The following is a 46,067-nucleotide window of genomic DNA, read 5'->3' as shown; positions in this document are numbered from 1 at the left end:
GTCTCACCGGCCGGCGGATCACGAGCCGCAGCGCAGCTTCAATGACGCCCTGCACAGTGGGCAGCGTGGGCTGGATCGCCCAGCCGGAAAAAGGAGCGCCGTCATAGGCGAGGTCCAGCCGGACACGCAGAAGCCCGCCATCCCCCAACGGGACAGCGGGCTTCTGTTCAGTCATACAATCCTCAGGCAGCCACGGTGGGGCTGTTAGGACTCGACCGTCTGCGCATCTTCGCCGCCGGCAGGAACAAACCCTGCAGCTGCGGCATCCTCCGCTGACTTGAACCATACTTCAGCGACGGTGGTGTTGTACCAGTGGGACCCGGGTACGTGGAACTTCATGGAGTTCACGTTGCCCTTGACCTCGTAGCCCTCAGGGGCTTCGCCGTCTTCACGCGCTGGAACCGAACCCTCGAAGGCGTTGGCCGTATCTTCGGTGGCAGCTTCGTCCGCGGAAGGAGCGGACTCTGCTGAGTCAGCCGATTCCGGTGAATCAGCGGAGTCTGCGGATTCCGGTGAGTCTGCGGATTCCGGTGAGTCTGCGGATTCAGCGGATGCCACTGGTGCGGCTGCTGCGGCCTGCTTTGCAGCAGCCAGTTCCGCAGCCTTGTCAGCTTCAGCAACTACAGCCTGCTTCGCTGAGACAGCGTCCAGCACCAGTTCGATGACGGCCATGGGAGCGTTGTCGCCCTTGCGGTTGCCGATCTTGGTGATGCGGGTGTAGCCGCCGTTGCGGTTTGCCACAGCAGGGGCAATGTCGGTGAACAGCTCGTGGACAATGCCCTTGCTGCTGATGACACCCAGGACACGACGGCGCGATGCCAGATCGCCCTTCTTCGCGAAGGTGATCAGCCGCTCGGCGTAGGGACGGAGCCGCTTAGCCTTGGTGACGGTGGTGGTGATTCGCTTGTGCTCAAACAGTGAGGCGGCCAAGTTGGCGAGCATCAGGCGCTCGTGCGCCGCACCGCCTCCGAGACGTGGGCCCTTTGTTGGTGTGGGCATGATTGTTTCTCCTCTTAGTGGTCCTGGCCGCCGCTTCCCAGCGGCGGACAGGCGGATCTGGTGTTAGAGCTCTTCGTCGCCGTAGGCGGCGTCGTCGTCCTCTTCGATGGCTGCGGCGCGGGCTGCAAGGTCAAACCCTGGAGGGGAATCCTTGAGGGACAACCCGAGTTCCACCAGCTTGGCCTTGACCTCGTCGATGGACTTGGCACCGAAGTTACGGATGTCCATCAGGTCAGCCTCGGAACGTGCAACGAGCTCACCCACTGTGTGGATGCCCTCGCGCTTGAGGCAGTTGTAGGACCGCACGGTCAGCTCAAGGTCTTCAATGGGCAGTGCCATGTCAGCCGCAAGAGCGGCGTCGGTTGGCGACGGGCCAATCTCAATACCCTCGGCTGCGGTGTTGAGTTCGCGGGCCAGCCCAAACAGCTCCACCAGGGTGGTGCCTGCTGAGGCGACGGCGTCGCGCGGTGCAATGGCGTCCTTGGTTTCGACGTCGACAATCAGGCGGTCAAAGTCGGTGCGCTGTTCAACACGGGTGGCTTCCACGCGGAAGGTCACCTTCAGAACAGGCGAGTAAATGGAGTCAACCGGAATACGGCCGATCTCCGAGTCGCCTGACTTGTTCTGTGAAGCCGAAACGTAGCCGCGGCCGCGCTCGATGGTCAGTTCAAGCTCGAACTTGCCCTTCGAGTTCAGCGTGGCAATGTGCAGGTCCGGGTTGTGGAATTCCACACCGGCCGGCGGTGCGATGTCCGCAGCGGTGACGACGCCGGGTCCCTGCTTGCGCAGGTAGGCAACCACTGGCTCGTCATGCTCGGAGGAGACCGCAAGGTTCTTGATGTTCAGGATGATCTCGGTGACATCTTCCTTGACACCTGGAACCGTGGTGAACTCGTGCAGCACGCCGTCGATGCGGATGCTGGTGACAGCGGCTCCGGGAATCGAGGACAGCAGGGTGCGGCGAAGTGAGTTTCCGAGTGTGTAGCCGAAACCGGGCTCCAGCGGTTCAATGACAAACCGTGACCGGTTATCGGCTACTACTTCTTCGGTCAGGGTGGGGCGCTGTGCAATAAGCACTTACATTTCCTTTCAGGGAGCATCCGCTATATGACGCAACACAAATGGTGGAAAGGGACAGCTAGCAAGCCAAAGCTCATTAGCTTGGGTATGTGGCGTCAAAGGCCGCCCCCAGTGTCCGGAGACCGGTTGCACTGCAGGGCGGCACTTCAACGCCATAAAGCTAATTAGACGCGGCGGCGCTTCGGGGGGCGGCAGCCGTTGTGGGCGCTGGGGGTGACGTCCTGAATGGAGCCAACCTCGAGGCCTGCAGCCTGGAGCGAACGGATGGCGGTTTCGCGTCCGGAGCCTGGGCCCTTCACGAAGACGTCAACCTTGCGGACGCCGTGTTCCTGAGCGCGCTTCGCTGCGGCCTCGGCTGCGGTCTGCGCAGCGTATGGGGTGGACTTACGCGAACCCTTGAATCCAACTTCACCGGCGGAAGCCCATGAAATGACGGCTCCTGAAGGATCCGTGATGGAGACAATAGTGTTGTTGAACGTGCTCTTGATATGCGCCTGTCCAAACGCAATATTCTTCTTATCCTTGCGACGCGGCTTGCGCACCGCTCCACGAGTCTTGGGGGGCATTGCTTCTCCTACAAAGTTTTGGTTGAGGGTCTAAGGCAGACCGGGCCAGTGGGCCCATGATCGCCGGGTTCCCTGGCTTAGCGAGCTTGCGAGCTAAGTTAGGGGGCGATTAAGGATTAGCGGGCGGCCTTCTTCTTGCCTGCGACGGTGCGCTTGGGACCCTTGCGGGTGCGCGCGTTGGTCTTGGTGCGCTGTCCGCGCACGGGAAGGCCGCGGCGGTGCCGGATGCCTTCGTAGCTGCCGATCTCCACCTTGCGGCGGATGTCGGCGGCCACCTCACGGCGGAGGTCACCCTCAACCTTGTAGTTGCCTTCAATGTAGTCACGAAGCTGCAACAGCTCAGCGTCAGTGAGATCCTTGACGCGCGTATCCGGGCTGATCCCGGTTTCCGCGATTGTCTGATCCGCACGGGTCTTGCCCACGCCGTAAATGTAGGTAAGCGCTATCACTACCCGCTTTTCGCGGGGAATGTCTACGCCAGCGAGACGTGCCATAGTGGCTGTTCTCCTTTGGTGATACCGGAGGTCTGAAACAAAGCGTGCCCAGGAGGTTTCCTGGTCCCCGGCCTCGGTGCCCGGGGGTGTGAATCCGTAATGCGTTGGATCCTGCTTTGCCTATATGGATTTACTGCGCGTGGGTTGAATTCTCCAAGAGGAGAGATCTAGCCCTGACGCTGCTTGTGGCGCGGGTTTTCGCAGATCACGAGTACATTGCCCTTGCGGCGAACCACCTGGCACTTGTCGCAGATCCGCTTCACGCTCGGCTGTACCTTCATGGTTTTCCTTTGCGTTGTTGCAGATTGTGCTGTGTAGGCACCCGTCCATTCTGCTGGAGAATGGCCGGGCTTTGATCAATTGTGCTTATTTGTAGCGGTAGACAATACGACCCCGTGTGAGGTCATAAGGGCTCAGTTCCACGACTACCCTGTCCTCAGGAAGGATTCGGATGTAGTGCTGGCGCATCTTTCCTGAGATGTGGGCGAGAACAATGTGTCCGTTGGCCAGCTCAACGCGGAACATCGCGTTGGGCAGTGCCTCGTTCACAGTGCCTTCTATCTCAATGACACCGTCTTTCTTGGCCATATCCTCCGCTAACGTAAGTGCCCACCGTTTGTACGGCGGACGGGTTTGGGGTTTTGATTGCCTAACCCGCCATGATCCGCTGACGCGGAAAAGCCCGGAAATGGGCACAGAAGTAGAGACAACCAACAGTCAACTCTACGCTAAGGCGCGGCTAAAGTTAAATCAGGAAACCCGGCGCACTATGCCGGCGGTCAGACCAGCGGAACGGGAGTAACGCCGTGGGCAGCAAGCCGGGAGGCACCGCCGTCTTCAGCGCTGAGAACCCAGATGCCGCCGTCGTGCACTGCGACCGTTTGCTCCCACTGGCAGGAACGCTTGCCGTCCGTGGTGACCACGGTCCAGTCGTCCTCGAGAACCGCCGTTTCCAGGCCGCCGAGTACCAGCATGGGTTCAATGGCAAGGCAGAGTCCTGGCTTGATCTTTGGGCCCCGGTGGCTGGTGCGGTAATTCAGCACATCCGGCGACTGGTGCATCTGCGTGCCGATTCCATGACCCACATAGTCCCGGAGGATACCCAGGGGCGCTCCATGGACCCCGGAAACATAATCGTCAATTGCACAACCGATGTCGCCAACGAACCTGCCCTTGGGCAGCGCTGCAATGCCATGCCACATTGCCTCTTCGGTGACCTCCGACAGCCGCTGGTCCTCGGGGCGTGGTGTGCCAACGATCACGGTCCTGGCCGAATCCGAGTGCCAGCCGTCCACGATGGCGCCGCCATCGATCGACAGGATGTCGCCGTCCTGCAGGATCCTGTCCCCCGGGATGCCGTGCACCACTTCCTCGTTGACCGAGACGCAGATGCTGGCCGGGAAGCCGTGGTAACCGAGGAAGTTGGACGTGGCGCCCTCGCTTTTCAGCACGGCGGCGAAGACTCCGTCCAGGTCATGCGTGGACAGCCCGACGGCGGCTGCCGCAACAGTCTCATCCAGCGCCCTGGAAAGCACCAGGCCCGCCTTGCGCATGACACGGATCTGGTTGGTGGTCTTGTACTCGACCCGTTGCTGCCGGAACATCCTACTGCGTGACCTTGATGGCGTACATGACCCGCTCGGTGACCTCGTCGATCACGCCGATCCCGTCCACCTTGGCAACGATTCCGCGTGCCTCGTACTGGGAGACCACGGCCTCGGTCTGCTGGTGGTACAGGTCCAGGCGGTGCTTGATGACAGCTTCGTTGTCATCGGAGCGGCCGTCCAGCGTTGCCCGGCCCGTGAGTCGGCGGATCAGTTCCTCATCCTGGGCGGTGAGTTGAAGCACCACGTCCAGATCGAGGTCCGTTTCCCTCAGGATGTCGTCCAGCTCGGCGACCTGGGCCGCCGTGCGCGGGTAGCCGTCCAGTAGGAAGCCCTCCTGGACGTCGTCGGCCTTCAGCCGTTCCCGCACCATACTGTTGGTGACGCTGTCCGGCACAAAGTCTCCGGCATCCATGTACTTCTTGGCTTCGATGCCCAACGGTGTTTCGTTCTTGACGTTTTCCCGGAAGATGTCGCCGGTGGAGATGGCAACAACGCCAAGCCGTTCGGAGATGCGTGCCGCCTGCGTGCCCTTGCCGGACCCCGGAGGACCAATAATCAGCATTCTTGTCATCGCAACAACCCTTCGTAATGACGCTGCTGAAGCTGCGCATCAATCTGCTTTACCGTCTCAAGACCAACACCCACCATGATGAGGATTGAGGTACCGCCGAACGGGAAGTTCTGGTTGGCGCCGACGGCCACCAGTGCAATCAGTGGAATCAGCGCCACAAAGCCCAGGTACAGCGCACCGGGAAGAGTGATGCGTGAGAGCACGTACTGCAGGTACTCCGCAGTCGGCTTGCCGGCCCGGATGCCGGGAATGAATCCGCCGTACTTCTTCATGTTCTCCGACACCTCGTCCGGGTTGAACGTGATGGCAACGTAGAAGTAGGTGAAGAACACGATCATGGCAAAGTAGAGCCCCATGTAGAGGGGGTGGTCGCCGTTTGCCAGATACGTGGTGATGAAGTTGACCCATTCCGGCGGCGGTGTCTGACCGTCCGTCGGGGTATTGAACTGGGCAATCAATGATGGCAGGTAGAGCATGGAGGAAGCGAAGATCACGGGGATCACGCCGGCCATGTTGACCTTGATGGGGATGTAGGTGCTGCTGCCGCCGAGCGTCCGCCTGCCCACCATCCGCTTGGCGTACTGCACCGGGATCCGTCGCTGGGACTGCTCCACGAAGATCACGAGCACAACCACCAGCAAGCCGATGGCAAGCACTCCGAGGAACACGTTCCAACCCTGCGTGCGGAGGATCTCACCCAGCGAAGTGGGGAAGCCTGCGGCGATGGCGGTGAAGATGAGGAGGGACATGCCGTTTCCGACGCCCTTCTCGGTCACAAGCTCGCCCATCCACATGATGAGGCCGGTTCCCGCTGTCAGAGTGACGATGAGCAGCGCGATGGTGATCAGGCTGTCGTCCGGAATGATCGGCACGGGGCAGTCACCCAGGAGTGCTCCGGAGCGCGCCAGCGACACCAGTGTCGTGGCGTTGAGCAGACCGAGTGCAATGGTCAGGTAGCGGGTGTACTGGGTCAGTTGCGTCTGCCCCTGTGCGCCTTCCTGATGGAGCTCCTGGAAGCGTGGAATGACCACCCGTAGAAGCTGGGTGATGATGCTGGCAGTAATGTACGGCATGATTCCGAGAGCAAATACGGAAACCTGCAGCAGTGCACCGCCGCTGAAGAGGTTGACGAACTGGTAGAGGCCGCCCTCTGTATTGCCGAGCTGCAAACATTGCTGCACGTTGCCGTAATCAACACCGGGGGCAGGAATAAAAGCACCCAGTCGGAAGATTGTGATGATCCCCAGCGTGAACAACAGCTTGCGCCGCAAGTCTGGCGTCCGGAAAGCCCGGCCAATAGCGCTTAGCAAGCGTCCTCCTGAAAGTCTTGGTTGTCCATCGCGGACAATACACAACAACCGAGTCTAACGGTTGAAACCGGTAGATGAGCACCGGAAAAGTAATGCGGCTCATTAAGCCAGACAAACTCTTGGTGGACCGGAAACATCCGATCCACCAAGAGTCTAGTTGCTAAATGAGGTAGATCACAGTCGACATCTGTGTGACCTACTCAGGTGAGGCAGTTAGAGCGCGGAGACGGACCCGCCGGCTGCGGAAATTTTCTCCGCAGCGGAGGCCGAGAAGGCATGTACCTTAACATCGACCTTGACGTTGATGTCACCGGTACCCAGAACCTTGACCAGCTGGTTCTTGCGAACAGCTCCCTTGGCAACCAGGCTGTCCACGGACACCTCGCCGCCTTCCGGGAAGAGCTCGTTCAGCTTGTCGAGGTTGACTACCTGGAATTCAACCCGGAATGGGTTCTTGAATCCACGCAGCTTCGGCAGCCGCATGTGCAACGGCAGCTGACCGCCAGCAAAGCCGGCCTTGACCTGGTAACGCGCCTTGGTGCCCTTGGTGCCACGGCCCGCAGTCTTTCCCTTGGAACCTTCACCACGGCCCACGCGGGTTCGTGCTGTCTTGGCTCCAGGGGCTGGACGCAGGTGGTGAACCTTCAGCGTCTGCACACGCTCGACGGTCTCAACTGCAGCAGCGCTTTTGGCGGCTGCAGTCTTTGAGGCCGGCTTGCGCGCAGGCGTTGACTTTGTGTCTGCCGCGGATGTTTCCGCAGTCTTCTTCTCTGCCATTATTTGGCCTCCTCAACCTTCACGAGGTGCGGAACCGTGTTGACCATACCCACGGTCACGGCGTCGGCGCTGCGGACCACTGTGTGGCCGATGCGCTTCAGACCGAGCGAGCGAAGGGTGTCGCGCTGGTTCTGCTTGCCGCCAATGACGGACTTGATTTGAGTGATTTCCAGCTTCGCGGAGCTGACCACCACACGCTTTGGTGTAATCGCAGTCATTACGCACCTGCCTTCTGATCCTGCATTGCGCGCAGCATCGACGTGGAAGCAACCTCGTCGAGCGGCAGTCCGCGGCGTGCAGCCACGGCCTGAGGCTCTTCGAGACGCTTCAACGCGTCAACGGTTGCGTGAACAATGTTGATGGCGTTTGAAGAGCCGAGCGACTTCGAGAGCACATCATGGATGCCAACGCATTCCAGTACGGCGCGCACCGGGCCACCGGCAATAACACCGGTACCAGGAGAAGCCGGACGCAGGAGGACTACTCCGGCTGCTGCTTCGCCTTGAACCAGATGCGGAATGGTGCCGCCAATGCGGGGAACCTTGAACATGGTCTTCTTGGCTTCTTCAACGCCCTTGGCGATAGCCGAGGGAACTTCCTTGGCCTTGCCGTAGCCAACACCGACCATGCCGTTGCCGTCGCCGACGATTACCAGGGCGGTGAAGCTGAAGCGACGCCCACCCTTGACCACCTTGGAGACACGGTTGATGGCAACAACGCGTTCAATGAACTTGTCCTTATCATCTCCGCGGCCGCCGTCACGGCCGCCACGTCCACCGTCACGGCCGCCACGGCCGCCATCACGGCCACCGCGCCCGCCGCCGCCCGCGGCGCCGCCGCCACGTTCGCCGCGGCTTCCGCCACGACGATCGTCGGTCGCCGGCGCAGACTCGGTCGCCTGTGCTGCTGGAGCTTCGGTCGCAGGCTGATCAGTTGCCACAGATTCCTTTTCCTTATTTGCTTCAGTCACAGTGCCAGCCCACCTTCACGGGCGCCATCTGCGATTGCGGCGATGCGGCCGTGGTACTTGTTGCCCCCACGGTCAAACACAACTGCCTCGATGCCGGCTGCCTTGGCGCGTTCGGCGATCAGTTCGCCCACGCGCTTGGCCTTTGCCGTCTTGTCGCCGTCGAATGACCGGAGATCGGCTTCCAGTGTTGACGCCGAAGCTACGGTAACGCCCTTCGAGTCGTCAACAACCTGCACGAACATGTGGCGTGCTGAACGGTTGACCACCAGCCGCGGACGAAACGCGGTGCCGGTGATCCGCTTGCGAACGCGAAGGTGGCGGCGACCGCGCTGTGCGGATTTACTCTTGGAGCTCCGCTTCTTATTGATGCTGATTGCCATGATTACTTACCAGCCTTTCCGACCTTGCGGCGGATAACTTCGCCCGCATAGCGGATGCCCTTGCCCTTATAAGGGTCGGGCTTGCGAAGTTTACGAATGTTCGCGGCGACTTCGCCGACCTGCTGCTTGTTGATGCCGGAGACGGAGATCTTGGTAGGTCCCGCAACGGTCAGCGTGATGCCGGTCGGTGCCTTGACGGATACCGGGTGGCTGTAGCCGAGCGCAAACTCCAGGTCGGATCCCTTGGCCTGGACACGGTAACCCGTGCCCACAATCTCGAGATCCTTTTTGTAACCGTCGGTGACGCCGGTGATCATGTTGGAGATCAGGGTCCGGGTCAGGCCATGCAGCGAGCGTGACTCACGCTCGTCATTGGGGCGGGAGACGGTCAGCGTGTTTTCCTCAAGGGAGACCGCGATCGGGCTGGGCACACTGTGGCTCAGCTCGCCTTTGGAACCCTTGACTGAAACTATGCTGCCATCCACCTTGACCTCAACGCCTGCAGGTACGGTGATGGGGAGACGTCCAATACGTGACATTATTCTTTCCCTTTCCCGCTACCAGACGTAGGCGAGGACTTCCCCACCCACGCCCTTCTTCGCTGCCTGGCGGTCTGTCAACAGACCGGAGGATGTGGACAGGATCGCGATTCCAAGACCGCCCAGAACGTGCGGCAGGTTGGTGGACTTCGCGTATACACGCAGGCCCGGCTTGGAGATGCGGCGGATTCCCGCTATTGAACGCTGGCGGTCGGCACCGAACTTGAGGTCGAGGGTCAGCTTCTTGCCGACCTCCGCTTCCTCTTCCTTCCAGCCGGCAATGTAGCCTTCAGCCTTCAGGATGTCGGCAACTCGTGCCTTGAGCTTGCTGTACGGCATTGACACGGTGTCGTGGTATGCCGAGTTTGCATTGCGCAGACGTGTAAGCATGTCTGCCACAGGATCTGTCATTGTCATTGGGCTCTTGCCCTTCCTCGTAACGGTTTCCGGATTCCGTCAGGATCCGGCATGCGCCTTATCCTGTCCGGAGCGGACCTGGAACGTAGTTGATTAGTCTTCGGATTTGAACGGGAAGCCAAGCGCCTTGAGCAGCGCGCGGCCTTCGTCGTCGGTCTTTGCCGTGGTGACAATTGTGATGTCCATGCCACGTACGCGGTCGATCTTGTCCTGGTCGATCTCGTGGAACATGGACTGCTCCGTAAGACCGAAGGTGTAGTTGCCGTTGCCGTCAAACTGCTTGCCGCTGAGACCGCGGAAGTCGCGGATACGGGGCAGCGCGAGGCTGACCAGGCGGTCCACAAATTCCCACATGCGGTCACCGCGAAGCGTGGTGTGTGCACCAATGGGCATTCCCTCACGCAGTTTGAACTGCGCGATGGACTTGCGTGCCTTGGTGACCTGCGGCTTCTGGCCGGTGATCTGTGTGAGGTCGCGGACGGCGCCGTCAATGAGCTTGGAGTCCTTTGCGGCATCTCCAACACCCATGTTGACAACAACCTTCACCAGGCGGGGAACCTGGTTGACGTTGCTGTAGCTGAAATCCTCCAGCAGAGTGGTCTTGATTTCCGCTGCATAACGGTTCTTCAGACGCGGGACGATCTTTGCTTCCACTGCTTCGGTAGTCATGCCAGATCCTTCCCTGATGCCTTGGCAACGCGGATACGGACCGTGCGCTCCCGGCCGTCGCGTTCAACGGTTTCGGTGCGGTAGCCAACACGCGTTGGCTTCTTGGTCTCGGGGTCCACCACGGCAATGTTGCTGATGTGGATGGGTGCCTCGACGGTCTCAATGCCACCAGTCTTGGTGCCGCGCTGCGACTGTCCAACCTTGGTGTGCTTGGTGATCCGGTTGATGCCCTCCACGAGAACGCGGTTGGTGTCCGGGAATACCTTCAGAACCTTGCCCTGCTTGCCGCGGTCTCCCCCGCGGTCCTGCCTGGCACCACTGATGACCTGAACCAGGTCACCCTTCTTGATCTTGAATTTCACATTGGTCTGTCCCATGGACTACAGCACCTCCGGCGCCAGCGAGATGATCTTCATGAACCGCTTGTCGCGCAGTTCGCGGCCAACCGGCCCAAAGATGCGGGTACCACGTGGGTCCCCGTCGGCTTTGAGGATCACAGCTGCGTTCTCATCAAACTTGATATAGGAACCGTCCGCGCGGCGGCGTTCCTTCTTGGTGCGGACGATGACCGCCTTGACGACGTCGCCCTTCTTGACGTTGCCGCCCGGGATGGCGTCCTTGACTGTGGCGACAATAACGTCGCCGATGCCTGCGTAGCGGCGCCCGGATCCCCCGAGAACGCGGATGGTCAAGATTTCCTTGGCACCCGTGTTGTCGGCGACCTTAAGCCGCGACTCCTGCTGAATCACTTATTACTCCTGTCGTCGCGCCGGTTCTCATGAGCTGAGCCTTGCGGAACGGATATGGGTGGGCCCCGTAATACTGGTACTCACCACACAGACGGAGGCGCCCGAAAGCGCCTGCGGTGTGTGCTGAACAAGATTATCGGGCTTTTGTCCTGAATCGCCGGTGTGGAAGCTCATACCTCTACCCCACCGGACAGACAAGATTTTCATCTTATCGCGAAAGCACTGTGTAAAAGAAATCGGTCTGCGGGAGTTCCCGCCGGCCGGTGGAACAGCCAAGGGGCGTCCCGGTGGATAACCACCGGAACGCCCGTCATGGGCCCACGCGGCCAGGGTTCCCCTGATTCCGCAGAGCGGAATCCAGGGTAGGCCGTGGGGCCTATTTGGCCTTTTCGAGAATTTCTACCAGGCGCCACCGCTTGGTAGCGGACAGCGGGCGGGTCTCGCTGATCAGAACGTGATCGCCGATGCCGGCGATGTTCTGCTCGTCGTGGACCTTGACCTTGGTGCTGCGGCGGAGAACCTTGCCGTAGAGAGCGTGCTTTACGCGGTCCTCAACCTGCACAACAATGGTCTTCTGCATCTTGTCCGACACAACAAAGCCGCGGCGGGTCTTACGCTGGCCGCGTACAGCGGTTTCACTCGTGGTGCTCACTTGTTCGCTTTTCTCTTCACTCATTTGGCGTCCTCCTCAGAAACCTCTGTGTCCTCGGACTTGGTGTCCTTGGTGGAGGCCTTCTTGGATTTCTTACCGGCCTTCTCTGTTTTTGCTTCCTCTACAGGAGCAACAACGTCGGGGCGGATGCCCAGCTCGCGCTCACGCAACACCGTGTAGATACGTGCAATGTCACGCTTGACTGAGCGCAGGCGGCCGTGGTTTTCCAACTGGCCGGTAGCCGACTGGAAGCGAAGGTTGAACAGCTCTTCCTTGGCCTTGCGGAGTTCCTCCGTCAGGCGATCCTTGTCAAAACCGTCCAGCTGATCGGTAACGAGTTCCTTTGAACCAATTGCCATAACTATTCACCACCCTCACGACGCACAATGCGTGCCTTCAATGGCAGCTTGTGGATTGCCAGGCGCAATGCCTCGCGCGCTACCTCTTCTGTTACACCGGAGAGTTCAAAGAGAACACGGCCGGGCTTGACGTTTGCCACCCACCACTCAGGTGAACCCTTACCGGAACCCATGCGGGTTTCGGCAGGCTTCTTGGTCAGCGGACGGTCCGGGTAGATGTTGATCCAGACCTTGCCGCCACGCTTGATGTGGCGGGTCATGGCAATACGGGCAGATTCAATCTGGCGGTTGGTGACATAAGCCGGGCTCAGCGCCTGGATGCCCCACTCGCCAAAGCTGACCTGGGTGCCGCCCGTTGCAGCGCCGGAACGACCCGGGTGGTGCTGCTTACGGAACTTGACTCGACGTGGGATAAGCATTTAAGCCTGCCCTCCTTCAGCTGGTGCTGCAGTCTCTGCGGGAGCAGCTTCTGCCGGAGCAGCGGATGCTTCAGCAGGAGCGGCGGCGCGTTCAGGACTACGACGACGGCGGTCACCGCCACGGTCACCGCCGCGTTCAGCACCGGCTGGGCCACGGCCCGGTCGGTCGCTGCTGGCGCCGCGGCCACGTGAAGGTGCGGCTGCAGCCTGGGCGGCAAGTTCCTTGGCAGTGATGTCGCCCTTGTAGATCCAGACCTTCACGCCAATGCGGCCGAAGGTGGTCTTGGCTTCGAAGAAACCGTAGTCGATGTTCGCACGGAGGGTGTGCAGGGGCACACGGCCTTCGCGGTAGAACTCCGAACGGCTCATTTCAGCGCCACCCAAACGACCGGAGCACTGGACACGGATGCCCTTGGCCCCGGCGCGCTGAGCGGACTGCATGGCCTTCTTCATTGCACGGCGGAAAGCCACGCGTGAAGAAAGCTGCTCAGCAACACCCTGCGCAACCAGCTGGGCTTCCATCTCGGGGTTCTTGACCTCGAGGATGTTCAGCTGAACCTGCTTGCCGGTGAGCTTCTCCAACTCGCCGCGGATGCGGTCCGCTTCGGCGCCGCGGCGGCCGATGACGATGCCCGGACGTGCCGTGTGGATATCCACACGGACGCGGTCACGGGTGCGCTCGATCTCTACCTTGGCGATGCCGGCGCGGTCCATGCCCGTGGACATGAGTTGGCGGATCTTGATGTCCTCGCGGACAAAGTCCTTGTAACGCTGTCCCGGCTTGTTGCTGTCAGCAAACCAGTGTGACCTGTGGTCAGTGGTGATGCCGAGTCGGAACCCATGCGGGTTTACTTTCTGTCCCACTTAGCGGTCCTCCACTTTCTCAGGGGTAGCTACTACAACAGTGACGTGGCTGGTCCGCTTGTTGATGCGGAATGCCCGGCCCTGTGCACGCGGCCGGAACCGCTTCATTGTGGGGCCTTCGTCAACGAATGCTTCGCTGATGATGAGGTTGCCCTCGTCGAACGCGATGCCGTCGCGGTCCGCGAGGACGCGGGCGTTGGCAACTGCTGACTGAACTACCTTGAATACCGGCTCTGAAGCCGCCTGTGGGGCGAACTTCAAGATTGCCAGAGCCTCATTCGCTTGCTTGCCACGAACCAGGTTGACGACGCGCCGGGCCTTCATAGGCGTAACGCGCAAGTGACGCGCAATAGCCTTGGCTTCCATTGCTTTCCTTCTCTCGTCTTAGCCGTAAAGACAGGCGCCTAGCGGCGCTTGCCCTTGCGGTCGTCCTTCACATGGCCGCGGAAGGTCCGCGTTGGAGCGAATTCGCCGAGCTTATGCCCGACCATCGACTCGGTGACAAACACCGGAATGTGCTTGCGCCCGTCGTGCACGGCGATCGTGTGCCCGAGCATGTCGGGGACGATCATTGAACGGCGGGACCACGTCTTGATGACGTTCTTGGTGCCCTTGTCATTCTCACGAGCCACCTTTACGAAAAGGTGCTGATCGACGAAGGGGCCTTTCTTCAGGCTGCGTGGCATGTCTCCAGGCTCCTATCGCTTGTTCTTGCCGGAACGACGGCGACGCACAATGAGTGAGTCGCTCTCTTTGTTGGGACGGCGGGTACGGCCTTCGGCCTTACCGTTCGGGTTGACCGGGTGACGTCCACCGGAAGTCTTGCCTTCACCACCACCGTGAGGGTGATCGACCGGGTTCATCGCTACACCACGCACTGTTGGGCGGACGCCCTTCCAGCGCATGCGGCCAGCCTTGCCCCAGTTGATGTTGGACTGCTCAGCGTTGCCGACCTCGCCGACCGTTGCACGGCAGCGCACGTCGACGTTGCGGATTTCACCGGAAGGCAGCCGAAGCTGCGCAAAGCGGCCTTCCTTGGCAACGAGCTGAACAGATGCACCAGCCGAGCGTGCCATCTTTGCTCCGCCGCCGGGACGCAGCTCCACAGCGTGGATCACGGTACCAACGGGGATGTTGCGAAGCGGCAGGTTGTTGCCGGGCTTGATGTCGGCCCCGGCACCTGCTTCAACCATGTCGCCCTGCTTGAGCTTGTTCGGCGCAACGATGTAGCGCTTGGTGCCGTCGATGTAGTGCAGGAGCGCGATGCGTGCCGTGCGGTTGGGATCGTATTCGATCTCAGCAACGCGGGCATCCACGCCGTCCTTGTCGTGGCGACGGAAGTCGATAAGACGGTACTGACGCTTGTGTCCACCACCCTTGTGACGGGTGGTGATCTTGCCCGAGTTGTTACGGCCGCCCTTCTTAGGGAGCGGACGCACCAGGGATTTCTCCGGCGTCGACCGTGTGATTTCTGCGAAGTCGGCAACGCTCGAGCCGCGACGGCCCGGGGTTGTCGGCTTGTATTTACGAATAGCCATTTTTCAGTTCCTCGTTAAAGTGGTCTCCGCCCTAACCGAGCGGACCGCCGAAGATATCGATCGTTCCTTCTTTGAGGGTCACAATGGCACGCTTGGTGTCCTTGCGCTGCCCCCAGCCAAAGCGGGTCCGCTTGCGCTTCCCCGAACGATTGAGCGTGTTGATCGAGTCGACCTTGACGGAGAAAATTTTCTCCACGGCCAGCTTGATCTCTGTCTTGTTGGAGCGCGGGTCAACCAGGAAGGTGTACTTACCTTCGTCGATCAGGCCGTAGCTCTTTTCCGAAACGACGGGTGCAATGACGACGTCGCGAGGATCCTTTGCGATGGAGCCACTCACTTGGCATCCTCCTCAGTTGTGCTGTCGCTATCGGCGCCAGCGGCCTTGGCCGTTGCGATGAATGCGTCATAAGCGGCCTTGGTGAAGATCACGTCGTCCGACACAAGCACGTCGTAAGTGTTGAGCTGATCGACGTACAGCACGTGGACCTGCGGAACATTGCGCACCGACAGTGCTGCAACATCATTTGCGCGCTCAATAACAACGAGCAGGTGTGCCCGCTCCGAAACGCCGCGAAGCGTGTCGAGTGCTGCTTTGGTGGAAGGCTTTTCGCCCTTCACCAGGGATTCCAGTACGTGGATACGGCCGTTGCGCGCCCGGTCCGAAAGCGCTCCGCGGAGTGCGGCGGCCTTCATCTTCTTGGGTGTGCGCTGGCTGTAATCGCGGGGAGTGGGTCCGTGGACAACTCCACCGCCGGTCATGTGGGGAGCGCGGATTGAACCCTGGCGGGCACGTCCGGTTCCCTTCTGCTTGAACGGCTTGCGGCCTGCGCCGCTCACCTCGGCGCGGGTCTTGGTCTTGTGCGTACCCTGACGGGCAGCAGCAAGCTGGGCCACGACAACCTGGTGCAGCAACGGCACGTTGGTCTGGGTGTCGAAGATTTCCGCCGGGAAATCAACTTTCACAGTTTTGGTAGCCATCTAGCTATGCTCCCTTCACGGCGGTTCGTACAAAGACGACCTGTCCGCGGGCACCTGGAACGGCACCCTTGATCAGCAGCAGCGACTTCTCAGCATCCACTGCGTGAACGGTGAGGTTCAGCGTGGTTTGGCGAACGGCACCCATACGGCCTGCCATTTTCATGCCCTTGAAGACGCGGCTGGGGGTCGAAGCGCCACCGATCGAGCCTGGCTTGCGGTGGTTCTTATGCGCGCCGTGTGAGGCTCCAACGCCGTGGAAACCGTGACGCTTCATGACACCGGCAAAGCCCTTGCCCTTGGTGGTACCAACGACGTCGACCAGCTGGCCGGCTTCGAAGGTCTCAACGGAGAGCTCCTGGCCCAGCGAGTAGCTGTCGGCATCGGACGTGCGCAGTTCCACGAGGTGGCGGCGAGGTGTGACGCCGACCTTGTCGAAGTGGCCAGCCAGAGGCTTGGTCACCTTGCGTGGGTCGATCTGGCCGAAGCCGATCTGAACCGCGGTGTAGCCGTCGGTGTCCGCTGCGCGCAGCTGAGTGATGACGTTGGAATCGGCCCGGACAACGGTCACCGGAATCAACCGGTTATCCGCATCCCAAACCTGGGTCATGCCGAGCTTGATGCCCAACAGGCCCTTTACCTGACGCGTAAGTGAAGTAGACATAATGTATCCGCTCTCCCTTACAGCTTGATTTCGATGTTCACGTCCGCGGGCAGATCGAGACGCATCAGCGAATCGACGGCCTTGGGCGTGGGGTCAATAATGTCGATCAGACGCTTGTGAGTCCGCATTTCAAAGTGCTCACGGCTGTCCTTGTACTTGTGCGGTGAGCGAATAACGCAGTAAACGTTCTTCTCCGTCGGCAGGGGCACGGGGCCAACCACCGTGGCGCCTGCGCGCGTCACCGTCTCAACGATCTTCCGGGCTGATACGTCAATGACCTCGTGGTCATATGACTTCAGCCGGATGCGGATTTTTTGTCCCGCCATGGCGTCTCGACTCTCTTTCTTATGAAGGCTGCCGTCGTATCCGACGGCCTTCCCTGTGCGTACTCTGTCTGCGCCTGTTGTGTGACGCTCCTCCAACAGACTGAATCCGGACAATTCCGGGTTCCTCACTCTGTCGAGGCACCGACCCCCGCGCTCGGGCGTGTCGCGGATTCCCTACATGGTCATCCCGCGATTCCAGACCAGCTGGATAAGGGTGGGTTATATTTGGGCTAAGCCACGCGGCGTACGCCGACCCTGCACCAGGCATTATCCTGACCGGGACTACGTCTCAAACCGCGCGCAGAAGCGCTTGAACAACTCACCTAGTCTGCCAGATAACCCCGGCGATTGCGAATCGGGTGCAGGCGGACCGACGTCGTCGTACATTCCCTTACGCGCGGGCGGTCACCGGCGGACGTGCCACCGGCCGACGTACTTTCTGCCCCGCGTGGGTTGCCCGGCGTCCGCACTGTCACCGCCGCGGTGTCACACTGTCACAGCCTGCGCCACCGGCCGACGTGCCACCCTCTCCCCTGCCCTACGCACCCGTTTCCCGGTTCACGCACTCAAAACCGGCTGGCACGAAGGCGATCTTCACGCTTCTTCTCGGCGACAACCACCTGGCTAGCGGTTCGCCCCTTCATGTACTCAGCCTTCTGATACTTCACGAGGCCATCAAACTCCCCGATCAGCCCAAGTTCGGGCCAATAGAAATCGGTCCGGGCGATGAACCCCCGTTCGTCGCGGAACTCGGCCTGGAGTTGAGGGGGCGGGAACCCGAAGAGGTGCATGTACGCCCGGCTGGCGGACTCGCCCGGCGATTGCGACCGTGCATCACTGAACTCGAGAACCCTGTTCAGCCGCTGGCGGACCGCTCCGGAACCAATCCATCCCGCGGCGTCGCTCATGGCGGCAATATCCGTGCGTTTCCTACGCAGCATCGCATCCACTGCCACGACGCCACTTCCAAACGACGATTCCGCACCAAGTGCCACCAGCGTCGAATTTAACCCCGTTAGCCGGAGTCCATCGAGGCTGATCTTCTCGGGAACGTACCCACTGGAAAAGTGCCGGCGTATATCGTTTCGGGACCGGGCCACCCGGTCGCCTTCCTGCTGCGCGTGCACACGCGCCGGGATACCAAGGATGGGAATATCGAGAACGACGGCGGCACTCTCGTGTGAAAACAGCGGCGGATTTCGGGCGGTGTCGTTTACCGCCAGGATGCGCAAACGGTACCGATCCCACGGATCCAGCTCGTCCCACAGCTCGCGCTCCGCATATATCCCGTGCCGGACCCGGACCAGCTTTCCCGATTTGCACAAACGCAGGAGCTCCCCCGGGTCCCTGCCCTGAACGCTCAACTCGGCCGAGGACCTCAAATGGGCCCGCAATTCCCTCATTCTGCTCATGCGTACAAGCCTGTCCCGCAGGAGTTGGTCATGGAGGCTTCAATGCGCGTATGTGGATAAGTTCAGGGGCACCACGCTCTACTTAGGCGGTCAGGCGCATAAAGGGGTGGCGCCGTCGTCGTGCCCGTTCCCGGCGAGCGCACCCGAAAACCGCAGACGCCCCCGCTATTCAGGGTGCGGGCAACGGAATGAGGTGCGCCCGCCGACAAGTGGCGCGGCCACCGCGGGCACGCACCGTGACCGACACCGGGCAGGAGCCGCGGTACCAGGCAAGGCCACTATCAGCACGGCACCGCGGCACAATTTGCTTCCCCATGCCCAAAGAGGAAGGGCCCCGCTGCACGTGCAGCGGGGCCCTTCCTCCAGAAACTCGAAGTGAGTTACTTGATGATCTTGGTGACGCGTCCCGAGCCAACGGTGCGGCCACCCTCACGGATGGCGAAGCCGAGGCCGTCTTCCATAGCGATTGGCTGGATGAGCGCAACGGTCATCTCAGTGTTGTCGCCAGGCATAACCATTTCAGTGCCCTCGGGGAGGGTGATGACGCCGGTTACGTCCGTGGTGCGGAAGTAGAACTGCGGGCGGTAGTTCGAGTAGAACGGGTTGTGACGCCCGCCCTCATCCTTGGCCAGGATGTAGACGTTGGCCTCGAAATCGGTGTGCGGGGTGATGGAACCCGGCTTGACGATAACCTGGCCACGCTCTACGTCCTCGCGCTTGATGCCGCGGAGCAGGAGACCACAGTTCTCGCCTGCCCATGCTTCGTCAAGCTGCTTGTGGAACATCTCGATACCGGTGACCGTGGTCTTCTGGATCGGGCGGATACCCACAATTTCGATTTCCGAGTTGATCTTCAGGGTTCCACGCTCGGCGCGGCCCGTAACAACGGTTCCGCGGCCGGTGATGGTGAAGACGTCTTCAACAGGCATCAGGAACGGCTTGTCCTTGTCGCGGATTGGGTCCGGAACGCTGTTGTCAACGGCTTCCATCAGTTCCTCAACGGACTTGACCCACTCTGCGTCGCCTTCGAGGGCCTTGAGCCCTGAAACGCGGACCACTGGTGCCTCATCGCCGTCGAAGCCCTGTGCGCTAAGCAGCTCACGAACTTCCATTTCCACGAGGTCCAGCAGTTCCTCATCGTCAACCATGTCCGACTTGTTCAGTGCAACCAGCAGGTAGGGAACACCAACCTGGCGGGCCAGCAGAACGTGCTCGCGAGTCTGGGCCATAGGTCCGTCAGTCGCTGCAACCACAAGGATTGCGCCGTCCATCTGCGCTGCACCGGTGATCATGTTCTTGATGTAGTCAGCGTGACCGGGGGCGTCTACGTGTGCGTAGTGGCGCTTCTCGGTCTGGTACTCAACATGCGAGATGTTGATGGTGATGCCACGCTGCTTCTCCTCGGGAGCCGAGTCGATGGACGCGAAGTCGCGTGCCTCGTTGAGAGTGGGGTACTTGTCATAAAGCACCTTGGAAATGGCAGCCGTCAACGTGGTTTTTCCATGGTCAACGTGACCAATGGTGCCGATGTTAACGTGCGGCTTAGTCCGCTCGAACTTTGCCTTCGCCACGGGTTCCTCCTAGAACGTTTTGAGAAGATTTGCTTTCCAGCCGCGCTTTTCGCGGCTGAAACCTATGCAAGTCTACTGGGGGCTTTTACTTTGATGAAATTACTGCTTGCTTCGGGTCCCGGTAGTGGTTCCCTCAGCCGATCTGCGAACTACTCGCCGCGCGTCTTCTGGATGATTTCGTCGGCTACAGCCTTTGGAACTTCCGCATAGCTGTCGAACTTCATCGAGTACACGGCACGTCCCTGGGTCTTGGACCGCAGGTCACCGATGTATCCGAACATTCCCGAAAGAGGCACGTGGGCAGTAATGACCTTCACGCCACTTGCATCTTCCATGGACTGCATCTGACCACGGCGGGAGTTGAGGTCGCCAATTACTTCACCCATGTACTCCTCGGGTGTGCGGACTTCAACTTCCATCAACGGTTCAAGCAGAACAGGGTTGGCCATCCGTGCGGCTTCCTTGAACGCCATGCGGCCGGCGATCTTGAAGGCCATTTCGGATGAGTCAACGTCGTGGTAGGCGCCGTCAAGCAGAATCGCTTTGATACCGACTACCGGATAACCGGCAAGCACACCATCGTTGAGGGCATCCTGGATGCCGGCGTCGACGCTCGGGATGTATTCGCGCGGGATACGTCCACCGGTGACCTTGTTGTCGAAGGCATACAGCACGCCATCTTCAACTTCCATCGGCTCGATGGCAATCTGGATCTTTGCGAACTGACCCGATCCACCCGTCTGCTTCTTGTGGGTGTAGTCATGCTTGACAACCGCGCGCTTGATGGTCTCGCGGTAAGCAACCTGGGGCTTACCCACGTTGGCTTCAACCCGGAACTCGCGCCGCATACGATCCACCAGGATGTCCAGGTGGAGCTCGCCCATGCCCGCGATGATCGTCTGGCCGGTGTCCACGTTGAGGGAAACCTGGAACGTGGGATCCTCAGCCGAGAGCTTCTGGATAGCTGTGGACAGCTTCTCCTGATCACCCTTGGTCTTGGGTTCGATGGCAACCGAGATCACGGGATCCGGGAAGCTCATCGACTCAAGCACAATCTGGTTGGCACTGTCCGACAGCGTGTCGCCTGTAGTGGTGTCCTTCAGGCCGATAGCTGCGTAGATGTGGCCTGCAAGGGCTTCCTCAACGGGAATTTCCTTGTTGGCGTGCATCTGGAACAGCTTGCCGATGCGCTCCTTCTTGCTCTTTGTGGAGTTGACGACCTGCGTACCTGCGGAGACCTGACCCGAGTAAACCCGGATGAAGGTCAACTGTCCGAAGAACGGGTGGGTCGCAACCTTGAACGCCAAGGCCGAGAACGGCTCTTCGGTGCTCGGCTTGCGGGTCAGTTCAACTTCCTCGTCCCGGGGATCGTGACCGATCATCGGGGGAACATCCAGCGGGTTGGGCAGGTACGCGACGACGGCATCAAGCATCGGCTGTACGCCGCGGTTCTTGAAGGCCGAACCACACAGGACCGGGTAGATTTCCGAAGCTATGGTGAGCTTGCGGATTCCAGCCTTGATCTCTGCTACGGAAGGCTCCTCACCGGCGAGGTACTTCTCCATGAGATCGTCATCGGCTTCAGCGACGGCCTCGAGCAGCTGAGCCCGGTAGTCGTTTGCCTTGTCCACGAGGTCAGCCGGAATCTCTTCGATCTCGTACTTGGCTCCCATGGTGACGTCACCCTTGGAATCGCCGCGCCAGGTCAGCGCGCGCATTTCCACAAGGTCAACAACACCCTCGAAGTCGTTCTCTGCACCGATGGGCAGCTGGATAACCAGCGGCTTGGCGCCGAGGCGGCTGATGATGGTGTCCACTGTGAAGTAGAAGTCGGCGCCCAGCTTGTCCATCTTGTTGACGAAACAGATGCGGGGAACTTCATACTTGTCAGCCTGGCGCCAAACAGTCTCGGACTGTGGCTCCACGCCTTCCTTGCCGTCGAACACCGCAACTGCACCATCAAGGACGCGGAGTGAACGTTCCACCTCAACGGTGAAGTCCACGTGGCCTGGAGTGTCGATGATGTTGATCTGGTTGTTGTCCCAGAAGCAGGTCACGGCGGCGCTCGTGATGGTGATGCCGCGTTCCTTTTCCTGTTCCATCCAGTCGGTCGTCGAAGCGCCGTCGTGGGTTTCGCCGATTTTATGGTTGACACCCGTGTAGAACAGGATGCGCTCGGTGGTAGTGGTCTTGCCGGCATCAATGTGCGCCATGATGCCGATATTGCGGACCTTGTTGAGGTCAGTAAGCACGTCCTGTGCCACGGTGTCTCCCTTATTCTTGGATTCGGAGAAGTTGGAGTCGGACTACCAGCGGTAGTGTGCGAAGGCCTTGTTGGATTCGGCCATCTTGTGAGTGTCCTCGCGGCGCTTTACAGCGGCGCCCAGACCATTCGAGGCATCAAGGATCTCGTTCATGAGACGCTCCGTCATGGTCTTCTCACGGCGGACCTTCGAGTAGCCAACAAGCCACCGCAGGGCAAGAGCCATGGAACGGCCCGGCTTGACCTCGACGGGAACCTGGTAGGTTGCACCGCCAACACGGCGCGAGCGGACTTCGAGTGAAGGCTTGACATTGTCCATAGCCTTCTTCAGTGCGGCAACGGGATCGCCGCCGGACTTGACGCGCGCACCTTCCAGGGCACCGTACACGATGCGCTCTGCGGTGGACTTCTTGCCATCAACCAGAACCTTGTTGATCAACTGAGTGACCAACGGTGAACCGTAGACGGGATCTACTACCAGCGGCCGCTTGGGGGCCGGACCCTTGCGAGGCATATTACTTCTTCTCCATCTTCGCTCCGTAGCGGCTGCGTGCCTGCTTGCGGTTCTTCACACCCTGGGTGTCAAGGGCGCCGCGGACAATCTTGTAGCGCACACCGGGGAGGTCCTTCACGCGGCCACCACGGACCAGCACGATGGAGTGCTCCTGCAGGTTGTGCCCAACGCCGGGAATGTAGGCAGTTACTTCGATGCCACCGTTGAGCTTCACGCGTGCAACCTTGCGGAGCGCCGAGTTTGGCTTCTTTGGGGTGGTGGTATAGACGCGGGTGCAGACGCCACGTTTCATGGGGCTGCCCTTCAATGCGGGCGCCTTGGTCTTGGAGACCTTAGGTGACCGGCCCTTTCGGACCAGCTGGTTAATAGTAGGCACTTCTTAGTTCTCCGTAATGTCTCGAGAAAAAATCTCTGCTTACGCCGCCGCGCACGGAAACCCGGCTTACAAAAGCCAGGATGCCTGCCGGCGTCGCGTTGTCAGTCGTTTGGCGAGCCTACGCTGTGAAGCTGCCGAAACGACGGTAGGCGTGCGAAAATGTGGCATTCGTTGTACAAGTTCCCTACAACCCGGAGATACGTCTCGCGACGCCAATCCACTGCCACACAAACAATTACCGTCAACTCTACCAGAAGATCGGTTACGCACTGTCCACGAATGCAGAGAACCCCCGGATCACAGGGATCCAGGGGTTCTCCGGCAGGACTGCCTTACGCGTTAGCGGAAGTCGCTTGTTCCCATGTCGTAGTCATCCAACGGAATGGCGTGGAACTCAGGGCTCATTCCGCCGTCGACACCCGCGTAGTCAAAGTCGCTGAACGCGCTTGGACCAGTGAACAGGTTGGCCTTGGCTTCCTCGGTCGGTTCAACGGTGATCTTGGTGTAGCGGTCCAGGCCGGTTCCGGCCGGGATCAGCTTACCGATGATCACGTTTTCCTTCAGGCCGAGCAACGGATCGCTCTTGCCTTCCATGGCGGCCTGCGTGAGAACACGCGTGGTCTCCTGGAACGAGGCTGCGGACAGCCAGGACTCGGTGGCCAGTGATGCCTTGGTGATGCCCATGAGCTCGGGACGGCCTGAGGCCGGCTTCTTGCCCTCGGACACAACCCGCCGGTTCTCGTTCTCGAAGCGCCGGCGTTCGGCCAGCTCTCCGGGAAGGAGATCCGATTCGCCGGACTCGATGACCGTGACGCGGCGCAGCATCTGACGGACAATAACCTCGACATGCTTGTCGTGGATGCCCACACCCTGGCTGCGGTACACGCGCTGCACTTCGTCCACGAGGAACTCCTGTGCCTTACGCGGGCCGAGGATACGCAGGATCTGCTTGGGATCGACAGCACCGAATACCAGCTGCTGGCCAACCTCCACGTGCTCGCCGTCCGTTACCAGCAGGCGTGCACGGCGCAGCACCGGGTAGGCAATCTCTTCGGAGCCATCATCCGGAGTGACAATCAGCCGCAGCTGCTTCTCAGCGTCCTCGATGTTCACGCGACCGGCAACCTCGGAGATCGGGGCGACACCCTTGGGGGTACGCGCCTCGAAGAGCTCCTGGATACGTGGCAGACCCTGGGTGATGTCCTCCGCCGATGCAACACCACCGGTGTGGAAGGTACGCATGGTCAGCTGCGTTCCGGGCTCACCGATGGACTGCGCGGCGATGATGCCAACAGCCTCGCCGATGTCCACGGTCTTGCCCGTTGCCAGTGAACGGCCGTAGCACAAGGCGCACGTACCAACACTCGACTCGCAGGTCAGCACCGAGCGCACCTTGATCTCGGTGACGCCTGCGGCGAACAGCTCGCCGATCAGCACATCTCCGACGTCGGATCCGGCCGGTGCAAGCACCTTACCCTTGGAGTCGACGACGTCGGTTGCCAGCGTACGTGCGTACGCCGAGTTCTCGACTTCCTCGTGCAGGACGAGCTCGCCGTCGGCGTTGGGCACGGCAATCGTGACGCTCAGGCCGCGTTCGGTGCCGCAATCATCCTCGCGGACAATCACATCCTGTGAGACGTCGACCAGTCGACGCGTCAGGTAACCCGAGTTGGCGGTACGCAGTGCGGTGTCCGCCAGACCCTTACGGGCACCGTGCGTGGCGATGAAGTACTCCAGAACCGACAGGCCCTCGCGGTATGAGGACTTGATCGGACGCGGGATGATCTCGCCCTTGGGGTTTGCCACGAGTCCACGGATACCAGCGATCTGGCGGACCTGCAGCCAGTTACCACGTGCACCTGAGGACACCATGCGGTTGATCGTGTTGTCCTTGGGCATGGCACCGCGCATGGACTCAGCAACCTCATTGGTGGCCTTGTTCCAGATGTCGATCAGTTCCTGACGGCGTTCCTCATCAGCGATGAGGCCCTTGTCGAACTGGGACTGCACCTTGGCCGCCTGGGTCTCGTAGCCCTCCATAATTCCGGCCTTGTTGATCGGCGCGGAAATATCGGAGATTGCCACAGTGACGCCGGAGCGGGTGGCCCAGTAGAAGCCGGCATCCTTCAGGTTGTCCAGCGTTGCCGCTGTCACCACCTTGGGGTACCGCTCTGCGAGGTCGTTGACGATAGTGGAAAGCTGGCCCTTGTCGGCAACCTTCTCCACCCACGGGTAATCGGCGGGAAGCGTCTCGTTGAAGAGCACCTGTCCCAGCGATGTCTCGATGAGTGCCGGGGTACCTTCTTCCCAGCCCTCAGGGGCTGCGACGTCGGCACTGGGGACGAATCCCGAGACGCGGATGCGGACCACGGAGTTCAGGTGCAGCTCGCCAATGTCAAAGGCCATGATGGCCTCCGCGGAGGTTGAGAACACACGGCCCTCGCCTGCGGAACCCTCACGCTTGGTGGTGAGGTGGTGGAGACCGATGATCATATCCTGCGACGGGAGGGTCACCGGACGGCCATCGGACGGCTTCAGGATGTTGTTGGAGGACAACATCAGGATGCGCGCCTCGGCCTGCGCTTCAGGACTCAGCGGCAGGTGGACTGCCATCTGGTCGCCGTCGAAGTCCGCGTTGAACGCACCGCAAACCAGCGGGTGCAGCTGAAGGGCCTTACCTTCAACCAGCTGCGGTTCGAATGCCTGGATGCCCAAACGGTGCAGGGTTGGTGCGCGGTTCAGCAGGACCGGGTGCTCGGTGATGATCTCTTCAAGGACATCCCAGACCTGTGGACGGTACCGCTCGACCATGCGCTTGGCAGACTTGATGTTCTGCGCGTGGTTGAGGTCCACCAGCCGCTTCATCACGAATGGCTTGAAGAGCTCAAGCGCCATCTGCTTGGGCAAACCACACTGGTGCAGCTTCAGCTGCGGGCCGACGACGATGACCGAACGGCCCGAGTAGTCGACGCGCTTGCCGAGGAGGTTCTGACGGAAACGACCCTGCTTGCCCTTGAGCATGTCGCTCAGTGACTTCAGTGGACGGTTGCCCGGTCCGGTGACCGGACGCCCGCGGCGGCCGTTGTCGAAGAGGCTGTCAACAGCTTCCTGAAGCATGCGCTTCTCGTTGTTTACGATGATCTCCGGGGCACCGAGATCAAGCAGTCGCTTGAGGCGGTTGTTGCGGTTGATCACACGGCGGTAGAGGTCGTTGAGGTCGGAGGTCGCGAAACGGCCACCGTCCAACTGAACCATTGGGCGCAGTTCCGGCGGGATCACCGGGACAGCGTCCAACACCATGCCGAGCGGGCTGTTGGTGGTGGTCAGGAACGCGTTGACAACCTTGAGCCGCTTGAGCGCGCGTGTTTTGCGCTGGCCCTTGCCGTTCTGGATGATGTCGCGCAGCATCTCAGCCTCACCGGGCATGTCAAAGTTCTCAAGACGCTTCTTGATGGCTTCGGCACCCATGGAACCCTCGAAGTACAGGCCGTAACGGTCGCGGAGTTCGCGGTACAGACCCTCGTCGCCTTCAAGGTCAGCGACCTTGAGGTTCTTGAACCGGTCCCAAACCTGTTCCAGCCGCTCGATCTCGGCGTCGGCACGCTTACGGACATTCGCCATCTGACGATCGGCCGAGTCACGGGCCTTCTTCTTGTCGGCAGCCTTGGCGCCCTCGCCCTCGAGACGTGCGAGCTCGTTCTCGAGGTCCTTGGCGATGGTTGCGATGTCGGAGTCGCGGGTGTCCACCATCTGCTTCTTCTCAAGGTCATGCTCTGCCTGGAGGTTAGGCAGCTCGGCGTGGCGGTTTTCCTCATCCACGGAGGTGATCATGTACGCCGCGAAGTAGATGACCTTTTCAAGGTCCTTCGGAGCAAGATCAAGAAGGTAACCCAGACGTGAGGGGACACCCTTGAAGTACCAGATGTGGGTTACAGGAGCAGCAAGCTCAATGTGGCCCATGCGCTCACGGCGCACCTTGGCACGTGTGACCTCTACGCCACAACGCTCACAAATGATGCCCTTGAAACGGACACGCTTGTACTTGCCGCAGTAGCATTCCCAGTCACGTGAAGGTCCAAAGATCTTCTCGCAGAAGAGGCCGTCCTTCTCAGGCTTGAGGGTACGGTAATTGATGGTTTCCGGCTTCTTGACCTCGCCGTAAGACCAACCACGGATTTCTTCCGCAGTGGCAAGGCCGATTCGCATGAGGCCGAAGGAGGATTCGCTGGACATATGGTCCCTGTTCTCTCTTTGTTCTCTAAATTCTTGAAGTCTGATGGGGGCGGTGAGGATTACGACGACGGTGGCCGGGTGCCCGGCCCTGCGCCTGGAACGGCGGCAACGAAACTCCTTCGCTCGCAGAGCTCGCTTCGGAGTTTAAAGCCGCCTTTCTCCAGGCGCTGGGGCCGGACTAAGTCCGGATGTCGCCTTACACTTCCTCGACAGAACTCGGCTCGGCCCTTGAAAGGTCGATGCCCAGCTCCTCCGCGGCCCGGAAGACTTCTTCATCCGAGTCACGCATCTCGATCGTTGTTCCGTCGGTGGAAAGGACTTCCACGTTCAGGCACAGCGACTGCATTTCCTTGATCAACACCTTGAAGGACTCCGGAACACCTGGCTCCGGAATGTTCTCGCCCTTGACGATGGCCTCGTACACCTTCACGCGTCCATGGATGTCATCCGACTTGATGGTCAGAAGTTCCTGCAGCGTGTAGGCGGCGCCATAGGCCTCAAGTGCCCACACTTCCATTTCACCGAAGCGCTGTCCGCCGAACTGGGCCTTACCACCAAGCGGCTGCTGGGTGATCATGGAGTACGGTCCGGTTGAACGGGCGTGAATCTTGTCATCAACAAGGTGGTGCAGCTTCAGGATGTACATGTAGCCAACGGAGATTGGATCCGGAAACGGTTCGCCGGAGCGTCCGTCGAAGAGCCATGCCTTCCCGGACTCGCCGATGAGGCGATCGCCGTCGCGGGTGACGTTGGTGGACTTCATCAGCCCAACAATTTCATCCTCGGTGGCGCCGTCGAAGACGGGAGTGGCCACAGTGGTGGTGTCGATTTCGCGCGGAAGGTTCGGCAGGTTTTTGAGCCAATCGGGGTTGCCCTCGATCTTCCAGCCCTGCTTCGCGACCCAGCCGAGGTGAACCTCGAGGACCTGGCCAACGTTCATTCGGCCTGGCACACCCAACGGGTTCAGCACGATGTCAACGGGAGTTCCGTCTTCCATGAACGGCATGTCCTCGATCGGCAGGATCTTGGAGATAACGCCCTTGTTGCCGTGGCGGCCGGCCAGCTTGTCGCCGTCCGTGATCTTACGCTTCTGTGCAACATAGACGCGGACCAGTTGGTTCACGCCGGGAGGCAGTTCGTCGTCGTTGTCGCGGTCAAAGATCCGCACACCGATAACCGTTCCGGACTCACCGTGGGGCACCTTCAGCGAAGTGTCTCGGACCTCGCGGCTCTTCTCACCGAAGATCGCGCGGAGCAGGCGCTCCTCCGGGGTCAGTTCAGTTTCACCCTTGGGGGTAACGCGGCCAACCAGAATGTCGCCGGCCTCAACCTCGGCACCGATGTGGATGATGCCGCGCTCATCGAGCGCACCAAGAACCTCTTCGGAGACGTTGGGGATGTCACGGGTGATTTCCTCGGCACCAAGCTTGGTGTCGCGGGCGTCAACCTCATGCTCCTCAATGTGGATGGAGGTAAGCACGTCGTCTGAAACGATGCGCTGCGAGAGGATGATGGCGTCCTCGAAGTTGTGGCCTTCCCAGGACATGAACGCAACCAGCATGTTCTTGCCCAGGGCCAACTCACCCTGATCGGTGGACGGACCATCCGCAATGATCGTGTTGTACTCGACCCGGTCGCCTTCAGCAACCAGAACCCGCTGGTTGTACGCGTTGCCCTGGTTGGAGCGCGCGAACTTCATGATCGGGTAATTGGTCTCTGTGCCGTCGTCGTTAAGCACTGCAACCAGATCGGCAGAAACTTCGCTGACCACGCCCGCCTTGGCGGCGGTGACTGCGTCCCCGGCGTCCACTGCTGCGTACTTTTCCATTCCGGTGCCCACCAACGGGCGCTCGGAACGGAGCAGCGGAACAGCCTGACGCTGCATGTTGGCACCCATCAGCGCGCGGTTGGCGTCGTCGTGCTCAAGGAACGGAATCAGGGCCGTTGCCACCGACACCATCTGGCGCGGGGAAACGTCCATGTACTCAACTTCGGCTGCCGCGACGAGCACAGGCTCGCCGGAGCCTCCACGGGTACGCACCAGAACCATGTCCTCAACGAACTTGCCCTTTGCGTCAAGCGGAGCGTTGGCCTGCGCAATCAGGCGCTCAACCTCGTCATCAGCCGTCAGATAGTCGATCTGTTCGGTGACGATCCCGTTCTCAGCCTTGCGGTACGGGGTTTCGATGAAGCCGAACGTGTTGATCCGTCCGTAGGATGCCAGCGAACCGATGAGGCCAATGTTGGGACCTTCAGGGGTTTCGATGGGGCACATACGGCCGTAGTGCGACGGGTGAACGTCACGGACTTCCATGCCGGCACGGTCACGGGACAGGCCACCCGGGCCCAGCGCAGACAGGCGGCGCTTGTGCGTCAGTCCGGCGAGCGGGTTGTTCTGGTCCATGAACTGCGACAGCTGGGAGGTTCCGAAGAACTCCTTGATAGCTGCCACAACGGGACGGATGTTGATCAGTGTCTGCGGCGTAATGGCCTCGACATCCTGGGTGGTCATGCGCTCGCGCACAACACGCTCCATACGGGAGAGACCTGTGCGGACCTGATTCTCGATGAGCTCGCCCACGGCGCGGATACGGCGGTTGCCGAAGTGGTCGATGTCATCGACCTCAACGCGCAGCTCGACGTCTTCGCCGTCACGACGGCCGGTGAGGGTTTTCTCGTTGGCGTGCAGGGCCACCAGGAACTTGATCATCGCGACAATGTCGTCAATGTTCAGGACCGAGGCGTCACTGTCGCCAAGGTTCTTGTCAATGCCCAGCTTGCGGTTGATCTTGTAACGGCCAACCTTGGCGAGGTCATAACGCTTGGCGTTGAAGTACAGGTTGTCCAGCAGCGTTTTGGCAGCCTCAACCGTGGGTGGCTCTCCCGGACGGAGCTTCCGGTAGATGTCCAGCAAGGCATCTTCCTGGGTTTCGGTGGCGTCCTTCTCGAGCGTGGCCCGGATGGAATCATACTCACCGAAGGTCTCGAGGATCTGGCCCTCGGTCCAGCCGAGTGCCTTCAGCAGAACGGTGACCGACTGCTTGCGCTTGCGGTCCAGGCGGACTCCCACCTGGTCGCGCTTGTCGATCTCCAGTTCAAACCAGGCGCCACGGGACGGGATGATCTTCGCACTGAAGATGTCCTTGTCGCTGGTTTTGTCAGCGGTGCGCTCGAAATACGCGCCCGGGGAGCGAACCAGCTGTGACACGACAACACGCTCGGTGCCGTTGATAACAAACGTGCCTTTTTCCGTCATCAGCGGAAAGTCACCCATGAACACGGTCTGTTGCTTGATCTCGCCCGTGTTGTTGTTCATGAACTCGGCCTTGACGTACAGCGGCGCCGCGTAGGTGGCGTCCCTGTCCTTACACTCAGCCATGGTGTATTTGGGATCGGCGAACTCCGGTTCGGAGAAGCTCAGGGACATGGTGCCCTGGAAATCCTCGATCGGAGAGATCTCTTCGAAGATGTCGGCCAGACCGGACGTGGTTGCCACGCCTTGGAGGTTCTTTGCCAACGCCTCTTCAAGGCGAGCTTTCCAGCGCTCGTTTCCAACCAGCCAGTCAAAGCTGTCGGTTTGAAGGGCAAGAAGATTGGGAACGTCCAGCGGTTCGTGAATCTTTGCGAATGTAAGCCGGGGTGCGGCGCCGTCGGCGTCGACCTGGCTGGTAGCGGTTGCATTATTAGAGGTGCTCGAGGCGACCAAGAGGGATCCTTCCACAGACCTTCAGGCGTATTCAGCGCTTGAGTCCCTGCACCGAATGGTGCAACCCGCTGCCCGCAGCCATTGAACGGAAGCCGGAAATCCGGAAAATCCCGTTAAATGACCAATGCAAGGCAAAGCCCACCGCTATATGAAGGCTGAGGTTAAGAGGGAAGACGCAAATATCTACTGTACGCCAGGGTGGCTGCAATGTCCAACCGTGTGTGGTATAAAACACCCACGCACTCCCGGCTCCCGGTTAATGACAATTAGCTGAAACCACGCGTGCCTCCGGTAGCCTTGTGCCAGCACCATTCAATGAAGAAAGTGAGCCCTTTCCATGAACATCCTCGAGAAGAATCCCGGCGACGTTGTGATCGTCGGCGGTGCTCGCACCCCGCAGGGGCGGTTGAACGGTCAACTGTCCGCATTCACCGCCGTCGAGCTCGGCGCCCTTGCCGTCGCGGGGGCCCTTGAGCGCTCCCGGGTTACCGCAGACCGCGTGGACACCCTGATCATGGGACACGTGGTGCAGGCCGGATGTGGCCAGAATCCTGCCCGTCAGACCGCAATCAAAGCGGGAATCGGATGGGACGTCCCCACCGTCACCATCAACAAAGTCTGCCTCTCCGGGTTGACCGCCGTCATTGACGCAGCGCGCCTGATCCGCAGCGGGGAGGCAACCGTTGTGGTTGCCGGTGGTCAGGAATCGATGACCCGCGGACCGCATCTGCTCCCCGGGTCGCGTCAGGGCTGGACGTACGGCAACATGCAGGCCGTGGACTCGGTTGCCAATGACGGGCTGACGGATGCCTTCGATAATGAATCGATGGGCGCGTCCACGGAGCGTGGGAACGCCGTGCTCGGCATCGAACGAACCGCCCAGGACACTGTGGCGGCGTTCTCCCACCAGCGCGCAGCCGCGGCCATGGAGTCCGGTGCGTTCAAGGCGGAAATTGTTCCGGTCACCGTGCCGCAGAGAAAGGGCGACGACGTCATCCTCACCGAAGATGAAGGCGTCCGCCCCGGAACAACCGTCGAAACCCTTGCAGGACTTCGCCCGGCGTTCGATAAGGCGGGCACCATCACCGCCGGTAATTCCTCTCCGCTGTCCGACGGTGCCGCAGCTCTTGTACTGACATCCCGCGAGAATGCAGAGAGCCTCGGGCTGGACATCCTTGCGGTGGTGGGGAACCACGGCCAGGTGGCGGGCCCCGATAATTCCCTGCACTCCCAGCCCGCCAACGCCATTCACCAGGCATTGGGGCGCGCGGGCTGGTCCACACCGGACCTGGATTTCGTGGAAATCAACGAGGCATTCGGTTCGGTGGCCTGCCAATCGCTGAAGGAGCTGAATGTCCCCCTCGACCAGTGCAACATCCACGGCGGAGCAATTGCGCTGGGACACCCGATTGGAGCTTCAGGAGCAAGGCTGGCACTGCACGCCGCCCATGAATTGAACAAGCGCGGTTCCGGGCGCGCCGCGGTTTCGCTGTGCGGCGGCGGCGGGCAGGGAGAGGCACTCCTCCTGTACCGCAACTGACGCCAGACGCAGAAGAAGCCCCGCACTCGCTTTGGTGGAGTGCGGGGCTTCCTGTGTGAAGCGTATTACTTCAGGGTAACCGTTGCGCCGGCAGCCTCGAGGGCTTCCTTGGCCTTCTCAGCAGCTTCCTTGGTTACGCCTTCCAGTACAGCCTTGGGTGCGCTGTCCACAACATCCTTGGCTTCCTTCAGACCCAGTGAGGTCAGGGCGCGTACTTCCTTGATCACTGCGATCTTCTTGTCGCCTGCAGCTTCGAGGACTACGTCAAACGCATCCTGCTCGGCTTCAGCCTCTTCGCCGCCGCCGCCGGCGGGGCCAGCAACTGCTACGGCTGCTGCGGTGACCTCGAAGGTCTCCTCAAACAGCTTGACGAACTCAGAGAGTTCGATGATGGTCAGTTCCTTGAAAGCTTCAATGAGCTCTTCGTTGGTGAGCTTCGCCATGGCTAAGCATCCTTCCTTTGTGGTGCTGCGTGCACCGGGAGATTTGGTGGATGAAGAAAATTACTTCTCTTCGGGGGAGGCTGCTTCTTCTGCGGGTGCAGCGTCTGCGGATGCGGCGGCTTCCTCTGCAACGGGTGCAGCGGGGGCCTCTTCAGCAGCGGGATCTTCGGAGACGGAAGATTCTGCTGACGCAGATCCCCCTTCGTTCTCCTCCAGCTTGATGCGTAGGGCATCGAGGGTGCGGGCAAGGGTGGCCATGGGTGCTTTCAGCACACCGGCTACCCTGGACAGCTGGAACTCACGCGACTCGAGCGCCGCGAGGGCAGCAACCTCACCGGAATTGAAGGTCTTGCCTTCAAAAATTCCGGTTTTGATGACGAGCTGTGGGTTGGACTTCGCGAAATCCGTAAGGCTCTTTGCCGCAGCGATGGCGTCACCCTTGATGAAGGCGATTGCAGTGGGTCCGGCAAGCTGACCATCGAACGCGTCGATGCCTGCTTCCTTGGCTGCAATGCCCGTCAGGGTGTTTTTGACGACAGCGTATTTGGTTTCTGCGCCGAGTGAACGGCGAAGTTCCTTCAGCTGCGCAACGGTGAGCCCACGGTATTCGGTTAGGACAGCAGCGTTGGAGTCTTTGAAATCATTGGTGATTTCCTCCACTGCCGATACCTTGATTGGCGTTGCCATAACCCTCCTTCCGGGGAATTGGTGCCGGTACTGCCTGCTCCAATAAAAAACGCCCCGCGCAGGTTGCACGGGGCATCTCCCAGACTGAGGCACACAGTGCCTCAGGGAAGAAAGCTACGTTAACCTGCGCTGGCCGCCCATTACGGGAACCTTCAGATGCTCACCCGGCAACATCACACGGAACAGGTCCGGCATCAGTTGTGGGATACGCATCGACCGACGGTCTTTGGTGAGTCAAGACTACGGGATGGGCGAGTTGGAGACCAAATCGCCTATGGCGGGAGCCGCCGTCGTCGGTTTGTTGAGGGTGTTTAGAGCGTGCGTTTAGTGGGGGCTATCACCTTGATGACAGCAGAATCGTCTTCCGCAGCAAGCCCCTGGGCCTGACCGAGCAGGTACAGCTGTTCGGCGGCTGCGGCCACCGGGGCCGCCAGGCCCGCGGCGCGGGTGGCCTTGCCGACAATCCCCATATCCTTGACGAAGATGTCCAGCCGGCTGAGCACCTCGGCGCCTTCCTCGCTGTACGCCTCGAGGATGCGGGGGCCGCGGTTGGACAGCATGAATGAACCGGCGGCACCCGCCTCGAGTGCGGCGAGGGTCTTGGCCTGGTCCAGACCAAGCGCATCCGCGAGGGCCATTGCTTCGGCCGCAGCAGCAATGTGGATGCCGCAGAGGAGCTGGTTGACTGTCTTGAGTGCCTGGCCGTCGCCGGGCCTGTCGCCCACTACCGTCAGGGTAGATGCCAGCAACTCCAGAACCGGACGCGCTGATTCAAGCGCCGCGGGCTCCGCCCCGACCACGATCAGCAGATCCCCAACGCCTGCACGCTTGGGACCACCGGACAGCGGTGCGTCCACGAGCGCTACGCCGAACTCGGCCAGACGGGCCACAGTACCCGGAATCACTTCCGTCCCTACCGTGCTTGTCAGGATGACGACGGCGCCCGGCTTCAGCGCGGAGGCCACACCACTCTCTCCGAAGAGCACATCGCCCAGTTGTTCACTGTTGCGCACAGCCAGCAGCAGCGCGTCAGTGTCCTGGACTGCTTCGCGAGCCGAGGCAAACGTTTGGACTCCGGCCTCTTCCGCGAGCTTCAGGCGGGGCTCGGCGATGTCGAAGCCGTGGACTGCGAGCCTGCTTGCCAGGCGGGTGGCCATTGGCAGGCCCATGGCGCCAAGGCCAAGGACTGTGACTTTGTAGGTTTCAATCATGGTTTTCTCCATTGAATGCTGCGTTGTTCGTTCGATGTTGATGGTGTTAGAAGGTGTTACTCAGCTTCCGCGTGACCTGGGCCAGGGATTCGTCGTCGCCCACGTTTCCTGCAAACACCACATACGGAATCCCCTTCGCTGGGCCGTCCACGGGTTCCCACAGGCTGACAATGCCCGGGAGCATTGGTCCACGGACAATCGCGTGACGGATTTCCAGACCATGTGCGGCGACATCCGATGAGGTGATGCCGCCCTTGGCAATGACAAACCGCGGTGGGTACGTTTTCAGCGTCCGGTTAACAACGGCGACGACGGCGGCGGACACTGTGCGGGCAATCTTCAGGCTCGCGGCGGCGTCGCCGGTTTTGATCAGCTGGCGGCTGGTGTGAACGATCACGTCGCCTTTGCGGAGCGCACCGACAACCGCTTCGACGGTCTGGTCCAGGTACGTCTCGGCGTCTGCGGCGAGGAGCCGTTCGACGTCGATCTCCACGATGCGGGCCGCACTGTGCTGCTCTACGAGAACCTTGAGTTGGCGCGTGGTGACACCCACGTGCGAGCCGACCACGATCATTCCGCCGGCCTCTGATGGGGTATTGCCTGAGAAAGCCTCCGCGGCGCTGAGTTCCGCGCGGATCTCCTGGCCGATGCGTGCACGGACAAACGGCGGGCCTACACGGTAGAGGAGTTTCTTACCGCGCCTTTCAGCCTCCTCAAGCCCTAGTGCAAGGGCACGCAGATCGTTCTCGGTAACGATGTCAGCCACAATGGGCGTCGATTCCGTCGCAGGCTCGATAGCGTCCGCGATCGCCTTGGCGGAAACGACCGGATCATTGACGGCGCTACCTGCCCGGATGATGGTGAGGTCCAGGACGATCACAGCTTCCGCCTTGAATCGGCCCTGGGACTTTTCCTCCACATACCGGGCCATTTCGGAGTTGGTGAATCCAAAGGTGGCGTCCTTGGCGAACTCGGTCTCGGCAACCGGAATAAGCTGACCCTCCTGGCTGTCCGTGGCACGCATGTAGTGGATACCGCCAATGGTGACGCGGCCGGCGTCGGGAAATGCTGGAACAATCACGACGCCGTCGGTCGCAGCACCGCTTACCGCGCTGACCGTGGCCGCGATGACATCCGGCTCCAGCGGATAGTGGCCGCGAAGCGTGGAGTCGCTTCGGCTGACGAAACCGACACGCAACCCCAAGCCCCCGGCCGCAGCCGCGGCCAGCGCATTCCGGACCACCTCCTCATTGCGGGCGGCTGCTTCTGCGGGATCCAGGCTGCGGCTGTTTGTCAGGACGTAGATGGCTGGTTTTGCCTGGGCGAACGCCCAGGTGAAGTCCTGCGCCTCCCAGCGCGTGAGGACCGGGAGGTCCCACACTGACTGCGTTCCGGTGGGATCGTCATCGAGGACCACCAGCACGCGGGGCGCTGTTTTGGAAGCCAGGACGACGCCGTCGGCCACCAGTTGAGCGGGAATCTGCATTTCCGACGGGAAGTTGGCGAGGATATCTGCTTCAACGGGCATTGCGCACTCCATTGTGTGAGGACTTATGAGGCTAATATATTTGTAAGATGTCTGACATTTATAACTTCAAATGCTAGTGTTGCACACGGCACAAAGACGCGCAAGTAGAATTGTCAGACATCTAAGGCAACAACAGTGGACGCGGGTAGCATGGCACGGAAATCACTGGTCGGAGTGGTGGCAGACGAACTTCTGGACCGGATCATCATGGGGGAATTCCCGCCAGGCGCCAGTGTGCCCGGTGAGCTGGAGCTCAGCGCCAAACATGAGGTCAGCCGGATGACGGTGCGCGAGGCCATGAAGACCCTGGAAGCGCAACGCATCCTGAGAGTAGAGCGCGGCCGAGGCACGTTCGTGAACCCACTGAACCGCTGGGCGTCCCTCGAGGCTGTGCTTCGGGCTGCATCCGAAGGGAAAAACGACGCGGCTGCCGCCGTTCAATTAATTGAGCTGCGGCGCATGCTCGAAACCGGAGCATGTGAATTGGCGGCTGGTCGGATTGACGACGCCGAAGTTCAGGCACTGTTTGGCCACGTCGCCGCAATGCGCTCTGCCCACGAGGTCAATGATGTTGCAGCATTCGTGGAGGCGGACCTCGCCTTCCACGACATCATTCTGCAGGCTTCACAGAACGTTTTTGTGGCGGTGCTATTTGAACCTCTGCACCGGATACTGGAGCGACGCCGCACCCAGACTTCTGAGATCCGCCAGATTCAAGAGAATGCGATCGGACATCATCAGAACATCGCGGAAAGCCTGGCATCGCGGAACCCGGAGCGCTCGCGCGGGGCAATGGACGCCCACATGCAGCAGACCCTCGATGACCTGAGGTCCTACGTCCTGGAAGAACAGCGCTCCTAAGCACGGAGGACGCACGACGGCGGCTGACGGCTACCGGGGTACTGCGCCGTCGTCGTCGGTCTTCTTCTGCCATTCGCCGTCGCACCCTGCGGGCCTGAAGCCCATCGCCACCAAGGTGTCATCCTGCTCCAGGGTGTCCTTACCCTCCGCCTTGGTGAGGACGGTGTAGGCGACCAGGCGGCCCGTCTCAAGATGCTGGGCGGCGGACACCTGCAGGGAGGAACCCGCGTCGATCGCTTCATCCTCGTCGGAGCGAACGCGCTTTTCATCCCAGATCTCCTCTTCATAGTGGAGTCCGGCCGTTGGAGCGTCGGTTGCCATGCGCGCACAGAGCCCCGCATACTCCTCCACCAGATGCTGAGGACATTTGCCCACCCAGCTGAGAATGCGGTAGCCCGCTGACCTTTCGGCGGCGGTCCGCTCCAGCGCCTGCACCTCGGCTTCATCGAGTGGCAGCTGGAGCACGCTGAAGCGCTCCACCTGCTCAAGCGTGTATCCATTGCGCTGCAGAAACAACACGTCGCGCGAGTCGGCGGGGAGGGCACCGGTGCCGGATACCGGTGCCAGCAAGGCAACGGAATCCGGATCGAAGTCGGCGGGCTGCTCCGTGTAGCCCTCCAGAATGGTCCGGCCCTGCTGCGCTGCAATCTGTTCCGCGCGCTCAATTAACGCGCGGCCAATACCCCGCCCGCGCCACGGCTGGCCCACCAGGACGTTAAGCTCCGCCTTGCCCTTGTTCTCACGGAGCGGCATGACCACCCAGAGCCGGCCCACCACTTCGCCGTCGAGCCGGGCCACGAACATGCGCAGATCGTTGTACTCGTCGCTCCGCCAGGATCGCAGCCGCTGGGCGGAAGTAGCCGCTCGGTCGGTATTGCCCCAGAGCTCCAGCTCCGCCTGATCGACAAGGCGGCACACCGCGAGAAAGGCCCCGGCCTCAGGGACATCAATCGATTCCGGAATTACCAGCGGCTCAACGACAAGCTCTTCGAGTGCCGATCTCACAATCATCCTTCCAGCTTCTTCTGCCATGCCGCCGTGTACCCCACGGCCTTGAAACCCAGCTCCACGTTGACCGCCAGCATGTGAGCATTCTCCTCCGCGTTCCACGTGTATACGCGCTGCGCCGCAGGCCAGACGGTGTTCAACGCGAGCAGGTTGGCGGCCTTGAGCCACATGCCGAGCCTGTGCCCGCGATGGGCGGTGATCACCAGCGTGTCCTCCTGCGAGACAACCTCCGGCTTGTTGGGTTGATAGTCCAGAATCGTGTGCCCTACGAGGATTCCGCTGGGAAGGTGCAGCACCGCGCGGATCAAGCGGCGTCCGCCGCTCCTGCGTATCCGCTGCTCACTTTCACGCACGCGGTCTGCATCCCAAACCTCTTCTTCCCATACAAGATCACCCATCGGCACATCAGTGCTCATGGCCTGACGGAGCCGGGCGTACTGGTCCACCAGCGAAGGAGGACAGTCATCCAACCAATCCACCATCCGGTAGTCCGGTCCGGCCACTGCCATGGCGGCATCGTGCATAGCCGGGACCGACGGCAGCGCCTCTGCCAGCATCAGCCTGCTGGCCCTGTCGATCTGCGCCAGGCTGTACCCCGAATGCAGCGCGAGGATGGCGCTGGCGCTGCTCCCCGGGTATCCCCCGGCACCTGTGGCCGGGACCAGCACCCCCGGGCCATTGGGCACGCCGTTGGCGGGTTGGTCGGACCAGGACATCATGGTGGTCCTGCCCAGACGGCGGGTCACCTCCTCAACAGCTGCGTGCAGCCGCCCGCCCAGACCCTGCCTCCGGAAGTCGGGATGCACCAGCACAGTCACGTAGCAGGTTCCCAGGTTGTCCGTCAGCGGTACATCGATGACAGCCTTCCCGATAACCCGGCCTCCGTGCCTGGCCACAAAGGTGACCCGGTCCTCAAACTGATTGGGCCGTGCGGCCTCAAAGCGCTCCCGGACACTGTGAAAAAAATCATCATGGCCCCAGAGCTGCCGCTCCACGAGATTGCCCAGGTTGGAAGCTGCAATGAAATCAGCTGCCCCTGCGGAGTCCAGCGATTCCGGAAGTTCAAGCCGCTCAATGGTGATGGACATGGTAGTCATGGCACCATGGTAATCCAAGTGATTGAGAAATACCAATGACTAAATATCATTTAAATGCAACGGGGCAGGTTCAGCCTGACGCTGTACCTGCCCTGCGGCAAATGCTTGCTAAGTCCTAGGCGTCAGCCAGCACCTTGGTGACCTTGGGATCAACAGAGATTCCCGGGCCGAAGGTGGTGGAAACCGTTGCCTTCTGTATGTAGTTGCCCTTCGAAGCCGACGGCTTCAGGCGAAGAACCTCTTCCAGTGCCACCGCGTAGTTTTCGGCGAGCTTCTGCACATCGAACGAGACCTTGCCGATGATGAAGTGCAGGTTGGAGTGCTTGTCCACGCGGAAATCGATCTTCCCGCCCTTGATGTCGGTGACTGCCTTGGTGACGTCAGCGGTTACGGTACCGGTCTTCGGGTTGGGCATCAGGTTACGGGGACCAAGTACCTTTCCGAGGCGTCCGACCTTACCCATCAGATCCGGTGTTGCAACGGCGGCGTCGAAATCGACCCAGCCGGCGGCAACCTTTTCGATCATGTCATCGGAACCAACAAAGTCGGCGCCGGCGGCAATTGCCGCTTCTGCCTTTTCACCCGTCGCGAAGACGAGGACGCGCTTGGTCTTGCCGGTGCCGTGCGGGAGGTTGACCGTGCCGCGGACCATCTGGTCAGCCTTGCGCGGGTCAACGCCCAAACGGAACGCAACCTCAACGGTTGCATCGAACGTGGAAGGATTGGTTTCCTTCGCCAGAACTACTGCCTCGAGCGGGGCGTAATGCTTGTCTGCCTCGATCTTGGCTACAGCTGCCTCATATGCTTTGCTGCGCTTTGCCATCTGCTTTTTCTCCTTATGCAGTTGTGGTCTGCGGACCGCGCTCGGCCCTGCCACGTACGACGGCGCCTGCCCACCTGAGGTGGTCAGTCCGGCGTCGTTATTTGATTGTTTGTCTTTCGAAGCGGCAAGCCGCTTCAACTGCTACTCGACAGTGATACCCATCGAGCGGGCGGTACCGGCGATGATCTTGGCAGCAGCCTTCACATCGTTGGCGTTGAGGTCCTCCATTTTCATGGTGGCGATTTCCTCTACCTGGGCCTGGGTCAGCTTGGCAACCTTGACGGTGTGCGGCGTACCGGAACCCTTCTGAACGCCTGCGGCCTTCTTTATCAGCTCGGCTGCTGGCGGAGTCTTGGTAATGAACGTGAATGAACGGTCTTCATACACCGTGATTTCCACGGGAATGACGTTTCCGCGCTGGGACTCCGTGGCGGCGTTGTATGCCTTGCAGAATTCCATGATGTTGACACCGTGCTGGCCAAGAGCAGGACCAATTGGCGGTGCCGGGTTGGCAGCGCCTGCATTGATCTGCAGCTTGATCAGGCCGGTGACCTTTTTCTTGGGGGCCATTGATGGGTCCTTCTTTTACTTTGTGTCCCCCGGGACAGGAGCGTCCCGTGGGTGGTTGGCCACCATGGCGTGGTGGCCTGCCGTCTGCTCCGGACTAAGCGGCTCCGGGCCAGACGAAAATTGTTACTGCAGCTTGGTGACCTGGCTGAACGAAAGCGTCACAGGAGTTTCGCGCTCGAAAATGGACACCAGGACCACCAGCTGCTGGGACTCAGGCTTGATCTCGGAAATGGTTGCCTGGAGGGTCTCGAACGGACCTTCATTGACCGTAACCGGTTCGCCAACTTCGAAGTTGACCGTTGCCGGGGTGACCTGCGACTTCATGGGCTTACCCGATTCAGCATCGGTGTGGACCACCGTGTGCTCCAGCATGGAGAAGACTTCATTCAGGCTGAGCGGCACGGGATTGTGCGCGTTGCCCACAAATCCGGTCACGCCTGGAGTGTGCCGGACAGCACCCCAGGACTCATCGGTAAGGTCCATCCGCACCAGCACGTAACCCGGGATACGAACCCGGTTCACGATCTTGCGGGTGGTGTTCTTGATCTCCACAACTTCTTCCATAGGCACTTGGATTTCGAAGATACGCTCTTCCATGTCCAGTGTCTGGATGCGGGTTTCGAGATTGGCCTTAACCCGGTTCTCATACCCCGCGTAGGAGTGAATGACGTACCAGTCGCCGTCCTGGCGGCGCAGCTTGGCCTTGAACTCCGCGACGGGATCGACTGCGGGCGGAGCCTCTTCGGCGTCTTCCGCATCCGTGACATCCGCGTCATCCGCGTCAGCGTCTTCCGCATCCGTGGCGCCCGCGCCCTGGGCGGCGTCGTCACCTGGAGTGTCGTCGCCACGTGGAGTGTCATCGGAGCTTTGGTCATTATCGGACACGACGGCACCGGCCGGTGTTTCCTCAACACCGGTCTCAGTTGCCTGATCCTCGCTGCCCAGATCATCCTCTTCGGTTGTGATCTGCCGTTCGAGTTCTTGCTCGGACACCTAGCTGCCTGCTTTCTGGGATTGCTTGCGCTTTTCGGTTACTGCCAGTGGGACGGACGTCAGCCTTCGCCGCCGAACAGCCACACCGCACCGGAACCGAAAACAAAATCGAGGCCCGTCACGATCAGGATCATGATGATCACAAAAATCATGACGGTAATGGTGAACCGCACCAGCTCGCGGCGGGTGGGTACAACCACCTTCCGCAGTTCGGCGATGATCTGACGTACAAACAGAATGATGCGGGCAATAGGACCCCGTTTGGGGGTCTGCTTGCCGGCGGGGCTGCCCTTGGAGCTGCTCGCAGCTGTATCGGTCACCTTCAACCTCATCAATTCTGTGTAGATTTCTGAGCGTGGCCTCACCGGACCGCCACCCATGAACATTTCATCGCCGCACCGCCGCCGAAACTACTGACGGTTATGCGCAGGGCAGACAGGACTCGAACCTGCAACCTGCGGTTTTGGAGACCGCTGCGCTACCAATTGCGCCACTACCCTATGGATCGAACTGCGCCCGATTCCCCTGCCTAACTGAAGGCATGGACCATCATGGCGATTTCAACACCGAGGAACTAGTCTACGCAATCCTCTCCCGCACGTCGAACCGGGCGGGGAACCGACATTCACTTGCCGTGCACGCGCGTAAAGGCAGGCAGCGACGGCGGCAAACGCCTAAGCTGGAATGGCCCACCAATGCCGCGATGAACGGGAACCCCATGACCGCCTCCCCTGACATATTGAAGTACTCCTCTGCGGGACGTGTCTCGCAACGGGTGGGCTCCATAGCCGAATCCGCCACTCTTGCCGTTGATGCCAAGGCGAAGGCCCTCAAGGCAGCGGGACGCCCTGTGATTGGATTCGGGGCCGGCGAACCGGATTTCCCCACGCCCGAATACATTGTGGACGCCGCCGTCGAGGCCGCGCGGCAGCCCCGCTTCCACCGCTACTCCCCCGCCGGCGGCCTTCCGGAGCTGCGCGAGGCAATTGCGCAGAAGACCCTGCGGGACTCCGGGTACCATGTGGACCCCAGCCAGGTGCTGGTGACCAACGGCGGCAAACAGGCCGTCTACGAATCGTTCGCAACGCTCCTGGATCCAGGAGACGAGGTCCTGGTACCCACCCCGTACTGGACCACTTATCCGGAAGCCATTCGGCTTGCCGGCGGCGTCCCGGTGGAGGTATTCGCAGGTCCCGAGCAAGGCTATCTGGTCAACGTTGCACAGCTGGAAGAAGCGGTCACCGCCCGCACCAAGGTGCTCCTCTTTGTGTCACCATCCAACCCCACAGGCGCGGTGTACAGCCCGGATCAGGTGCGGGAGATCGGCGAATGGGCGGCCGCCAGGGGACTATGGGTGGTCACTGACGAAATCTACGAGCACCTGACGTACGACGACGTCGCCTTCACCTCGATCGCGACGGCTGTGCCTGCGCTCGGCGACCGCGTGGTGGTACTCAACGGGGTGGCCAAGACCTATGCGATGACCGGCTGGCGGGTGGGGTGGATGATCGGACCCCTCGATGTGGTGAAGGCGGCCACCAATCTCCAGTCCCACGCAACGTCGAACGTGTCCAACGTCCCGCAGATGGCGGCGCTGGCCGCGGTATCGGGACCTCTGACCGCGGTTGAGGAGATGAAGGTTGCCTTTGACCGCCGTCGTCGGGCTATGGTGTCCGCGCTTAACGCGATCGACGGCGTTGAATGCCCTGTTCCGCACGGAGCGTTCTACGCCTACGCCGACGTCCGGGATCTCCTTGGCCGTGAGCTGGCCGGCAGCAAACCCGCAACCTCGGCCGAACTTGCCGCGCTGATTCTCGACAAGGTGGAGGTGGCGGTGGTGCCCGGCGAGGCCTTCGGTCCAAGCGGTTACCTGCGCCTCTCCTACGCGCTGGGGGATGCCGATCTTGCCGAGGGCGTCCGCCGTCTTCAGGAATTCCTCGCAACGGCAAAGTGAATACGCCCTACAGGAGTCGCCGCTCCGCCGCCCACCTGGTCAGTTCGTGTCTGGAGGAGAGCTGTAACTTGCGGAGCACTGCGGACACATGGGTCTCAACCGTCTTGATGGAGATGAAGAGCTCCCTGGCCACTTCCTTGTAGCTGTAGCCGCGGGCAATCAGCCGCATGACCTCCAGCTCCCGGGCCGACAGCCGGTCCAGCTCGCTGTCCACGGACGCCACGGCTGCCGTTCCAAAAGCGTCCAGCACAAAACCGGCGAGCCGCGGTGAGAACACGGCGTCGCCGGAAGCTACCCGGAACACGGCCGCGGAGATTTCGGTGCCGGAGATGGTCTTGGTGACGTAGCCCCGAGCCCCGGCACGGATCACAGTCACCACATCCTCAGCGGAATCCGAGACACTCAGCGCCAGGAAGCTGGTGGCGCCCAGCAACTGCGTGCAGCCTGCAATGACTTCTGCGCCGCCGCCTCCGATTCCTCCGGGCAGATGGACATCGAGCAGCACCACCCTCGGACGGTGCTGGTGAATGGCGGCGATTGCTTCCTCCACCGTCGCTGCCTCTGCCAGTACCGTAATCCTGTGGTCCAGGTCGGCCCGCAGACCGGACCGGAAAATGGCGTGATCGTCCACCACCACAACGCTTATTTCCTCAGCCACGCGGTTCTCCTGATTTCTCTTCCGGCATCCTCAGTTTAACCTCGGTACCCTCTGTGCTGCTCCGGATGATCACTGTGCCGCCGTGGCGCTGCATCCGGTTGTACAGGGACTCACGGATTCCCATCCTGTCCGCCGGCACCGCGTCCACATCGAATCCCCGGCCGCGGTCCCGGACAAAGACCTCCGAACCAAACGGGCCCGCCTCAAGGTACACGGAGATGGTGCCGCCCGCGTGCTTGGCCGCATTCAGCACCGCTTCCCGTGCTGCCTGCGCCATCACCTCCTGGCGGGGTGACATCGGTATGTCCCCCACCGACACAACGTCTACGGGGTGGCCGTAGCTGTCCTCGATTTCTGCTGCCACTGCCTTGATCCGGTCTGCGAAGTTGCCGGTCTGCCGCGCGGTGTCCGCGTACAGCCAGCTGCGCAGCTCCCGCTCCTGGGCCCGTGCCAGCCGCACCACATCGTGCTCGGAGCCAGCCCTGTTCTGAATGAGGGCAAGGGTCTGCAGCACCGAGTCATGCAGGTGGGCTGCGATCTCGGCGCGCTCCGTCTCGCGGATGCGTCCCGCGCGCTCGGCTTCGAGGTCCTTCCAGAACTTCAGCGCCCAGGGAGCCAGCACCAGACCTACGCCGCCCAGGACGGCCCCGGTTGCAAGCAGCGTAGACCAGGTGAGACTCCAGGAGATCGATCCCGACACCATGATGAGCACACCCACCATCACAAGGACCAATCCTAAAATCAGACGAGCCATACCGCCGGCCTGGATGGCGCCTGCCCTGTCCATCAGGCCCGCACGCCGCGACTCGTCAATCTGGGACCACGCAAGCACGGCTCCCACCGCCACCGCTCCCACCGGCAGCACCCAGCCCCACTGAATACTGGCGCCTAGCTGCTGCGCCACAAACGCTGCGGCTACCACCAGGAGCGCAGCACCGATCAACGCCTCACGTCTGCCGGCACGCGCCCGGGCTGTAACCTCGGGAGCGGTGTCGACCGCCGCCCCGGCGAGTCCAGTGGTTCCCAACCGCAGCCCTGGCGAAGACGTGCCCCGCCGTCGTCGTTCTTCCGTGGTGGGTACCAGCAGCCACAGCCAGCCATAGAGGAGCACGCCCGCGCCGCCCGCGAGGCAGAGCGCCGCCATGCCAATCCGTGTTGCACGGATGGAGATGCCCAGGTGGGCCGCAAGCCCCGCACATACGCCGGCTATCACGGCGTCGTTGGAACGGAGCAGAGGAGCCTTCATGCGTTAATCCAAACACGCGCCGCGTTGTTCCGAACCGCCTTTGAGGGTATTTCAGCCATCAGTCAGGGACGGTTCAGGGTAGGCCCCGATAGCTGTGCCCCCGATGCTTTGTCAGGATGATCCTATGAACTCGCAACAGGACCCTCCTGCCGCATCGGAAAGCGGTCAGCCGGCCGCCGCGCCGCAGGAACAACCATCGTCAAGCAACGGCTTCTTCACCTGGATCCGCGGCCTCGGCATCAGCCGGGGCGGCGACCGCTGGATCGGCGGGGTGGCAACCGGGATATCCGCCCGCACCGGGCTCGACCCCATTCTGGTGCGCGGAATCTTTGTGGTGCTCGCGGTCTTCGGCGGCATCGGTCTCCTGCTCTACGGCATGGCCTGGGCGCTTTTGCCGGAACCGGACGGCCGCATCCACATTGAGTCCGCGGGCCGCGGCAGTTGGACC

The 46,067-nt window shown here is 61.0% G+C and carries 52 protein-coding genes, 1 tRNA gene and 1 pseudogene; 4 read left to right on the top strand and 50 right to left on the bottom strand.

Going from position 1 to position 46,067, the window contains the following annotated elements; translation table 11 throughout:
* From Y708_RS30975 to rpoB, 37 genes and pseudogenes are all read right to left on the bottom strand, one after another.
* Nucleotides 1–175, bottom strand: a pseudogene (locus tag Y708_RS30975) (tRNA pseudouridine(38-40) synthase TruA); the annotation flags it as partial.
* 29 nt (nucleotides 176–204) lie between these two features.
* Nucleotides 205–999 (bottom strand): 50S ribosomal protein L17, sunset domain variant, encoded by a 795-nt coding sequence (gene rplQ / locus Y708_RS0109055; protein ID WP_028279684.1) that lies wholly within the window; start codon nucleotides 997–999, stop codon nucleotides 205–207.
* A gap of 63 nt (nucleotides 1,000–1,062) precedes the next feature.
* Complete coding sequence (locus Y708_RS0109050) at nucleotides 1,063–2,076, bottom strand: DNA-directed RNA polymerase subunit alpha (RefSeq protein WP_028279683.1); 1,014 nt, start codon at nucleotides 2,074–2,076, stop codon at nucleotides 1,063–1,065.
* 167 nt (nucleotides 2,077–2,243) lie between these two features.
* A complete protein-coding gene (gene rpsK / locus Y708_RS0109045; protein WP_026545640.1) occupies nucleotides 2,244–2,645 on the bottom strand; it encodes a 30S ribosomal protein S11 in 402 nt (133 codons plus the stop codon).
* 116 nt (nucleotides 2,646–2,761) lie between these two features.
* Entirely contained in the window at nucleotides 2,762–3,139 is a 378-nt protein-coding gene (rpsM, locus tag Y708_RS0109040) for a 30S ribosomal protein S13 (protein WP_028279682.1), read from the bottom strand.
* A gap of 167 nt (nucleotides 3,140–3,306) precedes the next feature.
* Nucleotides 3,307–3,420 (bottom strand): 50S ribosomal protein L36, encoded by a 114-nt coding sequence (gene rpmJ, locus Y708_RS0109035; protein ID WP_024475611.1) that lies wholly within the window; start codon nucleotides 3,418–3,420, stop codon nucleotides 3,307–3,309.
* Between the two features lie 85 nt (nucleotides 3,421–3,505).
* The gene (infA, locus tag Y708_RS0109030) at nucleotides 3,506–3,727 is read right to left on the bottom strand and encodes a translation initiation factor IF-1 (RefSeq protein ID WP_019481515.1); all 222 of its coding nucleotides are present in this window, start codon (nucleotides 3,725–3,727) and stop codon (nucleotides 3,506–3,508) included.
* 191 nt (nucleotides 3,728–3,918) lie between these two features.
* The gene (gene map, locus Y708_RS0109025; protein WP_028279681.1) at nucleotides 3,919–4,743 is read right to left on the bottom strand and encodes a type I methionyl aminopeptidase; all 825 of its coding nucleotides are present in this window, start codon (nucleotides 4,741–4,743) and stop codon (nucleotides 3,919–3,921) included.
* A gap of 1 nt (nucleotide 4,744) precedes the next feature.
* Nucleotides 4,745–5,317 (bottom strand): adenylate kinase, encoded by a 573-nt coding sequence (locus Y708_RS0109020; protein ID WP_028279680.1) that lies wholly within the window; start codon nucleotides 5,315–5,317, stop codon nucleotides 4,745–4,747.
* Complete coding sequence (secY, locus tag Y708_RS0109015; RefSeq protein WP_028279679.1) at nucleotides 5,314–6,627, bottom strand: preprotein translocase subunit SecY; 1,314 nt, start codon at nucleotides 6,625–6,627, stop codon at nucleotides 5,314–5,316. The genes Y708_RS0109020 and secY overlap by 4 nt, the downstream gene beginning before the upstream one ends.
* 213 nt (nucleotides 6,628–6,840) lie before the next feature.
* Nucleotides 6,841–7,404 carry a 50S ribosomal protein L15 gene (rplO, locus tag Y708_RS0109010; RefSeq protein WP_253905750.1) on the bottom strand — a complete coding sequence of 188 codons (564 nt, stop codon included), beginning with the start codon at nucleotides 7,402–7,404 and terminating at the stop codon, nucleotides 6,841–6,843.
* On the bottom strand, nucleotides 7,404–7,622 hold the full coding sequence (gene rpmD / locus Y708_RS0109005; protein ID WP_028279677.1) for a 50S ribosomal protein L30: 219 nt from the start codon (nucleotides 7,620–7,622) through the stop codon (nucleotides 7,404–7,406). Before rpmD ends, rplO begins: the two co-directional genes overlap by 1 nt.
* Complete coding sequence (gene rpsE / locus Y708_RS0109000) at nucleotides 7,622–8,374, bottom strand: 30S ribosomal protein S5 (RefSeq protein WP_028279676.1); 753 nt, start codon at nucleotides 8,372–8,374, stop codon at nucleotides 7,622–7,624. The genes rpmD and rpsE overlap by 1 nt, the downstream gene beginning before the upstream one ends.
* A complete protein-coding gene (rplR, locus tag Y708_RS0108995; RefSeq protein ID WP_028279675.1) occupies nucleotides 8,371–8,754 on the bottom strand; it encodes a 50S ribosomal protein L18 in 384 nt (127 codons plus the stop codon). Before rplR ends, rpsE begins: the two co-directional genes overlap by 4 nt.
* A gap of 2 nt (nucleotides 8,755–8,756) precedes the next feature.
* Complete coding sequence (gene rplF / locus Y708_RS0108990; protein WP_028279674.1) at nucleotides 8,757–9,293, bottom strand: 50S ribosomal protein L6; 537 nt, start codon at nucleotides 9,291–9,293, stop codon at nucleotides 8,757–8,759.
* A gap of 18 nt (nucleotides 9,294–9,311) precedes the next feature.
* A complete protein-coding gene (rpsH, locus tag Y708_RS0108985) occupies nucleotides 9,312–9,710 on the bottom strand; it encodes a 30S ribosomal protein S8 (RefSeq protein WP_028279673.1) in 399 nt (132 codons plus the stop codon).
* Between the two features lie 93 nt (nucleotides 9,711–9,803).
* Nucleotides 9,804–10,379: a 50S ribosomal protein L5 gene (rplE, locus tag Y708_RS0108980; RefSeq protein WP_028279672.1), complete on the bottom strand. Its 576-nt coding sequence runs from the start codon at nucleotides 10,377–10,379 to the stop codon at nucleotides 9,804–9,806.
* Nucleotides 10,376–10,756, bottom strand: coding sequence for a 50S ribosomal protein L24 (rplX, locus tag Y708_RS0108975; protein ID WP_028279671.1), 381 nt, complete (start codon nucleotides 10,754–10,756; stop codon nucleotides 10,376–10,378). The genes rplE and rplX overlap by 4 nt, the downstream gene beginning before the upstream one ends.
* A 3-nt stretch (nucleotides 10,757–10,759) precedes the next feature.
* Nucleotides 10,760–11,128 carry a 50S ribosomal protein L14 gene (rplN, locus tag Y708_RS0108970; protein WP_028279670.1) on the bottom strand — a complete coding sequence of 123 codons (369 nt, stop codon included), beginning with the start codon at nucleotides 11,126–11,128 and terminating at the stop codon, nucleotides 10,760–10,762.
* 376 nt (nucleotides 11,129–11,504) lie between these two features.
* On the bottom strand, nucleotides 11,505–11,804 hold the full coding sequence (gene rpsQ / locus Y708_RS0108965; protein ID WP_035775748.1) for a 30S ribosomal protein S17: 300 nt from the start codon (nucleotides 11,802–11,804) through the stop codon (nucleotides 11,505–11,507).
* Nucleotides 11,801–12,139 (bottom strand): 50S ribosomal protein L29, encoded by a 339-nt coding sequence (gene rpmC, locus Y708_RS31415; RefSeq protein WP_028279668.1) that lies wholly within the window; start codon nucleotides 12,137–12,139, stop codon nucleotides 11,801–11,803. The genes rpsQ and rpmC overlap by 4 nt, the downstream gene beginning before the upstream one ends.
* 2 nt (nucleotides 12,140–12,141) lie before the next feature.
* Nucleotides 12,142–12,558 (bottom strand): 50S ribosomal protein L16, encoded by a 417-nt coding sequence (gene rplP / locus Y708_RS0108955; RefSeq protein ID WP_028279667.1) that lies wholly within the window; start codon nucleotides 12,556–12,558, stop codon nucleotides 12,142–12,144.
* Nucleotides 12,559–13,422 (bottom strand): 30S ribosomal protein S3, encoded by an 864-nt coding sequence (rpsC, locus tag Y708_RS0108950; RefSeq protein WP_028279666.1) that lies wholly within the window; start codon nucleotides 13,420–13,422, stop codon nucleotides 12,559–12,561.
* A complete protein-coding gene (rplV, locus tag Y708_RS0108945) occupies nucleotides 13,423–13,788 on the bottom strand; it encodes a 50S ribosomal protein L22 (RefSeq protein ID WP_028279665.1) in 366 nt (121 codons plus the stop codon).
* A 38-nt stretch (nucleotides 13,789–13,826) separates the two neighbouring features.
* The gene (gene rpsS / locus Y708_RS0108940) at nucleotides 13,827–14,108 is read right to left on the bottom strand and encodes a 30S ribosomal protein S19 (protein WP_028279664.1); all 282 of its coding nucleotides are present in this window, start codon (nucleotides 14,106–14,108) and stop codon (nucleotides 13,827–13,829) included.
* A gap of 12 nt (nucleotides 14,109–14,120) precedes the next feature.
* Nucleotides 14,121–14,960: a 50S ribosomal protein L2 gene (gene rplB / locus Y708_RS0108935; protein WP_028279663.1), complete on the bottom strand. Its 840-nt coding sequence runs from the start codon at nucleotides 14,958–14,960 to the stop codon at nucleotides 14,121–14,123.
* Between the two features lie 31 nt (nucleotides 14,961–14,991).
* Nucleotides 14,992–15,297: a 50S ribosomal protein L23 gene (gene rplW, locus Y708_RS0108930; RefSeq protein WP_028279662.1), complete on the bottom strand. Its 306-nt coding sequence runs from the start codon at nucleotides 15,295–15,297 to the stop codon at nucleotides 14,992–14,994.
* Nucleotides 15,294–15,938 (bottom strand): 50S ribosomal protein L4, encoded by a 645-nt coding sequence (gene rplD / locus Y708_RS0108925; RefSeq protein ID WP_028279661.1) that lies wholly within the window; start codon nucleotides 15,936–15,938, stop codon nucleotides 15,294–15,296. The genes rplW and rplD overlap by 4 nt, the downstream gene beginning before the upstream one ends.
* Before the next feature lie 4 nt (nucleotides 15,939–15,942).
* On the bottom strand, nucleotides 15,943–16,599 hold the full coding sequence (gene rplC / locus Y708_RS0108920; RefSeq protein ID WP_028279660.1) for a 50S ribosomal protein L3: 657 nt from the start codon (nucleotides 16,597–16,599) through the stop codon (nucleotides 15,943–15,945).
* 17 nt (nucleotides 16,600–16,616) lie between these two features.
* The gene (gene rpsJ / locus Y708_RS0108915) at nucleotides 16,617–16,925 is read right to left on the bottom strand and encodes a 30S ribosomal protein S10 (protein WP_003803825.1); all 309 of its coding nucleotides are present in this window, start codon (nucleotides 16,923–16,925) and stop codon (nucleotides 16,617–16,619) included.
* Between the two features lie 566 nt (nucleotides 16,926–17,491).
* Nucleotides 17,492–18,337 carry a type IV toxin-antitoxin system AbiEi family antitoxin domain-containing protein gene (locus Y708_RS23955; protein ID WP_081746619.1) on the bottom strand — a complete coding sequence of 282 codons (846 nt, stop codon included), beginning with the start codon at nucleotides 18,335–18,337 and terminating at the stop codon, nucleotides 17,492–17,494.
* Nucleotides 18,338–18,717: 380 nt separating this feature from the next.
* Nucleotides 18,718–19,908: an elongation factor Tu gene (gene tuf / locus Y708_RS0108905; RefSeq protein WP_028279659.1), complete on the bottom strand. Its 1,191-nt coding sequence runs from the start codon at nucleotides 19,906–19,908 to the stop codon at nucleotides 18,718–18,720.
* Between the two features lie 149 nt (nucleotides 19,909–20,057).
* Entirely contained in the window at nucleotides 20,058–22,172 is a 2,115-nt protein-coding gene (gene fusA, locus Y708_RS0108900) for an elongation factor G (protein ID WP_028279658.1), read from the bottom strand.
* A 42-nt stretch (nucleotides 22,173–22,214) separates the two neighbouring features.
* Complete coding sequence (gene rpsG, locus Y708_RS0108895; RefSeq protein WP_028279657.1) at nucleotides 22,215–22,685, bottom strand: 30S ribosomal protein S7; 471 nt, start codon at nucleotides 22,683–22,685, stop codon at nucleotides 22,215–22,217.
* A 1-nt stretch (nucleotide 22,686) separates the two neighbouring features.
* The gene (gene rpsL, locus Y708_RS0108890) at nucleotides 22,687–23,061 is read right to left on the bottom strand and encodes a 30S ribosomal protein S12 (protein ID WP_028279656.1); all 375 of its coding nucleotides are present in this window, start codon (nucleotides 23,059–23,061) and stop codon (nucleotides 22,687–22,689) included.
* A 339-nt stretch (nucleotides 23,062–23,400) separates the two neighbouring features.
* Nucleotides 23,401–27,294, bottom strand: coding sequence for a DNA-directed RNA polymerase subunit beta' (locus tag Y708_RS0108885; RefSeq protein ID WP_028279655.1), 3,894 nt, complete (start codon nucleotides 27,292–27,294; stop codon nucleotides 23,401–23,403).
* A 196-nt stretch (nucleotides 27,295–27,490) separates the two neighbouring features.
* Nucleotides 27,491–31,000 (bottom strand): DNA-directed RNA polymerase subunit beta, encoded by a 3,510-nt coding sequence (gene rpoB, locus Y708_RS0108880; RefSeq protein ID WP_028279654.1) that lies wholly within the window; start codon nucleotides 30,998–31,000, stop codon nucleotides 27,491–27,493.
* A 337-nt stretch (nucleotides 31,001–31,337) separates the two neighbouring features.
* Between rpoB and Y708_RS0108875 the strand changes: the two genes are divergently transcribed.
* Nucleotides 31,338–32,540, top strand: a complete 1,203-nt coding sequence (locus tag Y708_RS0108875; RefSeq protein WP_028279653.1) for an acetyl-CoA C-acetyltransferase — start codon at nucleotides 31,338–31,340, stop codon at nucleotides 32,538–32,540.
* Nucleotides 32,541–32,605: 65 nt separating this feature from the next.
* Here the strand turns inward: Y708_RS0108875 and rplL are convergent, their stop codons facing one another.
* The 4 genes from rplL to Y708_RS0108855 all read right to left on the bottom strand — a co-directional run bounded on the left by rplL (nucleotide 32,606) and on the right by Y708_RS0108855 (nucleotide 36,409).
* Nucleotides 32,606–32,983 carry a 50S ribosomal protein L7/L12 gene (gene rplL, locus Y708_RS0108870; RefSeq protein WP_028279652.1) on the bottom strand — a complete coding sequence of 126 codons (378 nt, stop codon included), beginning with the start codon at nucleotides 32,981–32,983 and terminating at the stop codon, nucleotides 32,606–32,608.
* A 60-nt stretch (nucleotides 32,984–33,043) separates the two neighbouring features.
* On the bottom strand, nucleotides 33,044–33,670 hold the full coding sequence (gene rplJ / locus Y708_RS0108865) for a 50S ribosomal protein L10 (RefSeq protein ID WP_028279651.1): 627 nt from the start codon (nucleotides 33,668–33,670) through the stop codon (nucleotides 33,044–33,046).
* Nucleotides 33,671–33,981: 311 nt separating this feature from the next.
* The gene (locus Y708_RS0108860; protein ID WP_028279650.1) at nucleotides 33,982–34,881 is read right to left on the bottom strand and encodes an NAD(P)-dependent oxidoreductase; all 900 of its coding nucleotides are present in this window, start codon (nucleotides 34,879–34,881) and stop codon (nucleotides 33,982–33,984) included.
* A gap of 46 nt (nucleotides 34,882–34,927) precedes the next feature.
* The gene (locus tag Y708_RS0108855; RefSeq protein WP_028279649.1) at nucleotides 34,928–36,409 is read right to left on the bottom strand and encodes a four-carbon acid sugar kinase family protein; all 1,482 of its coding nucleotides are present in this window, start codon (nucleotides 36,407–36,409) and stop codon (nucleotides 34,928–34,930) included.
* A gap of 150 nt (nucleotides 36,410–36,559) precedes the next feature.
* Here Y708_RS0108855 and Y708_RS0108850 point away from each other — a divergent pair, with 150 nt between their 5' ends.
* Entirely contained in the window at nucleotides 36,560–37,270 is a 711-nt protein-coding gene (locus tag Y708_RS0108850) for a FadR/GntR family transcriptional regulator (protein WP_028279648.1), read from the top strand.
* A gap of 30 nt (nucleotides 37,271–37,300) precedes the next feature.
* Here the strand turns inward: Y708_RS0108850 and Y708_RS23950 are convergent, their stop codons facing one another.
* The 7 genes from Y708_RS23950 to Y708_RS0108815 all read right to left on the bottom strand — a co-directional run bounded on the left by Y708_RS23950 (nucleotide 37,301) and on the right by Y708_RS0108815 (nucleotide 42,261).
* Entirely contained in the window at nucleotides 37,301–38,275 is a 975-nt protein-coding gene (locus Y708_RS23950; RefSeq protein ID WP_162150459.1) for a GNAT family N-acetyltransferase, read from the bottom strand.
* A 2-nt stretch (nucleotides 38,276–38,277) separates the two neighbouring features.
* Nucleotides 38,278–39,375, bottom strand: coding sequence for a GNAT family N-acetyltransferase (locus Y708_RS0108840; protein ID WP_028279647.1), 1,098 nt, complete (start codon nucleotides 39,373–39,375; stop codon nucleotides 38,278–38,280).
* Between the two features lie 115 nt (nucleotides 39,376–39,490).
* Nucleotides 39,491–40,198 carry a 50S ribosomal protein L1 gene (gene rplA / locus Y708_RS0108835; protein WP_028279646.1) on the bottom strand — a complete coding sequence of 236 codons (708 nt, stop codon included), beginning with the start codon at nucleotides 40,196–40,198 and terminating at the stop codon, nucleotides 39,491–39,493.
* A 141-nt stretch (nucleotides 40,199–40,339) separates the two neighbouring features.
* Nucleotides 40,340–40,768, bottom strand: coding sequence for a 50S ribosomal protein L11 (gene rplK, locus Y708_RS0108830; RefSeq protein WP_028279645.1), 429 nt, complete (start codon nucleotides 40,766–40,768; stop codon nucleotides 40,340–40,342).
* A gap of 123 nt (nucleotides 40,769–40,891) precedes the next feature.
* Nucleotides 40,892–41,761, bottom strand: a complete 870-nt coding sequence (nusG, locus tag Y708_RS0108825) for a transcription termination/antitermination protein NusG (protein WP_028279644.1) — start codon at nucleotides 41,759–41,761, stop codon at nucleotides 40,892–40,894.
* 59 nt (nucleotides 41,762–41,820) lie between these two features.
* On the bottom strand, nucleotides 41,821–42,093 hold the full coding sequence (secE, locus tag Y708_RS0108820) for a preprotein translocase subunit SecE (RefSeq protein ID WP_035775812.1): 273 nt from the start codon (nucleotides 42,091–42,093) through the stop codon (nucleotides 41,821–41,823).
* 95 nt (nucleotides 42,094–42,188) lie between these two features.
* Nucleotides 42,189–42,261 (bottom strand) — tRNA-Trp (locus Y708_RS0108815).
* Between the two features lie 218 nt (nucleotides 42,262–42,479).
* Here Y708_RS0108815 and Y708_RS0108810 point away from each other — a divergent pair.
* Nucleotides 42,480–43,715, top strand: a complete 1,236-nt coding sequence (locus Y708_RS0108810) for a pyridoxal phosphate-dependent aminotransferase (protein ID WP_035775811.1) — start codon at nucleotides 42,480–42,482, stop codon at nucleotides 43,713–43,715.
* A 7-nt stretch (nucleotides 43,716–43,722) separates the two neighbouring features.
* Here Y708_RS0108810 and Y708_RS0108805 read toward each other — a convergent pair whose 3' ends face one another.
* Together Y708_RS0108805 and Y708_RS0108800 are read right to left on the bottom strand one after the other, a co-directional pair.
* Nucleotides 43,723–44,373: a LuxR C-terminal-related transcriptional regulator gene (locus tag Y708_RS0108805; protein WP_028279641.1), complete on the bottom strand. Its 651-nt coding sequence runs from the start codon at nucleotides 44,371–44,373 to the stop codon at nucleotides 43,723–43,725.
* The gene (locus tag Y708_RS0108800; protein ID WP_028279640.1) at nucleotides 44,366–45,619 is read right to left on the bottom strand and encodes an ATP-binding protein; all 1,254 of its coding nucleotides are present in this window, start codon (nucleotides 45,617–45,619) and stop codon (nucleotides 44,366–44,368) included. The genes Y708_RS0108805 and Y708_RS0108800 overlap by 8 nt, the downstream gene beginning before the upstream one ends.
* 124 nt (nucleotides 45,620–45,743) lie before the next feature.
* Here Y708_RS0108800 and Y708_RS0108795 point away from each other — a divergent pair.
* Nucleotides 45,744–46,067 (top strand): PspC domain-containing protein (locus Y708_RS0108795; RefSeq protein WP_028279639.1); only part of this gene is annotated, 324 nt, incomplete at its 3' end.

Source organism: Arthrobacter sp. H5 (assembly GCF_000520595.1).
Taxonomy (GTDB): domain Bacteria; phylum Actinomycetota; class Actinomycetes; order Actinomycetales; family Micrococcaceae; genus Arthrobacter_D.
This window is presented reverse-complemented; position numbering and strand designations above follow the sequence as displayed.

Excerpts from the sequence above, each read along its gene's own strand:
- rplC (WP_028279660.1), bottom strand. The coding sequence starts at position 16,599 with ATGTCTACTTCACTTACGCGTCAGGTAAAGGGCCTGTTGGGCATCAAG.
- map (WP_028279681.1), bottom strand. The coding sequence starts at position 4,743 with ATGTTCCGGCAGCAACGGGTCGAGTACAAGACCACCAACCAGATCCGT.
- Y708_RS0108885 (WP_028279655.1), bottom strand. The coding sequence starts at position 27,294 with ATGTCCAGCGAATCCTCCTTCGGCCTCATGCGAATCGGCCTTGCCACT.
- Y708_RS0108860 (WP_028279650.1), bottom strand. The coding sequence starts at position 34,881 with ATGATTGAAACCTACAAAGTCACAGTCCTTGGCCTTGGCGCCATGGGC.
- rpmC (WP_028279668.1), bottom strand. The coding sequence starts at position 12,139 with ATGGCAATTGGTTCAAAGGAACTCGTTACCGATCAGCTGGACGGTTTT.
- rpsJ (WP_003803825.1), bottom strand. The coding sequence starts at position 16,925 with ATGGCGGGACAAAAAATCCGCATCCGGCTGAAGTCATATGACCACGAG.
- infA (WP_019481515.1), bottom strand. The coding sequence starts at position 3,727 with ATGGCCAAGAAAGACGGTGTCATTGAGATAGAAGGCACTGTGAACGAG.
- rplJ (WP_028279651.1), bottom strand. The coding sequence starts at position 33,670 with ATGGCAACGCCAATCAAGGTATCGGCAGTGGAGGAAATCACCAATGAT.
- Y708_RS0109020 (WP_028279680.1), bottom strand. The coding sequence starts at position 5,317 with ATGACAAGAATGCTGATTATTGGTCCTCCGGGGTCCGGCAAGGGCACG.
- rplO (WP_253905750.1), bottom strand. The coding sequence starts at position 7,404 with ATGGCAGAGAAGAAGACTGCGGAAACATCCGCGGCAGACACAAAGTCA.
- rplQ (WP_028279684.1), bottom strand. The coding sequence starts at position 999 with ATGCCCACACCAACAAAGGGCCCACGTCTCGGAGGCGGTGCGGCGCAC.
- rpsQ (WP_035775748.1), bottom strand. The coding sequence starts at position 11,804 with ATGAGTGAAGAGAAAAGCGAACAAGTGAGCACCACGAGTGAAACCGCT.
- rpsH (WP_028279673.1), bottom strand. The coding sequence starts at position 9,710 with ATGACAATGACAGATCCTGTGGCAGACATGCTTACACGTCTGCGCAAT.
- rplA (WP_028279646.1), bottom strand. The coding sequence starts at position 40,198 with ATGGCAAAGCGCAGCAAAGCATATGAGGCAGCTGTAGCCAAGATCGAG.
- rplR (WP_028279675.1), bottom strand. The coding sequence starts at position 8,754 with ATGGCAATCAGCATCAATAAGAAGCGGAGCTCCAAGAGTAAATCCGCA.
- Y708_RS0108810 (WP_035775811.1), top strand. The coding sequence starts at position 42,480 with ATGACCGCCTCCCCTGACATATTGAAGTACTCCTCTGCGGGACGTGTC.
- rpsM (WP_028279682.1), bottom strand. The coding sequence starts at position 3,139 with ATGGCACGTCTCGCTGGCGTAGACATTCCCCGCGAAAAGCGGGTAGTG.
- rplV (WP_028279665.1), bottom strand. The coding sequence starts at position 13,788 with ATGGAAGCCAAGGCTATTGCGCGTCACTTGCGCGTTACGCCTATGAAG.
- rpmJ (WP_024475611.1), bottom strand. The coding sequence starts at position 3,420 with ATGAAGGTACAGCCGAGCGTGAAGCGGATCTGCGACAAGTGCCAGGTG.
- rplB (WP_028279663.1), bottom strand. The coding sequence starts at position 14,960 with ATGGCTATTCGTAAATACAAGCCGACAACCCCGGGCCGTCGCGGCTCG.
- rplK (WP_028279645.1), bottom strand. The coding sequence starts at position 40,768 with ATGGCCCCCAAGAAAAAGGTCACCGGCCTGATCAAGCTGCAGATCAAT.
- rpsK (WP_026545640.1), bottom strand. The coding sequence starts at position 2,645 with ATGCCCCCCAAGACTCGTGGAGCGGTGCGCAAGCCGCGTCGCAAGGAT.
- Y708_RS0108855 (WP_028279649.1), bottom strand. The coding sequence starts at position 36,409 with ATGCCCGTTGAAGCAGATATCCTCGCCAACTTCCCGTCGGAAATGCAG.
- rplX (WP_028279671.1), bottom strand. The coding sequence starts at position 10,756 with ATGGGACAGACCAATGTGAAATTCAAGATCAAGAAGGGTGACCTGGTT.
- rplE (WP_028279672.1), bottom strand. The coding sequence starts at position 10,379 with ATGACTACCGAAGCAGTGGAAGCAAAGATCGTCCCGCGTCTGAAGAAC.
- rpmD (WP_028279677.1), bottom strand. The coding sequence starts at position 7,622 with ATGACTGCGATTACACCAAAGCGTGTGGTGGTCAGCTCCGCGAAGCTG.
- rpsG (WP_028279657.1), bottom strand. The coding sequence starts at position 22,685 with ATGCCTCGCAAGGGTCCGGCCCCCAAGCGGCCGCTGGTAGTAGATCCC.
- rplF (WP_028279674.1), bottom strand. The coding sequence starts at position 9,293 with ATGTCACGTATTGGACGTCTCCCCATCACCGTACCTGCAGGCGTTGAG.
- secE (WP_035775812.1), bottom strand. The coding sequence starts at position 42,093 with ATGAGGTTGAAGGTGACCGATACAGCTGCGAGCAGCTCCAAGGGCAGC.
- Y708_RS0108850 (WP_028279648.1), top strand. The coding sequence starts at position 36,560 with ATGGCACGGAAATCACTGGTCGGAGTGGTGGCAGACGAACTTCTGGAC.
- rplP (WP_028279667.1), bottom strand. The coding sequence starts at position 12,558 with ATGCTTATCCCACGTCGAGTCAAGTTCCGTAAGCAGCACCACCCGGGT.
- rplL (WP_028279652.1), bottom strand. The coding sequence starts at position 32,983 with ATGGCGAAGCTCACCAACGAAGAGCTCATTGAAGCTTTCAAGGAACTG.
- rpsS (WP_028279664.1), bottom strand. The coding sequence starts at position 14,108 with ATGCCACGCAGCCTGAAGAAAGGCCCCTTCGTCGATCAGCACCTTTTC.
- Y708_RS23955 (WP_081746619.1), bottom strand. The coding sequence starts at position 18,337 with ATGAGCAGAATGAGGGAATTGCGGGCCCATTTGAGGTCCTCGGCCGAG.
- Y708_RS0108840 (WP_028279647.1), bottom strand. The coding sequence starts at position 39,375 with ATGACTACCATGTCCATCACCATTGAGCGGCTTGAACTTCCGGAATCG.
- Y708_RS0108800 (WP_028279640.1), bottom strand. The coding sequence starts at position 45,619 with ATGAAGGCTCCTCTGCTCCGTTCCAACGACGCCGTGATAGCCGGCGTA.
- Y708_RS0108875 (WP_028279653.1), top strand. The coding sequence starts at position 31,338 with ATGAACATCCTCGAGAAGAATCCCGGCGACGTTGTGATCGTCGGCGGT.
- rplD (WP_028279661.1), bottom strand. The coding sequence starts at position 15,938 with ATGGCTACCAAAACTGTGAAAGTTGATTTCCCGGCGGAAATCTTCGAC.